Genomic DNA, 55,979 nt, shown 5'->3' with positions numbered 1-55,979 from the left:
CATCAACGCCATCTCCCAGCAGACCAACCTGCTGGCGCTCAATGCCGCCATTGAAGCGGCCCGCGCTGGCGAGCAAGGGCGCGGGTTTGCCGTGGTGGCAGATGAAGTGCGTACCCTGGCAGGCCGAACCCAGCAGGCCACGGTCGAGATCCAGCAGATGCTCGAGACGCTGCAGCAAGGCACCTCGACGCTCAATGACATCATGGAGCAGACCGTGGTACGCGCCGCCGAAAGCCGCGATCTCATCAGCCAGGTGGGTGACGATATCGACCGGATCAGCCAGCACAGCGCGGCGGTGTTTGCCATGAGCGAGCAGATTGCCACCTCAAGCGAAGAGCAAAGCAGCGTAGCGGCCGATGTTTCCCGTCAGCTCGATCAGGTGCGCCGCGAATCGGTGGAGGTCGAAGAGTCCGCCTCGGCCGCCGTGGCCGGCACCCAAGGGCTCAAGGCCACCGCCACCGAGTTGGCCCAGGCGCTGCAAGGTCTGCGGATCTGACCTGCGTTGTCTTTGCCTTTTCAGATGGGGCCACCTAAAATGTGGCCCCTTTTTTATGGTCATCACGAGTCATCATGAGCGCATCCATCACTCTCGCCAAAGGGCGGGAAAAATCCCTGCTTCGCCGTCACCCCTGGGTGTTCTCCAAGGCCATCGACAAGGTCAAGGGCAAGCCCGCCAATGGCGAGACGGTGGACGTGTTCTCCGAAGGCGGTCAGTGGCTCGGCCGTGGCGCCTGGTCGGGTAGCTCGCAGATCCGGGTGCGGATCTGGACCTTTGATCGCGATGAAGCGGTTGATCAGGCCTTTTTTCTGCGCCGTCTGACTGACGCTCAGGCAGCCCGCAGCGATCTGATCGCCCGCCAAGGGCTGACCGGATACCGCCTTTGCGCCGCCGAATCCGACGGTCTGCCCGGTGTGACCATCGACCGTTACGGCGATTACCTGGTCTGTCAGCTGCTGTCGGCGGGCGCGGATTATCAGCGCCCACTGATCGTCGAGGCGCTGCGCACCCTCTTCCCCACCAGCAACATCTTCGAGCGCTCCGACGTCGCGGTACGCAAAAAAGAGGGGCTGGAGCAATTTGTCGGCGTGTTGCATGGCGAAGCGCCCAGCGCACCGGTCGTGATTGAAGAAAACCAGGGGATCAAGATCCTGGTGGACATCCAGGGCGGTCACAAGACCGGCTTCTACCTCGACCAGCGCGACAACCGCCAGATTGCGGCCAAATACACCGCTGGCAAGCGGGTCCTCAACTGTTTCTGCTACACCGGCGGTTTTGGCGTCTATGCCCTCAAGGGGGGCGCCAGCGAAGTGGTTAACGTCGATGTGTCGCAGCCGGCGCTCGACACTGCCCGCCAGAATGCCGAGCTCAACGGACTGGATCTCTCCCGCGCCCATTTCTTGCGCCAGGATGTGTTCAAGCTGCTGCGTGAATACCGCGACAACGGTGAAAAGTTCGATGTCATCGTGCTCGACCCGCCCAAGTTTGCCGAAAGCAAGGCGCAACTTGATGGCGCCTGCCGTGGCTACAAGGATATCAACCTGCTGGCGTTCCAACTGCTGGCGCCGGGTGGCATCCTGCTCACCTACTCCTGCTCAGGCCTGATGCCGGCCGATCTGTTCCAGAAGATCGTGGCTGATGCGGCGCTCGATGCTGGCCGTGATGCCCAGATCCTCGAGCGTCTCTCCCAGGCGCCGGACCATCCGATTGGCACTGCCTATCCGGAAGGGTTCTACCTCAAGGGCTTGGTAGTTCGCGCCCGTTAAACGTGATGCCAAAGGCGCGGCGCCCTTTTTATACCAGAGCGCGCTGCTCCCCTTTTACCCAGAGGGCGATGCGCTATGCAGCGCCCTTTTTACCTCAGCGCATGGCGCACGCTCATCGGCCAGAAACCGACCCACTACACCGTTTCGGTGGCCTTCCCTCTCCCCACTTTGTGGCATAATACACCGTCCTGTTTTTCACTCTGCGACGATCCGTCGCCGCATCGATGCCAGAATCGGCGGCATTGCCGCCACACTGCGAGGTCAACATGTCTTCTGTTCGCCTGACCCAATACAGCCACGGTGCCGGCTGTGGCTGCAAAATCTCTCCCAAGGTGCTCGACACCATTCTCAAGAGCAACATTCCGGGCTTTAACGACCCGACCCTGATTGTTGGCAATAGCAGCAAGGACGATGCCGCCGTGGTCGATATCGGGAACGGCCAAGGCATTGTTTCGACCACCGATTTTTTCATGCCGATTGTCGATGATCCGTTCACCTTCGGCCGCATTGCCGCCACCAACGCCATCAGTGACATCTACGCCATGGGTGGCAAGCCGATTGTGGCCATTGCCATTCTCGGCTGGCCGGTCAATCTGCTGGCGCCCGAAATTGCCCAGCAGGTGGTCGATGGTGGCCGTCAGGCATGCCACGATGCCGGCATTTCCCTGGCTGGCGGTCACAGCATTGACGCCCCCGAGCCCATCTTCGGTCTGGCCGTGACCGGTATCGTGCCGCTTGATCGCATCAAGCAAAACGACACGGCCCGCGCCGGCGATATCCTCTATCTCACCAAGCCGCTCGGGATCGGGATCCTCTCGACCGCGCAGAAAAAAGGCAAACTCAAGCCCGAGCATGAACAGTTGGCGCCCGAGGCCATGTGTACGCTCAATACCTTGGGTGCCCGCTTTGCCGAGCTACCCGGGGTGCACGCCATGACCGACGTAACCGGTTTTGGCCTAGCAGGCCACCTGCTCGAGATGTGCGAAGGCTCCAACCTCACGGCCGAGCTCGATTTCACCGCCTTGCCGCTGCTGCCTGAGGTGGATTATTACCTGAGCGAAGGGTGCGTACCGGGGGGGACCCTGCGCAATCACGACTCTTACGGCCACAAGCTGCCCGCCATCGATGATCGCACCCGCAACATCCTGTGCGATCCACAAACCAGCGGCGGTCTGCTGGTGGCGGTGGGCAAAGAGAGTGAAGCCGAGCTGCTCGCAATCGCAGCGCAGGCCGGTCTTAGCCTCACGCCGGTTGGCGCCCTCAAAGAGCGACAGACCCACTTTATCGAGGTTTGTTATGGCTAACCCGGCGCTGGTGACCGACATCGCCGCTCTGTTTTTGGGCGATGTACCGCTGATGGATGTGCGAGCCCCCATCGAATTTGTTGATGGCGCCTTTCCCCATGCCATCAACCTGCCGCTGCTCACCGATGATGAGCGGGCGCAGGTCGGTACCTGCTACAAGCAGCACGGTCAGGCCGCTGCGATTGCACTGGGTCACCAGTTAGTCGGAGGCGCCACCAAAGAGGCGCGCCTTGAAGGGTGGCTTGGCCACCTCACTCGCCACCCGGATGCGGTGCTCTACTGTTTTCGCGGCGGTCTGCGCTCCCAGACGGTGCAAGCCTGGCTTAGCGAGGCCGGCGTAGAGCGGCCGCGAGTGGCTGGCGGCTATAAGGCGATGCGCCAGTTTCTGATCCAGTTGCAAGCGCGCAGTGCCCGGGAAGATAGCTGGACCGTGCTCACCGGCATGACCGGCTCGGGCAAGACACACCTGCTGCACAAGGTGTCCCGGGCCATCGATCTGGAAGGTCACGCTCACCACCGTGGCTCCTCCTTTGGTCGCTTGCCACAAGGCCAGCCGACCAGCATCAATTTTGAGAACGGCCTGGCTATCGAGATCCTCAAGCGCCAGCAGCAAGGCCAGCATCACTTTGTGGTCGAGGATGAAAGTCACTTAATTGGCCGCTGCGCCCTGCCCCTGCCCCTGTTTGATCGCATGGGCAGTGCACCTGTGGTGGTGCTGGAAGTCCCGCTTGCCGAGCGCGCCGAGCAGATCCGCCAGGATTATGTGGTGGATTTGGCTGCTCGCTACCGCGCGGTTTTTGGTGTGGAGGACGGCTGGCTGCAATTTTCAACCGCCCTGCTCGACAGCCTGGAGCGCCTCAAGCGCCGCTTGGGCGATCTCGGTTGGCGCGAGCTCGATAACCTGATGCGCCAAGCCCTGGCCGTGCAAGCACAGATGGGTGACTGTGAACGGCATCTGGCCTGGATCACCCTGCTGCTTGAGCGTTATTACGATCCCATGTATCTCTATCAGATCCAGCATAAGCAGACGCGCATCGTGTTTCGCGGTGATCGCGCAGCCTGTCTGGAATATCTCAATGCGTTGCCTGCCGGTCAGGCAGGCTCTATGGAGCGCGACTCATGCTGAAATTCGAGGTGATTCCGGTCACCCACTTTGCCCAGAATTGCTCCCTGATCTGGTGTGACGAGACCCAGCGCGCTGCGCTGGTTGATCCCGGTGGTGAGCCCGAGCGGCTGATGCGCCGGGTGGCAGAGTTGGGACTGACCCTGGACAAGGTTATTCTTACCCACGGCCATCTGGATCACGTTGGTGCGGCTGATACGCTGCGCCGGGAGCTCGGCGCCCAGATTGAAGGCCCTCATCTTGAAGACGCCTTTTGGCTCGAGATGTTAGCGCAGCAATCACAGATGTTTGGCTTTGAGCACACCGAGGCATTTACCCCTAATCGCTGGCTGGCACAAGGGGATCGCATTGAAGTAGGTAACCAATCGCTGGAGGTCTACTTCTGCCCCGGCCACACACCGGGCCATGTGGTGCTGCTGTCACGCTCGCTGCAGGTCGCCTGGGTCGGAGATGTGCTGTTTGCTGGCAGTATTGGCCGAACGGATTTCCCGCGCGGCGATCACGCCACGCTGATCCGCTCGATCACTGATACACTGCTGCCCCTTGGTGATGACATCGTCTTTATCCCCGGCCACGGCCCCAGCTCCACCTTTGGCCGCGAGCGAGTCAGCAACCCTTACCTGACCCAACCCATCTGGTAAACGCAAGGGGTGTCGCTATGCGCCGCCCCCTGTTCTTTGCCACACGCCCGATAAACAAAAAGCCACCCGAAGGTGGCTTTTTGCGAGGCTCGTCAGCGATTAAGCGCGAACGAAGTCCAGGTGAACCAGCTTGGCCTTAACCGGGTGACGCTGGATATCCTTGACCTTAACCTTAACTTCTTCGCCGTTGATAACCAGGGTCAGCAGTTCGGTGTAGAACTCCGGCTTGGCTTGGGCGATGATCAGCTTCTTGTGATCCAGAGTCACAGAAACAGCTTCCTTGGCAGCACCGTAAACGATGGCCGGAACTTGGTCAGCATGACGCAGGCGGCGGCTCGCACCTTTCCCCATGTCAGAACGGACTTCAGCTTGGAATACGAAAGACATAGCAATATCTCTTTTTAAGATGAGTAAATGATGTTGACTGCGACCGGCCAACACCTCGCAAAACGAGCGCGAATACTATCACGCGGCCCTTTCCTGTGCAAGGAAGACTAGCGAACCAGTGCCACAACCGCCGCCTGTCGCGCCGCAATGGTCATGGATTGATACCGTACCAGCTGCTTGGCAACCGGGCAGGTCAACCAGCTGCCAACGCGAGTCTGGGCGCGTGGCCCCAGCCGCTCGCGATTACTCTCATTAAACGCCAGCACCCAGGCGTAGGTATCGCCCCCTTGCGATCGCGCCAGCCGGTCAGCCACGCGCCACAGGGTTTCACCGGCGACAACCTGATGACAGGGCTTGCCGGCAACATAGGTTTCGTTGACCGGCGCTCCCGCCGTAGCGCTGCCAGAGACGGCGCTACCCGGCCAAGGCTCCTGCCAGCCTGCCAAGCCGGGCATAAAGGGAGCCTGACTGCGAGCTGGCGCCAAACCAGCAGTGACGCCAGATGCCGGGGGCGCCGCAGTGAGGTCAATCCCGTAAGCCATCTCATCAATGCGTTTAAGACGCTCAAGGTAACGGCGCGTTGGGCTCGCCTGCCCTTCAAACAGGGTAAAAGGCGGCGTCAGGCGCACCGGAAACAGCAACTGCCAGCGGCCGTTACGCTGCTCGGTGTCGAGCACCGGATACTGATTACCGTGCCAGGCCACAAATACCTGCGGCACCGGCTGACCCGGTGGGTACCAAGCCGGGTCGAGCGCGACCCAGGTTTGCTCGGCAAGCGGCAGATAACCACTGATCGTCACCGAGGTGAGCAATACCCATCCGGCCAGCATGCCGCCTCTCTCCTGTTATTCCTTCGCAATAACGCTGCCAACCTTAACACGCCTCAATGGCAGCCATCACCCGTTTGTCCGACACGGGATAGGGGGTGCCGATGGTCTGGGCAAAGAAGGAGACACGCAGCTCCTCAATCATCCAGCGGATCTCGGCCACCGCCGGCGCCACCGGCTGTCCTTTGGGTACCTTGGCCAGCAGCGCCTGATAGGCCTTCTCGACACTTTGTACCTTGAGCATGTAAACCCGATCCCGGTTGGGATCGACACTGACCTTCTCCAGACGGCGCTCAATGGCGCGCAGGTAACGCAGCAGATCAGGCAGCCGCTTCCAACCGCTCTGGCTGACAAACCCCTTGTGGATCATCCGCTCCAGCTGCACCTGAATATCGGACATGGCAAAGGCCGTATCGAGCTGCATCTTGCCCTTGAGGCATTTGCGGATCTCGTGAGAAAGCGTCAATACCGCTTCGACCTGGCTCGCTACCTCGACCACCACGTCGTTGAGCTCGGCCCGCACGAACTCCTTGAGGGTCTCAAAACGCTCTGCATCCCACGCCAGTCCGCCGTGCTGCTCGATCAACTTGTCACAGCCACAGGCAATGCAGTCATCAATGAGCTCACTCACCTTGCCAAACGGGTTGAAATAGAGCCCGAGCTTGGCCTTGTTGGGCAGCTTTTCCTGCAGATATTTAATAGGCGATGGCACGTTGAGTAAGATAAGGCGGCGTTGGCCGGCCCACATCAGCTGCTCCTGCACCACCGGGCTTTCGACCAGCGTGATGGCCACCGAGTCTTTTTCATCCACCAGCGCCGGATAGGCTTTGACTTCGAAGCCACTGCGCTTTTGGCTGTATTCGCGCGGCAACTCGCCAAAACTCCAGAGCGTCAACCCGGTTTGCTCGATATCGTCATCGGCCACCTTGGAGAGGGTCTGCTGCACCCGCTCGCGCAGCGACTCTTTCAATGCCAGCAGATCCTTGCTCTCGGCCACCTTGCGCTGGCGCTCATCGACCACCCGGAAGGTGAGTTTCAGGTGATCGGGCACCGCGGCCCAATCCCACGACTCGCGCGCCACACTGACGCCGGTCATGCGCTTAAGGTGACGCTCAATCTCATCGAGTAACGGCCCCTGCTCCGGTTTGAGCGCAGCCAGCAGAGCATCGGCGTAGTTAGGTGCCGGCACAAAGTTTTTGCGCACAGGTTTTGGCAGCGATTTAATCAGCGCCACCAACAGCTCATGACGCAGCCCCGGGATCAACCACTCAAAGCCCACCGGCTCAACCTGGTTAAGCAGCGGCAGCGGTATGTGCAGCGTGACGCCATCGGCCGCCTCACCCGGTTCAAACTGATAGCTGAGCTTGAGTTTGAGCCGTCCCTGATGCCACAGGTTGGGGTAATCGAGCTCGCTCACGTGCGCGGCATCGCCCTTCATTAGCATCTCGCGCTCAAAGTTGAGCAGCTCAGGATCGCGCTGCTGTGCCTCCTTCCACCAGGCATCGAAGTGGCGGGCAGAGACCACCTCTTCTGGAATTCGCGCCTCGTAGAAGCGAAACAAGTCTTCATCATCGACCAGAATGTCACGCCGGCGCGACTTGTGCTCGAGCGCCTCCACCTCGGCCAGAAGCTTGCGGTTATCGCTAAAGAAGCGGTGACGGGTTTCAAAATCCCCGTCGACCAGCGCATGGCGGATAAACAGCTCACGGCACAGGGCCGGATCAATTCGGCTGTAATTGACCGGACGCTCGGCCACCAGGGTGAGCCCAAACAGGGTCACCTTTTCGTTGGCCATCACCGCGCCCTGTTTTTTCGACCAGTGCGGCTCGCTGTGACTGAGCTTGATGAGGTGTCCTGCCAGCGGCTCGACCCACTGTGGCTCGATGCGGGCATTGATGCGGGCATAGAGGCGCGAGGTTTCAACCAGCTCGGCCGCCATCACCCACTTGGGCGGCTTTTTAAACAACCCTGACGCCGGAAACAGGTGGAACCGGGCATTGCGGGCACCGAGAAACTCAGGCTTTTCCAGATCCTTGTTACCGATGTGGCTAAGCAGCCCGGTGAGGATGGCGCAGTGCATGCTCTGGTAGTCTGCCGGCTCGTGGTTGCTCTTAAAGCCCAGCTCTTTGACGGTTTGGCGCAGCTGAAAGTGAATATCCTGCCACTCGCGCACGCGCAGGTAGGAGAGAAACTCTTTTTGGCACTGACGCCGGAAGGCATTGGCCGAGAGCGCGGCCTGCTGCTCTTCGAGATAGTTCCAGAGATTGAGGAAGGCGAGAAAATCAGAATCCTTGTCATCGAAACGGCGATGCTGCTCGTCGGCGGCCTGCTTTTTCTCCATCGGTCGCTCACGCGGATCCTGGATACTGAGCGCCGCCGTGATCACCATCATCTCCTTAAGACACCCGGTTGCCGCCCCGGTGATCACCATTTTTGCCAAGCGAGGATCGAGTGGAATGCGCGAGAGTTGGCGACCGGTTTCGGTGAGCTTGAGCTCTTCGCGCCCATCGCGGTGACGGCGCTCTTCCACGGCGCCCAGCTCTTTGAGCAGGCTCAAGCCATCTTTGATATGGCGCGATTCGGGCGGCTCGACAAACGGGAATGCCTCCATATTGCCAAGGCCGAGCGAGAGCATCTGCAGAATGACTGACGCCAGGTTGGTGCGCAGGATCTCGGGATCGGTAAACGCCGGCCGACCGTTAAAGTCTTGCTCGGAATAGAGGCGGATACAGATGCCGTCCGCCACCCGGCCACAGCGCCCTTTACGCTGATTGGCACTGGCCTGGGAGACCGGTTCAATCGGCAGGCGCTGCACCTTGGTGCGCCAGGAGTAGCGACTGATGCGGGCAGTACCGGGATCAATCACATAACGAATCCCGGGCACCGTCAGCGAGGTTTCCGCCACGTTGGTGGCCAGCACAATGCGCCGCCCGGCATGGGGCAAAAACACCTTGTTTTGCTCGGCGTTGGACAGACGCGCATAGAGTGGCAGCACCTCGGTGTCGCGCAAGTTGAGTTTGCGAAGACCATCCGCGGTATCGCGGATCTCCCGCTCGCCGTTCATGAAGATCAAAATATCGCCGAGCCCCTCATGACTGAGCTCGTCGACGGCATCAAAAATCCCCTGCAATTCGTCGCGATCATCGGCGCCATCGGTCAGCGGACGATAGCGAACCTCAACCGGATAGGTGCGACCTGACACCTCAATAATCGGCGCCTTGCCAAAATGGCGGGAGAAGCGCTCGGGATCGATGGTGGCCGAGGTGATGATGACCTTGAGATCCGGCCGACGCGGTAACAACTCTTTGAGATAGCCCAGAATAAAATCGATATTGAGACTACGCTCGTGGGCTTCGTCAATGATGATGGTGTCGTATTGGGTCAGCAGACGGTCATTTTGTATTTCGGCCAGCAAAATACCGTCGGTCATCAGCTTGATGTGGGTCTGCTCGCTCACCTGATCGGTAAAGCGCACCTTGTAACCTACGTATTGTCCAAGCTCGGATTTCATCTCTTCGGCAATGCGCGCCGCCACGGTGCGCGCCGCCAGACGGCGCGGCTGGGTGTGGCCAATCAGTCCCTTCACGCCTCGCCCTACTTCCAGGCAGATCTTGGGGATCTGGGTGGTCTTGCCCGAGCCGGTTTCGCCGGCAATGACCACCACCTGATGATCACGAATCGCAGCTGCAATTTCGGCCGCTTTCTGGCTAACCGGCAGATTCTCGGGATAGGTAATGGCGGGGACAGCCGCTTGACGTGCGGTAAAACGGGCTTCGGCAAGGCGCAGGTCACCTTCAATGGTCGCAAGCACCGCCTCTTGCTTGGGCGCGGCAACCTTGGCTGCGCCATGCAGGCGTTTACCCAGCTGGCGGGCATCGAGATTCATGCAATGGGCGAGGCGCGCTCGCAGTGCAGGAAGAGAGAGAGACAAGGGAGAGATTCCTGATAAAAAGCAATGGGGCGATCCTAAAGATCACCCACACATGGCGCAAGTCATAAGACTGGGATCACACACCCCGACCCGGCAAGGGTTGCCGGGCGCAGTATCAGGAGATGGATTGCAGCAGCAGCAGCAATTCGCTCTGGCTATGACAATCGGTCTTTTTGAACACACTCTTCAGGGTCGAACGCACCGTCTCCACCTTGACACCACGCATGTCGGCAATATCGCCACTGCTGTAACCTTTGCTGAGCAACAGCAGCAACTCCTTCTCTCCCGAGGTCAACGGATAGAGGTTTGCCAACGCATCAATGTCAGGGGTAAAGCTCTGCTCGGGATCGCGCAATTCCAGCTCGATGCAGTGGTCCATGTTGCGCAAACCGCTCATGACGCAAGCCTGCAGCAGCATGGGACGCAATCCACGGGTGCGAGGAATCGACAGATAGCTCGACGAGCCCGGCAGCAGATATGCAAATCCGGCCAGCATCTCTTTGAGTTGACGCTGTAATTCCTTGCTTTGCATGGTTAATTGACCCTGCAACATCTTGACCTCCGGGTTTTCATCGGCAAGGCGATTAAACGCGGAGTTGGAATAATGTATCGAACCTTTACTGTCTACTATCGCAATAGCCCGCCCTTGGTGTTTAACCAATTGCTGCAATTGATAGTTTTGTGATTCCAGGCCAACCATATTCCAATAATGGCGGCTCCAGGCTGCCAGTCCGAAATAGAGGCTCTCCCAAGGTAAAATATCGTTGTCAGTGAAATCGGATTGATGGGTCTCTCGATAACTGCTGACACTGCTGACCCCATAGCCATTGACGCGGCAAACCCCGCCAATTGCAAAACGGGCACCAAAGCCGGCCAGCAATCCCGCTTTGTTACTGAGGCTGTCTGCTTTTACCACCCCCTTGCAGCCTTTTTCCAGGTAGTGGTTGAACCAGATATCCTGTCGATGGTGTTGCAGGTAGTAATGCTGCTGCACCTCGGAAAGACCGCTTGAAAAAAGACGAACGCCAAAGTGCTTCTCCTCGTCCCGAAGCAGGATCAAGGAAAGTGCACTGCCGCTGTCACGGCGCATACCCTCGAGTACCAAATTGATATCCGAGTCATTTATGCCGCATTCATAGAGTTGGCCCAAATAAGGTGATGGGCGCAGTAGCGTTGCCTGTAACACTCCTGAACTCCTTCTCGTTTTTTATTATTGCCCGATTGATACTACCCGCTTGTGAATAGACAGAGAAGCATTCTTTAGGTCAAGATGCCGTAAATATTCACCACTCAATTAAATTAGCTATTTATCTATTTCGATTTTTACTAAAACCAACAAAAAGGCCCCCTTAGAGTCCATTCTTTCGTATTTCACAGGGTTCTTTATGGGGTCATTGTGGCCGCAGGCCTGGCATGAGGCCCCTTCACTCCTGTTGGTTGAGAGTGTTCATCGGCTCGATGACAAGATGATGAATTTGAAGAAATTTACTGATGTACACAAAACAAGGGAAAGTGGCTTTAGAATAACACTTCATATGGCCATTCTGCGTTTTTTAACTGATAAAAAATGATGTTTTACATTTTATTTTTTGTTTGATTCATTACATTTCAACTTCGCCAATGCGTTGCTATGACTGATGGCGTCGCCCAATATAAGATTGTTACAGCGTATGACCTTAGAGAAAGCTGTGACAATCAATGCTATTGGTTACAAATCGATAGCTGAGCCTTAAAAAAGACAAAAAGATTGCGGTTTACATCCACGAGCCGGTCATTTTCGATGAATTAATTTCATGAAGAGTCCAGCTAGCCTCACGAATTTTTGGCAAATAGCCACCTATACATCCAGATAGTCCATCAGATAATTCGCTCATCATACTCTCTCCTTATGGAGCATTTTTTGATCGATAATGCGCACAATCGATCTTCCACCTCGCCGCCATATCACCCCGCCCTGTTGCGTTATCCGCTGCACTAGATAGTGGCGAATAAGCAGTAACATTTTATGAATGAGCGGTCATAAGTGGTTTTTCTACTTGTGATAAGAGGACATCAGCGCACAATAACCCGCTCCACGACTGGAGGTTTTTCATGGATTCAGCACACCTTTCTCGCTGGCGCCGGGATCTGCATCAGGCTCCGGAAGCGGCCTGGTGCGAGTACCGCACCACCTCTCTGATTGCCCGCCATTTAAGCGACCTCGGTTTAACGATCACCTTGGGGGATGAGCTGCTCTCGGCGCCGCATGTGATGGGACGCGATATTGATGTGGCGCGCGAGAAAGCCAGGGCCTTGCATCAAGGGGCCGATCCGCACTGGTTGGATAGTATTGGCGAGCTGACCGGCGTGATGGGCGAGCTAAACACCGGCCGCCCCGGCCCGGTTCTGGCATTTCGCTTTGATATGGATGCTGTTGAGGTGGGCGAAAGCCCACAAGAGACTCACTTCCCGGTCAAAGAGGGGTTTGTGTCACGTAATCAGGGCTGGATGCACGCCTGCGGCCACGACGGTCACGTGGCAATGGGGTTGGCACTGGCCAGCCGCCTGGCCAGTAGGCGTGAACAGCTGTGCGGACGCATCAAGTTTTTGTTCCAGCCCGCCGAAGAGGGATGCCGCGGTGGCAAGGCACTTGCCGCAGGCGGCTCTCTTGATGATGTGGATGCCCTGCTGACCCTGCATCTGGGCATTCATGCTCAAAGTGGCGAGCTGGTGATCAACCCCACCGATTTTCTCTGCTCGACCAAGTTTGACCTGCACTTTTTAGGCACCGCCTCCCACGCCGGGCTCGAGCCCAATGCCGGAGCCAATGCGCTGGCGGCCGCCTGCATGGCCACCACCGCCCTGCTTGGGATCCCGCGCCACCGTGATGGCATGACCCGCATCAATATCGGCCAGCTCAATGCTGGCAGTGGACGCAACGTGATCCCGGATCTGGCCATTTTGCGCGGCGAAACCCGCGGCGCCAGCAGCGCCCTCAATGACTATATGTTTGCCCACGTGCAGCACATTGCCGAGGGATGCGCCCGCGCTCACGGGGTCGATTTTCATATTATCAAGCAAGGAGAAGCCATTGGGCTGACCAACTCCGCGACTCTACTGCCAGCGTTGACCCAGCTTGCGGCTGAGCTTGGCCTCACCGTCATCGGTGAGCGCCCCTTTGGCGCCAGTGAAGATGCCGGTTTTTTGCTAGAGCAGGTGCAATCTCACGGCGGTGAAGCGGCGTATCTGGTGCTGGGGGCTAATCTCACGGCGCCTCACCACCACGCCTGCTTTGATTTTGATGAAGCGGTGCTAGAGCGCGGTGTCACCTTGCTAGAGCGCTGGGCGCAGGCCAGACTGCGTTCATAAAAACGGCGCCCACTGCGGCGCCGCTCTTTTATATTGCGCAATGATCATCAGCCGCGCTCAAGTCATTTTCAGCCCAACACAATGTTCGCCAGCTCGGAGAAGTGATGAATACGGTGAGTCGGCTGGCAGAGCGCCTCGTTGAAATGAGGGTCATACCAACAGGTGGCAAGACCTGCAGCCACCGCACCGCCGATGTCAGTCTGGGGATTATCCCCCACCATCAATACCCGCTCGCGGCTGATATGAGGTAGTGCCGCGAGCGCATGCTGAAATATCTCGCCGCGCGGCTTGGAGACCCCGACTTCATCGGAGATCACCAGCGGTGAGAACCAGTGCTCCAGCTCATGGCGCTGCAAACGTCCGCGCTGGGGCGCGCTAAATCCGTTGGTGATGATCCCCATGCCCACCCCGGCTTGGCGCAGCTGCGCCAAGGTCTCAAGCACGCCGTCAAGGGGACGGCTTATTGCTACAATCTGCTCTAAAAACAGTCGATTAAGTTCAAGCGGGCAACGATCAGCCGCGGCACCAATGGTGCAAAACCGGCGGCTTTGCAGGCTGTGCGAATCAATGTCACCGGCGTTAAACTGCTCCCACAAGGCGTGATTGGTGCGCTTGTACTCACCTATTAAGCCTTCGTCAGGGGCAAGGCCGATCTGTTCAAGTAGCGCCAGCAGCGCCTCGTTGGCCGGAAAATCAAACAGGGTTTCATCAAGATCAAACAAAACCCAGTCATAACGACGTGCAGACATACAACTTGACTCCTGGTGCGACACGTTAAACGGCGCGGTTAGCAATAAAGCGGGATTGCGCCAGCAGCGCCAGCGTCAGGCGCACACCAAAACCGGTGATCTCGCTGCTCACCACCCCGTGACCCCCCTTGTGACGAAATCCGGAAAGATCGATATGCAGCCAGGGTAGCGTTGCCGGGACAAAGTGGCTTAAAAAGCGCGCCGCATCAATGTGATCGCACGAGGCACCCGGCGCGCACTGCAGCAGATCGGCCCAATCACTTTTGAGGGTGTCGTCGTAGTCCTCATCAAGGGGGAATGGCCAGACACGCTCTCCGCTGTGTTGGCCGATCTCGACCAGCTCAGCCAGCCACTCGGGGCGGTTACAAAATAGCCCGCTATAACGGCTACCCAGCGCCCGCTTGCACGCGCCGGTCAGGGTGGCGTAATCAATCAGCAGATCCGGCGCCTGCTCGGCAGCCAGCACCAGCGTATCGGCCAGCACCATCCGCCCTTCGGCATCGGTATCCACCACTTCGATGGTCTTGCCATTGGCCGCTGTCACCACTTCACTGGGGCGAAACGCGCGCGGACCGATGTGGTTTTCGGCAATCGCCAGCCAGCAATCCACTTCGATCGGCAAGCCGGCCCGGCTGATGGCGAGCAAGGTGCCAAGCGCTACCGCGCTGCCCCCCATGTCCAGGTGCATGCCATACATGCCGCCGTTGATTTTCAGGTTATAACCGCCCGAGTCATGACAGATCCCCTTGCCCACCAAGGCCACTTTACTGCCGGCGTTGGCCGGCGCGTAGCGAAGGTGGACGATCGCCGCGCCATCATCCTCGGCGCCACGGGCCACCGCGAGAAACGCGCCCGCGCCGCGCAGAGCCAGTTCACGCTGATCCCACTCATGGCAGTGCCAACCCTCTTTGGCTGCCAGCTCACGCACCCGCTGCCGGTATTGCGACGCCCCCAGCTCAGAAGCCGGCATCGCTGCCAGATGGCGCGCCAACCCGTTGCCTTCCACTTCGCCAAGCAGTGCCGGTAGCGACAAGGTCACAGCCGGAGAGCAGTGGATCGTCGTGAACACAGGACGGGGCTCTGATCCGTGCTTGCTACTGGGTAACGGGATGCGAGCCGAGAGCAGCGCTTGTAGCAGCAGTTCACTGAGTAAGGTGGCGGCGGCCGGCGTGAAGCCTTCCAGATGCAACGCCAGCTCGCTACAGGGCAAATTGGCCACCAGCGCGGCGGCATCACGGATCGATTGATAGAGCTTGGTGCCTTTGACTGGCTGCTCTGGCAAAAACACCAGTTGCTGCCACTGCGCCCCCACCTGACGCTCTAGCGGGCGCCCGAGGGAGTCGGCCAGCGCCAAGTCGTGCCCGGCGTCGCTTTGCAGCCACGCGGCTTTTTGTTCGCTCGGGATAACCACCAGCGCGACCGGAACAGTGAGTTGTGCCAGATCGCTTAAGGAAGTGTCATGAAAGGTAATGATGGGAGCGTGAAAGTGATACTGCATGAGAAAGCCCGAACGCAGAAAATGAGGGGCTAATGATAACGATGAGCCACGGCCGCTGTCACCATGAGATGCAACAGATGCGTTACACCTGCGGTGCAATGGCATAGATGGGAAAGAAGGATAAGAGAAGAGGTTGGTTGCGGGGGCCGGATTTGAACCGACGACCTTCGGGTTATGAGCCCGACGAGCTACCGAGCTGCTCCACCCCGCGTCCGAATTGTTTACCTGTTACCGAGCAGAAGTAACCGGCAGGTCTTGCGACCGAGTCGCATCATCAGTACAAGCGCACTGGGAATGCTGGGTTGGTTGCGGGGGCCGGATTTGAACCGACGACCTTCGGGTTATGAGCCCGACGAGCTACCGAGCTGCTCCACCCCGCGTCCGAATTGTTTGCCTGTTACCGAGCAGAAGTAACGGGCAGGTCTTGCGACCGATCTCGCATCATCAGTGCAAGTGCACTGGGAATGCTGAGTTGGTTGCGGGGGCCGGATTTGAACCGACGACCTTCGGGTTATGAGCCCGACGAGCTACCGAGCTGCTCCACCCCGCGTCCGAATTGTTTGCCTGTTACCGAGCAGAAGTAACGGGCACTCTGACAATCTAACTTCATTTCAAGCAGTTACATCAAGTAACACTGCAATCGGTAAGTTGGTTGCGGGAGCCGGATTTGAACCGACGACCTTCGGGTTATGAGCCCGACGAGCTACCGAGCTGCTCCATCCCGCGTCAGAGGTCGCCATAATAGGCGCATACCGTGACAATGCAAGCTGTTTTTAGAAAATTCTCGCTCTACCCCACTCGTTTGCTTTTTTGTTGCGCAATACGCGCAATTAACTAGCGAATTATGCCAACGAGCTGCATCAAGTGGCGCCATGCCCCCATGCCGGAGCTGCCGCGCCACCTTGAAAAAAGCCGTGCCGACTATATAAGCCCAAACAACCAGCTGGCCATGCATTGGGAGAGTAACAGCAGCACCATGCTCGACGAGGCGACCACCGGCGCACTGTCACGACGCAGCAGCAGCGGGGAGAACCAGGTCAAAAGCCCGACGAGCAGAACAAGGCAATAGCCGATCACCCAAGGCGCCAGGGTCGCAAGATGAGCCGTATCTGCCGCACGCAGTATTAGCACGGCCAGCCAGAGCAGTCCCAGCATGGCGCCCAGCAGCCCAAGCAGTGGCAACAACAGGTTAAACGCCTGCAGACGGTGACGAGCTCGCAGCAAGATAAGATGCGCCAGCACGGCGCCCAGCAAGAGGGCCTGCGACAGGGCCAAGCCCCAACCTTGTAGCGTCGCCAATTGCAGAGCAAAAACAGCCAGTGGCAGACCCGGCGCCCACCACCACAAAGACGGCAACGAACGTTTGCCTTCAAGACGCGATTGCATCACAGAAAGAGCGAGCCCACCGAACACCGCCAGTGCGCCGCTAACCAGCAGCCCGATAGCCGCATCGCGCGAGCCCGCCAGCAGCAGCGCCAACGCAGCAAAAATCCAGACCGACGCCAAATGCTGGCTAATACGCGAGTGCTGGCCGGCGCACAGCTCGCCGCGCCACAGCACAATACCGAGCAGCGCCAGTGCGCCCGATGACATCAAACCAAACAGGGGAGATAGCCAGAGAGTCAACTGGGAAAACATGCTCCGCTCCTTACATAAAAGGAGGCAGTATACCCAAAGCGGGCAGGACGCCCAATCGACTCATCCCTGACCGCGAGCAAAGGCCACAATCCGGGCAAACATGTGCCGCAGCAGCGCCGGGATCTGCTCTTCACCAAGGCGCTCGGCCTCTTCGACCACCGCCAGCGCCATGCCGGGCTTGCTTCTGTGATGAATCGCCTTATCAATGATGCGACTGGCACTTAACGGCGTGCGCTCTCCAACCCCGGCTTCACGCCGGTAGACCTGCTCAAAGCCATGCTGATAGAGAAAGTGTTCGATGTCGGCCGCCGGCAGCACGGTCAGCCGCTCCCTCTCCCGCTCGCCTTTAAGCTGACTGCGCACCGAATTGGCATACTTGACGCCCGCCTCGTCGCCATCAGCCAAGAGGTGCCACGCCAGCCCGAAGTCACGGGCAATCTTGATAAGGGGTGTCAGGCCGCACTGGGCAAACTCGATAATGCGCACCCCCTCGGCGCGCAGACTATAACCGCACAGCTGGGCTAACTCGGAAAGCAGCCAGATCTCGGTCTCCCCCTCCACCAGCAACCAGCAGCGGGCATAGAGCGACATGGGTCGGTTGATGCGCACATGAAAGGCGATTTTGCGCAGATCATCGCTGCTGTAGCGCTCACCGCCGAGCTGATGGCAAACAATCTCATGCTCACGGCGCACCAGACGGCGGATTTCCGACAGCGGCAAGGAGGAGAGCAGATCGCCCGAGTTGGTGGTCAGCAGTTTCTGGCCAGGCAGTTGCTCAAGTAATCCCCAGGCGAGCGCCAGCATGGTCGGATGCAGCCGGCTCTCCGGGTCTTCCACAATCAGGATCGGGCGCGCGCCCTCCTCGAGCTCACGATTACCCCGCGCTTGCAGCAAGGTGCCGGCCACCCCGGCCATCGCCAGTTGCAGGGCGCGGCTGTCAGAGCAGGTCAGCATCTCGTGCAAGTTGGCCGGATGGCGCAAGGTCATCGGCTTGTCGATAATGTCACGCTGGGTGCGCGGTTTGAGCTTAAGCGGCGTCAGGGCGCGAAAGTAGTGCTCCATCAACTGGCGCACTGCCAGCAGCGCCCCTTTAAGCTCACACTCGGTGATGCCTTGCGGATCATCGAGCAGGCGCTCGGAGAGATCACTGAGCGATTGCTCCCACTGACCATTTAGCGGTGGCTCGCTGGCACGGGCGGCGCGGGCATCGCGCAATCGAAACACAGGGTTCATGGTGATCAAGGCGCCGATCAGAGGCGCGATCTCTTCTGGCGCCAAGGTGATAATCCGTCCAGCGCCGTCGAGAAAATCGTGACCGCTGCTGACACGGCCATCGCCATGACTATCGGCAAAGGCGCGGTAATGAATGCGGCTGAACTTGTCTTTGTGCTTGACCCAGACCGGCGCTAAGCGGCGCAAGCGGGTCGAGTGAAGGCTGATATCGGGTCGAAACTCACAGAAGGTGAGCACAATCTGCAGGTGGGTCGCGGTCGGTAATTCAGGGTTTTCGGGGCGATGAAAATCATCGGCCACAAACTGATAGGGTTCGGCTTCTTGCCCAAGCAGGCACCAGAGTGCGCGCAGCAAACTGGTTTTGCCCCAGGCATTCTCACCAATCAGTACCGTGGTCTGATCCAGACCAATCGACACCCGGCTGATGCCGCGAAACCCCTTTATCTCGACACGCTCCAGATACATGTCACACCCTCATACCACCTTATTGATGGCATCAGTGTGACAAAGGCGCTGGCAAAAACCTACGGCTTGTTAGCAGCGCTCAACGGGAACTGTGAGACGGCTGACGGTTTTCCTCTTCCGGCGAGCCATTACGCCAGGCCGGCATGTTCCAGTGGCTAAACCAGAGTTGACGAAGACGAACTTGACGCTTGCGATGACGCATATGACCTCCATGGTCTTGAAATCTCCCTGTCATCATCCGGTTTTCAGATGACAACACGATGACAATTGCAACCATCCTTGCCGCTGTCAAGTCTCCAAAATGGGATCTGGTGGCCATGACGCTTGCCCTTTGCACAAACCGACCACTACAGTGGCGAGGTGCAATCAAGGAGTCATCATGCTGCTGGAAGGTTTGGAAACGCTCTATCTGTTGGCCCACGAAGGGACCATGGGCAAGGTGGGAAGCCGCCTGTTTATCAGTCAATCGGCGGTCAGCAAGCGGATAACCAATCTGGAAAACCGCCTTGGCAAGCGCCTGATAGAACCGCACGGCCGCCACATCCGTCTGACCGCCGAGGCGCTTGATCTGCTCGAGCGGGTCAGCCCGAGCCTCGATGAGCTCAAGGGGCAGATTTCCGACAGCCGTAGCCTAGAAGATCGCACCCCCATCAACATCGCCTGCTCGGAGACCCTGCTGGCCGGTTACCTGGCGCCGCTGCTGACGGACTATATGCAGCAGCACGATCCGTTTTTGCGCTTTTCCACTCACCACACACCGGTCATCGTCGAGCGAGTGCGCGCCGGCGATGCGCTGCTTGGCATCTGCGCTGGCAGGTTGCCTGCCGGACATGGCCTGCAGGGCACCACCCTGCTGGAAGAGCCGTTTTATCTGGTGGGCGATGAAGAGGATGCGCGCAAGAGCGGGATCCTGACCATGGAGTTAGATAACCCCTCTAACACCTATCTGGTGGCGCGCTTACAAGAGTGGGGGCTCAGTGCCCGCATGCAGATGGACTCTTATCTGGCGCTCTTGGAATTTGCCCGCGCCGGGATGGCGCCGGTGCTATTACCCGCCGGCCTGTTGCCAAAGCTCGGCAGCGCCGCCCTGCCCTGCAAACCACTGGGGCTCAGCCGACCACTGAGTCTTATCTATCGCCCCAGCGTGGCAAAGCGCCCGCGCCTACTCACGCTTATCGAGCGGCTCGAGCGCCATTTTCACTCAATGCAGCCAGGCCAGTAATTGCGGATATTGGCTCACCAGCAGTTTGACCGACATCACCAGCGACACGGTCACCAGCAGTGGGCGAATCAGCTTAACCCCCTTGGCCACCACCAGCCGGGAGCCAAGGCGCGCCCCGATAAACTGGCCCAGCGCCATGCAAAACCCCACGCTCCACACCACCTTGCCGCCCAGAATAAAAAACAGCAAAGAGGCAATGTTGGAGGTGAAGTTCAGTAACTTGGTGTGCGCCGTGGCCCGCGCCATGCCATAACCGGCCAGAGCTACAAAGGCGATGGCAAAAAACGAGCCGGTACCGGGGCCAAAAAATCCGTCGTAAAAACCCACCCCGCCACCGGCCAGCAAGGCAAATGGCCAGGGGGCCAGCCGCCGCTGGCTTTCGGCATCACTGACCCGTGGCGAAAACATGAAATAGAAGGCAAACACCACCAGCAAGAAAGGCAGGATCCGCTGCAGCACACTGGCATCAATGGTCTGCACCGCCAGCGCACCAAAGGCCGCGCCGATAAAGGTACAAAGCACGGCTGGCCAGATCCGCGGCCACTCAAGCATGCCACGACGGGCAAAATAGACAGTGGCAGAAAACGAGCCAAAGCTGCTCTGCAGCTTGTTAGTCCCCAGCACCAGTGCCGGCGGCATGCCGGTCGATAGTAGTGCCGGTACGGTTAGCAGCCCGCCGCCACCGGCGATTGAATCAATAAAACCGGCAATCAGTGCCACCCCGAACAGCATGATCAGGGTCATCCATTCCATTTCCATCCGTCACCTCTCTTTCAAGAATGACAGGATGTTATCTGCATCAGCGCGCCGCTCACAGCGAAACGATGGCAGCCAATCTATTCCTGACTCTCATAGGTAGCCGGTTGGCCATACGCAGCGAGTGCCTGGCACAGGGCTGCATCATCCGGCGCCCGATGCCATTTGCCGGCAAGATAGCGGCAGCTAAAGAGATTAAACCAGTGCTGCAGTGCCACGCCCTCGTCGGGATAACCGGCGCTTTCCAGCACGCAGGCGGCCACTTCAGCGGTGCACAGATGCTCATCGTGGGCAGCAACCCGCATGCCATAGGTCGAGAGCTGCTCGGGCTTGACCGCCAGCACCGGAAAACGGTCCAGATAGGGGCTCTTGTTGGCCATACGCCGCGCTTCGCGCCAGGTGCCATCGAGCAGAATAAACAAAGGCCGTTTACCCGTTGGCAGCGATACCTGATGCACCACCCGCTCTGGCGCCTTCTCGCAATCGGGAAACACCAGATAGGGCTGATAAGCCGGGTCATCAAGCAGGGCAAGCAGCGCGGGATCGGGCTCGGTGCGCGACCAGAGAAACGCATGGGTGGAATCGGGCAACACGTCGGCGATCAGGCGACCGGTATTGCTGGGTTTAAGCGGCTCGCTATCAAACATCACCAAACAAAAGGTTGCCGCTGAGCGAAGCTGCGGACGCAGGTCACAGGCACAGAGCTCTGGCACCAGCAGGCAGCCGGGGCAACGCTTGACGCTGCCGCCGCGCGCCAGAAACGGGCGGGTTGAGCGGGCAAGACGCATCCGGCGCAGACGGTTAACGGCGTGATCGGGTTCGTGAGACATAAAATGGGAGCTTAAGTGGAAGGCAGATAAACAAACGGGGCGCGCTGCGCCCCGTGCCACACTGGCGTGATCAGCGGCGGGCATCCGCCAGGATCATCTCCAGGAAACGACTGATGTCGTGACCGTTGTGCTCCATCAGTTTCGGGAACATGGAGATCGGCGTCATGCCCGGGAAGGTGTTGATCTCGTTAAGCAGGATCTCCCCTTCGTCGGTCAGGAAGAAGTCAACGCGGGAAAGATGGGTCAGCCCCATCTGACGGAACGCCTTGAGGGCATAACCGCGAATGGCATCGATCTGCTCCTGGCTCAGCCCCTCGGCGCGCAGGGAGGTCGAGGTATGACTGGCGGTGCTGTATTTCTCTTCATAGGTGTAGAAGTGATCGCTCGGGGTGCAGATTTCACCCGGCTCGGTGGCAACCAGCTCATCACCGTATTGATATACGGCCACTTCCAGCTCACGCGGCTTGACCGCTTTTTCTACCAGTACCTGCTCGGAGTAGCCGAAGGCCTTGTTGATGGCATCAGCCAGTCCGGCCTTGTCCGTCACCTTGTAGCAACCTACCGACGAGCCTTGAGAGGCGGCCTTGACGAACAGGGCGCCCCAATCCGCGAGAGCCGACTCAGCCTGCGCCAGACTGTCGGCGTTGTTCTCGGTCAAAAACAGATACGGCGTGTTGGGAATACCCAGCGCGGTCAGCCACAGCTTGGTGCTGATCTTGTTAAAGCACAGCTTGCTACCTTCGGAGCGGCAACCCAGATAAGGCAGGCCCGCCATTTCAAGGAAAGATTGCAGATCGCCGGTTTCACCCGGGTAGCCGTGAATACAGGGCACCACATAATCCACCGGGCGCGCCACGCTGGCAAAGGAGAGCAGGCGATCCAGCCCCAGCTTGCACTCACGACCGTCAGCCGAAATCCAGCGGTCCTTGAACATCTCTACGCGGGTAACCTCGACGCCGGGCAGCGCAGTGAGCTTGCTTTCGAGAAAATTGGCACTGACCAGGGAGACTTCGTGCTCGGCGCCACCGCCACCACACAACAGCAGGACATGAAGATTTTTCATTGTAAGGGATCCCTTTGGGAGAAGCGGCCGGCGAGTCGGCATGGCTCGTCGGCAAAGTGCGAGCAGTGTAGCAAGGACGATAAACCCTTGTCAGCCCAAAGCGCGGCCAATCAGGCCGCCCTTGGCATCAACGCGGCGGGTCGAGTCGTCCGCTCTGGTTGCCATTGACGCGAAACCAGCCCGCGATGCTAAAACGCTGCCGCTCTGCCGCTAACACCTCATGGGGAAATTGCTCGGAGAGAAACACCACCAGACGCCCACTTTTGGGCTCAATGTCAGCCAAAAACTGCTCATCATCGTCATAAAGGCGCAAAAGACCACCATCGCTGGGTTGCCACTGCTCATTGAGGTAGCAGACCGTGGTCAGACGGCGGTTGGAGCGACCGGCAAAGGCATCGCGATGGCAGCCGTAAAAATCGCCGGGCTGATAGCGGGCAAAGTGAGCTTCGTAATCAAACAGACCCAGCATCAACTCACGATTCGCGCATTGGCGCAGCTGCTCCATCATGGCCAGATACTCGGCCACCGCGCCGCCGGCTGACGCCTCCAGCCAATGGATCTGATCCCGGCGGATCTGCGCGTTGGTCTGATGCTGCTGCGCCCGCCCCACCCCGGCCGGTTGCCAGCGCGTGGGCAGCGCCTCGCAAAGCCCGGCAACCAGCATTGGTGATAAGGCGTTATCGACCACAATCCAGCCGCGCTCGGCCACAGCATCCACAATGGGTAAAAGATCCAAGATGATCATCCGGTTATAATGTCAGGCACGGGCATTTGAGCTTGTAGATTGCACGGCGACAAACCAATATTCTTATCTTGAGAAGGCCCAAACTCTATGACCAAACCACAAGCAGGAGGCGCTGTGACCCGTTTGACCGATTTTTCCCTGACCGCCCTTGATGGCAGCGATTTTGCGAGCGAACAACTGAGCGGCAAGGTCGTGCTGCTGGTCAACGTCGCCAGCCGCTGCGGCTTTACGCCGCAATACCGCGATCTAGAAGCACTCTATCAGCGCTACCGGGATCAAGGCCTGGAGATAGTGGGCTTTCCCTGCAACCAGTTTGGTAATCAGGAACCGGGCGATGCGCGTGAGATTGCCGAGTTCTGCTCCCTCACCTATCCGGTCAGCTTCCCGCTGTTGGCAAAAGGGGATGTGAACGGCGCCAATGCCCACCCGCTGTATGCCTGGCTCAAGCCCCTCTGCCCCGGACTGCTGGGGCTTGAATCCATCAAATGGAACTTCACCAAGTTCCTGTTTGACCGTAACGGCCAACCGGTTTCGCGCCACGCGCCGACCACCTCGCCCAGCGCCCTCGCCGGTGAGATTGAGGCGCTGCTCGCTGCCGGGCAAGTGGAGTGAGCCCATGGCATCTGCTATAGTGCGCGCCCTGATTGCCAGGTACCCCGCCCGGGACACAACTTTGGAGCTTGCATGACCTTTCACGATCTCGGTCTTTCCCCCCATCTGCTGCGCGCTATCGACGAGTTGGGTTACACCACGCCGACGCCGATCCAGCAGGCAGCAATTCCCGCCATTTTGGCCAAACGGGATGTGCTCGGGGGCGCTCAGACCGGGACGGGTAAAACCGCCGGCTTTGCCCTGCCCATGCTGCACAACCTGCTCACCAACCACGGCCGTGGCCAGCGTCAGGTGCGTGCCCTGATCCTGACCCCGACCCGTGAGCTGGCCGCTCAGGTGGGCGCACATGTGGACAGCTATGCCAAGCATCTGCCACTGCGGGTGCTCACCGTCTACGGCGGCGTGATCATCAAGCCCGATATCGAGGCTCTGAAAAAAGGCATTGATGTCCTGATTGCGACCCCGGGCCGTCTGCTCGATCTGCTGACCCAGCAAGCCTTGACCCTGCAAAAGCTTGAGGTGCTGGTGCTTGATGAAGCCGATCGCATGCTCGACATGGGCTTTATTCGCGATATTCGCCGCATTATGAATACCCTGCCGAGCGAGCGGCAAACCCTGCTCTTCTCGGCCACCTTCAACGACGAGATCAAAACGCTGGCCGGTGAGCTGCTGATTAACCCCGAGCTGATTGAAGTCGATCCGGCCAATACCACCGCAGAGAAGGTGCGCCAGCGCATCATCCAGGTTGACCGCGAGCGCAAGCGCGAGCTGCTCAGTGCCCTGATCCAGCGCGAGCAGTGGCAACAAGCACTGATTTTCGCCCGCACCCGTCATATTGCCGACCGGCTGGCACGCCAGCTGGCGCAAGATGGCCTCGATACCCAGGCGATCCACGGTGAAAAGAGCCAGGGCGTGCGCAACCAGGCACTCGAGCAGTTTCGTAAGGGCGAGCTGCGGGTGCTGGTCGCCACCGACGTGGCGGCCCGTGGCCTTGATATCGATCAACTCGAGCATGTGGTCAACTTCGAGCTGCCGCAATCGCCCGAAGATTACATCCACCGGGTAGGTCGTACCGGCCGCGCCGGTCGAGGTGGTCAGGCAGTGTCACTGGTCTGCCGTGAAGAGGCCGCGCAGCTCAAGGCACTCGAAACCTTTATCGGTGAATCGCTGCCAACCGAGGTGGTCGAAGGCTTTGCCCCGAGCGGCCGACCCACCCGCCAGACCCTGCCGGGCAGCAAGCCGGTACAAAACCCGCCGAAAAAGAAAAAGGCGGCGGCGCCTGCGGGCGGAAAACCGGCGCAAAACCCGCCAAAGAAGAAAAAAGCCGAAGGCCAGGAAGTCGGCATGCTGCCAGTGCGCCGCCAGCCACGAGCCCTGCTGCAAGATGACGACGATGAGTAATCGCGCCTGATTAAAAAAAACCGCCCGATTATAGAAGGGCGGTTTTTTACATCGACGGGTTACATCAGTGCAGTGCCCATTCAGGCTGGACGTACTTTCACCGACTGCACCAAGGCACACATGTCCGGAGCAAACTGACGGCGGGTAATGGCATCACGCACCGCCGCCTCGTCATAGCGAGCGGCCGGATAGAGCACCACGCAACTCACATCACCGGGCATCAGGAAATGCGTTTCACCAAACTCGGTGTAGCGGGTGGCGCCGATACTGACAATCAGCCGCGCCGGGTGGCCGGCCGCCTTGAGCAGACCATTGATGTGCTCGGCCGGACCTTCATCTTGCTGGTGATTGAGCTTGTCACGCACCCAGGTGAGCAAGGTGTCATGAAAATAGCTGTAATCGACCACGGCGCTGTCCACGCCGTAAGCCATCAGCGCCCCATCGCGCTCGAGGTAGCAGCAGATACGATAGCCATCGAGCGGGCCGCCGGGTTGCAATCCGTCGATGGGCAGCAGCGGTTCACTGAGCCCCTTGCTGCACTCACCCCAATTCTTTTTCTCGCTGATCTTGCGGGCATGCGGGCGACGAATCGAGCAATCGTTGTAAGCGCCAAAAGCCACCGGATGCACGGCCACGACCTCGTCACCAGCATAAGTCAGCTCGCACAATAGCGCCACTTCCGGCTCGATTTGCACCTTTTCATCGCCGCTCACCGCCGCTTCAGGCAACCAGAGTGTATCGCTGCTGACCGGGTATTCCCCGAGCTGCCCGCTGTGGCCCGGAACGTAGAAAGGAAACAGCGCCTTGGGGGCGTGCGCCTCCCGAACCTTGACTGCAACAAAATCGGAGGCTTCCCCTGCCTGCTCAAGGTGACCGGCAAAGTTGCCCGCCACGCCCAATCCCATCACATCCTGCCACTTGCTTGCTTGCATCTTTAACTCCCGTGCCATCCCCGGCCCACACCGGGTGAAGGTGCCGATTAAATCACACCGCACCAACGCCGCCCAGATAGCAGCAAGCAAACTGTGCTCCGCCGCATACTCCTGTCATCAGCCTGTCATGGCCATGCACGATGCTGGGTGTTGCCCCCACCCACGTTACAGGGAGTGATGACCATGACCCGCTACCAATTTTTTGTTCAAGGCAACAGCGTGACGTTCCTCGATACCGGCTGCGCCGATTATGCCCATGCCGGACGGCAACTGCTTGCAGCCGGTTTTGTGGCGCTGGGCTCGCCCCTTGAGGCCACCGATCCGACGGCTGCGCTGCAGGCGTTCTATCGTCTGCCGCTAGCTGCCCCCAGCCAGCCGCTGATCCGCAGCCCCTATGCCCTGTTGATGGCCGCCTGATGCCTTGTCACCGGCCGCAGTAAAGGCCGGTCTTCTCTTTATCACGGCACTGTGTTTGTCATCAGTGCGCCGTCTCCTGCCTCTCGCCAAGCTCGTCCACTGCCGCTAGAATGCAGGCCATTCTCTGCGGTTCGCCCGCCTTGGGCCCGCCTGTGACTTTTTTAGCGAGACACTGTTTGCCATGACCGACACCACTGACGATATCTCCCTGCTGGGTACTGCCATTGAACTCTTTATGGAGCTGGCCTCCGACAACCTGCCGGAGCAGGAGATCACCCGCTTTAACAACGAATACAACCAACATGGTCTGATGGCCGAGGTGGAGCTGGGCGACGATTGGGACGCCGATGTGGGCTTTACCGTCACCGACGAGGAGTATGGTGAGGTCTGGATTGGCCTTATCAATGACGAGCAGGAATTTACCCACCTGTTTGCCCGCCTGCTGGTCTCGCGCTCGGCAGAGGAGAAGTTCTGCCACATTGAATGGCTGCCGTGAACGACATCGTTCCCCTGACGCTGCCTCGTCGCCAGTTCAACTGGCAGCAGTGGCCACGCTACCTTGCCACCGGCCTGCTTTGGGCTGTGTTGGTATCATTGGTATCAGTGGCCTTGCTACGTTTTATCGACCCGCCCATGTGGAGCTGGCGCATCCAGCGCGCCCTGTTTCCACCGGCCCCCATCGCGCAGGTTGAGCACCAGTGGGTCTCTCTTGAGGAGATCTCCCCTCACCTGCAACTGGCGGTGATTGCCGCCGAAGATCAGCACTTTGCCGAGCATAACGGCTTTGATATGAAAGCCATTGAAGCGGCCCTCAAGCACAACGAGAAAGGACGCACGGTGCGCGGTGGCAGTACCTTAAGCCAGCAGGCGGCCAAGAACCTGTTCATGTGGAGCGAGCGCAGCTTTCTGCGTAAAGGGCTGGAAGCCTGGTTTACCCTGCTGATGGAGCTGGGTTGGGACAAATCGCGCATCCTCGAGGTGTACCTCAACATTGTCGAGTTCGGCCCCGGTATCTATGGCGCCGAAGCCGCCGCTCAGCACTACTTTCACAAGCCAGCGGCCAAGCTTGGCAGTTATGAAGCCTCGCTGCTGGCGGCAGCCCTGCCCAATCCCTGGCGCTATAAGGTCAATCCACCCTCGCCTTACGTGGCCAAGCGTTCGGCCTGGATCCGCCGCCAGATGAACCAGCTAGGGCAGATCACGCTGGATCGGGTGCACGCCGCCCCCTAATGCCAGGCGAAGTAGAAAGTGATCCAGCCGGAGCTTTCCCGGTTGCGGGGTGGTCGATGGTTGCCTTTGTTGCTAGAGTGTGGCCACTTGCAGTGGAGTAGCATTATGAAACAAAGAACGCCGGATGATGTGATCGAGTGGGCCTACGAACTTTTTTTGGAAGAGGCCGCCGATCATCTGGCCCCCGAGCAGGTGGTGGACATTACCCTGGAGTTTGAGCTGCGCGGCGCGGTCGAATCGACCATTCCTTCTGCCGACTGGGGTCAAGAGCTCGGTGAACCGGTGGATCTCACCGCTTGGGCTGAAGTGTGGATTGGTCTGCTCGATCATCAGGAAGAGTTCGAGACCATCTATGCCAAATACCTCGTTCCGCTCGCCAGCGATCAACATACCGCCCATGTGCGCTGGTATCGTGCCGAGAGCCAGTAACCATTCTGCACATAGACCAAGGCCCGCTGCTGCGGGCCTTGTCGTTTCTGCTATCAACCGGTCAAGCGCTTGCCACCTGATCGTCGCCGTGACAGCGGCGGCACAGGCAACCGCTAGCGGCGGGATCAAACGGCAGTGGCCTGGTCTGGCTACACCAGCACTGCTCAATGGTGCCGCCAGCACTGACGGTGCAGGTCAAGGGCGCGCCACAACGTGCGCAATGGCCATTGCTGCTGGCGCCACTTATTTCATCCATAATGACCTGCTGGCGCACGGGATCTCGGCTGCCCCAGTTGGCAATCTCGGTCAGGGTACGCCCACAGCCAAGGCAGATCCCGCCCACTGCGCGGCAGGCGCCGATGCAAGGAGATGGCATCAGCCCTCCTGCTCCTCACTGTTGCCTGACTCGTCGGCCACTGGCGCAGCAACCAGACGAATACCGGCATCCTCGATGGCGATACGCCCCTGTTTATAGAGCCCACCGATCGCCTTTTTGAAGGTGCCTTTGCTGATGCCAAACAGTTGATAAATAAGCTCAGGATCGCTCTTGTCACCCACCGCTAACCAGCCATCCTGACGGGCGAGGCGAGCCAGGATCTTGCTGCTGGCATCATCTGCCTTGCCCATGCCCGGCTGGTGCAGGGTCACGTCAATCTTGCCATCCTCACGCACCTGCTTGACCCAGGCACGCAGCGCTTTGCCGGTCTGCAGACGGCCAAAGATCTCGTTTTTGAACAGCATGCCGCCAAAGCGGCCGTTGACCACCACCTTGACGCCGAGCGGCGTGTGATCACCCGGTTGCACCGTGACTTCGTCACCGGCGTTGAACGGGGGGCGGCCACCATCTAAATAACGGTCAATCTTGCTGGTGCCAACCATGCGCCCTTCGTGATCCAGACCGAGGCGAACCAGATAGGTACGCCCGACCTGCATCGGCTTGGCCTGCTCGCGCTCGGGCACAAACAGATCTTTTTTCATGCCCCAATCGAGAAACGCACCGATCTTGTTGGCAGTGACCACTTTAAGGCCGGCAAACTCACCGACCATGGCACGCGGTGTATCGGTAGTGATAAACGGCTCGCAGTCGGCATCCAGATAGAGAAAGACCGATACCTGACTGCCGACAGCGACATCGGCAGGCAGCTGACGACGCGGCAACAGCAGCTCGCCATACTCCTCTCCGGCCGCCAGCCAGGCACCCCGTGGCTCCAGCTCGACCACGGTCAATAGGTTCATTTTGCCAATCTCAATCATCTGTCTCGTTCCGACCACACAAATAGGCGCGCATCATAGCGCAAACGCGGCGTGGCGGCATCGGTCTCGTGCACAGATTTCGTGCACTTGGATGGCGCTGCTCTGGTAATACACCTACTTTTGAGTAGACTTCGCGCCAGTTTGCCTTCCAAGAGGATCTGTCTATGACACCATCCGTTCGCACCCGCCAGCTCAATAGCTGGCTGGCCGTGCACCTGCCCACACTGGGCTACCCTGCCCTGCATGGTTTCCTGTGCGCCCGTTTAACCAGCCCCGAGGCGCCCAACTGGCACCTGCCCCTGGCCGGCCTCTGGCAAGGGGAGTTAGACGAGCGCACCGATGCTGCGCTGCAAAGCCTGATTGCAGAGCTTACCGAGCAGGCTGACACCGGCACGCTTAGCTTGCCCAGCCAGTGCCGTCTGCCGGCCGAAACGCCTGAGTTGGCGTTTGCCGCTGATCAGCCCCTCAGTCAATGGAGTCAGGGATTTGCTTGCGGATTTGCCAACTGGCCGCCGGCGCGCAATCTCAACGACCCGCTCACCATGCAGCGCTTTAGCTTGGCCGCCGAGCTCTGTCTGTTTCGTGACAGCGAGATGGCTCGCATGCTGCATCAGGCGTTGCCCGAGCCGCAGCCATTCGCTGAATTTTTGCGGCGCAGTCGCCATGGCATGAAAAGCGCGCTCAACACCTTGCTGGTGCTTGAGGAGGTGATGGACAGTGCGGACATGCAAAGCGCGTCTGATGAGCCTGCATCCATACAGATTGATGAGGCGCACCTCACGCTCTGGCAGCAGTGGTTTGAAAAAGCCCGTCTGAGCCGACAACCCGCCGCGCAACTGCCCTGGTTTGAGCGCATTATCGCCGACGCCGAGCCCCTGTTTGATGAGCCGCTTTGGCAGCAGCATCAAGGGTATGCCTGGGGTGAGCCAGCCCTGCGCCCACTGCTGGCGGCCCGTGCGGCGCGCGCCGATTGCCTGCGCCAACTCGGGCAATATGCAGCGGCAAGATGTGAATACGAGGCACTGTTAAGCCTGTGTCTGGACGACCCCATGGGTTGCCGCTATCCGCTCTCAAGTCTCTATGCGCTGACTGCGGCATGGGATGATCTCGCTGCGCTGCTTACGCGCTTTGCCGAAGCTTCTAGCTGGCTTTTGTTTAACCGGGTACTGCTGGCCTTTGTGCGTGACGGTGAGCAGGCGGCATCAGCGCTGCTGCCAGCAGCATTAGCGGCCAATCCCCATGTGCGCAGCGCCCTGCTTGGTCAGCGCAAGCTACCCAAACAGGAGCCGGAAGGGTATCTGCCGGCCAGCCGCCAGGAGGCCGACAGTTATGCACTGGCCACCCGTCAGGCCTGGTTGCAGCAATCGGCCCTGATGTGGCTACGCAGCAACGAACACTCTCGCTGATAAAATCGCTAATAGCCTGAGTTAACGACAATATTCGTGATAAGGAACATGGAGCCGCCGGATCAATTGGCGTATTATGCCCCCCGTATCATGAGAAACCGCCCTGCGGGGCGGTTTGCCTGCAGGAGACGTTATGCATAAACCCATCGGCCTGCTCCAGTACTATCCCCCCTACCAGCTGGTTCACGCCGCTGAAATGGTGCGGGAAACGTTCGAGCAGTTTTATCAGCAGCGCTATCAGCTGACGGTTCCCCAGTGGCGCCTCATGATGGTGTTGGGCCCCCACTATCCCATCAGCCAGAAAGATCTGGTCGAAGCCAGCGGCATGGACAAGGTTCGCATTTCGCGCGAAATCCATCGTCTCGGTGAAAAGGGCATGGTCACCACGCAAAGCCACGCGCAGGACAAGCGTATCAATCTGGTTTCTCTTTCCGAAGTGGGCCAAGCCCTGTTTGAAAAGCTCAAGGTCGATATCGCCAGCTGGGAAACCACCCTGAGCCAACACCTGCCCAACGATTCCCGCATCCAGATCAATGAGCAGCTCAAGAGCCTCGACGAGGCGATCGGCAAGCTGCACATTCTGGACAAGGATTAACCAATGGGACTCGAGCGTTTTGCCACCATGGATGTCAACATGCTGCTGAGCATGGTCAACATGCAACTGCGTGACAACTATGACGATCTCGACGATCTGGTCCGTGCCTACGACATCGACCGGGCCGCCCTCGAAGCGCGTCTGGCCGAGGGCGGCTTTCACTACCACAGTGAGCAGCGCCAGTTTCGTTAACTGATTCGATAAAAAGCAAAGAGCCGGCAATCTGCCGGCTCTTTCATGTAAGCATGACGCTGCGACGTTAAGCGCTGGCGCTTAGGCCTGCAGGGCATCAAGTTGGCTGCGTGCTTCTGCCAGACCCTTGGCTTGTGCATCCGGGCCCATGCCCATGCCTTCGGCATAAACGAAGTCAACGGCAGTGATACCGATAAAGCCGAGGAACAGCTTCATGTACGGGGTCACCAGATCGCTGGCTTGGCCGACATGCAGACCACCGCGCGGAGTGATCACGACGGCACGCACGCCTTCAATCAGGCCAACCGGGCCAGTTTCGGTGTACTTGAAGGTCACGCCGGCACGGGCAACCAGGTCAATCCAGTTTTTCAGCTGGGTCGGGATATTGAAGTTGTACATAGGCGCGGCAATCACCACCAGATCGGCGGCCTTGAGCTCGGCAACCAGCTCGTCAGAGAGGGCCACCACTTGCTTGGCGCGATCGCTCAGATTGTCACCGCCACGCAGGGCGCCAGCCAGTTCACCATCCAGCACCGGCAGATTGAGGGTAGCCAGATCACGCACGGTGACGCTGTCCTCTGCGCCTTTGCTCTGGCGGCCGGCCAGGAACACGTCGATCAGGGCGTTAGACTGAGAGTAGCTGCCCAGAATGCTGGACTTGAGAACGAGTACCTTGCTCATGCTGTTTTCCTTTGTCAGCGGTCGGTAAGAACTTGATGAAGCTCACTTTACCCATTGACTCTAGTCCATCACAGCGAAAAAGTTGGCTTAATTCATTCAATAAATTTGAACAAAAAGCACCTTGGAAACCACCAGAACATCAGGTTTTTCCTGGGTGGGGCTTGGAATAGAAAACGATTGCGGCTATTATTCGCCGCACTTTTTTGACCGCCCCGTCGGGGCAAGAGCCATCACGAAACCATGCACAGGCACGCTCCCCTGGCTGGTGCAGTCTGGATGGTGGTGGCCGGCCTCTGTTTTGCCGCCGTCAACAGTCTGAGCCAATACGCCAGCGCCGCTCTGGGATTGCCTTCTACCCAGGTGGCCTTTCACCAATACCTGATTGCCCTGCTCTGCCTGCTGCCCTGGCTGCTGCGCCATGGAATGGCCCGCTCCTTGCGCACCCGCCACCCTTTCCAGCACCTGTTCCGGGTGGCGCTGGCGGTGATCGGTATTCAATTCTGGCTCTGGGCACTGGCCGTGCCCGTCCCGATCTGGCTCGGCATCGCGCTGCTGATGACCTCACCCCTGTTTGCCACTCTGGGCTCGGCGCTGCTGCTCAAAGAGCAGGTCAGTCGCGCCCGCCTGCTGGCAACCCTCGCCGGTTTTGCCGGGGCCATGATCATCCTGGCGCCCTGGAATGATGATTTTACCCTGGCGGCGCTGCTTCCCATCGTGGCCGCGCTGTTTTGGGCTGGGTATTCCTTGATGGTGCGCTATCAGTCGGCCAGCGAATCACCGCACACCATCGTGGTGTATCTGCTGCTGCTCTCGACCCCGTTTAACGCCATGCTGGCCCTGCCCGACTGGCAGTGGCCCACCTTGCCGCAGTGGTGGATGGTGGCGCTGGCCGGGGCACTTGGCGCCGCCGCGCAGATGGCGATTGCCCGAGCCTACAGCGTGGCTGAGGCGTCATTTGTGCAACCTTTTGATTTTGCCAAGCTGCCGCTCAATGTCGCGGCCGGCTGGCTGGTATTTGGCTGGGCGCCGCCCGGTCGCCTGTGGCTGGGTGCCGCCATCATCATGCTGGCGGTCACGCTGCTCACGCGTCTGGAGCAGCGCCGGCCCCGATCACCGTCCTGAGGCACGCTAGCGCGTGCCTTCTTTTTTGTCATGACCGCGTAAAAAGGAGTATGACCATGCTGGGAACTGCAACCCGCCCCTCTGCCACTCGCGCCCTGCTGCTGGGTTCGGGCGAACTGGGCAAAGAGGTCGCTATCGAACTGCAACGCCTCGGCGTTGAAGTGATGGCAGCCGATCGCTACGCCGCCGCACCGGCCATGCAGGTGGCCCACCACAGCACAGTGCTGGATATGCTCGATGGCGCCGCCTTGCGCTCACTGGTCGAGTCATACCGCCCCCACCTGATCATTCCCGAAATTGAAGCGATCGCCACCGACATGCTGCGCGAGCTCGAGCAAGAGGGTCATCGCGTGGTGCCGACCGCCCGTGCTACCCAGCTCACCATGAACCGGGAAGGGATCCGTCGTCTGGCTGCCGAAGATCTGGCGCTGCCCACCTCCCCGTATCGTTTTGCCGCCAGCGAAGCGGAGTTTCAGGAGGCGGTGCATGCGGTCGGTATGCCCTGCGTGGTCAAGCCGGTGATGAGCTCCTCAGGCAAGGGGCAGAGCGTGGTTCGCAGCAGCGCCGATCTGGCCCACGCCTGGCAATATGCCCAAGAGGGCGGCCGCGCCGGTCGCGGCAAGGTGATCGTCGAGGGGTTTATCGATTTTGAGTACGAGATCACCTTGCTGACCGTCAGCGCCGTGGATGGCATCCATTTTTGCGCCCCCATCGGCCATCGCCAAGAAGAGGGTGATTATCGCGAATCCTGGCAACCACAGGTGATGAGTGAACTGGCGCTGGCCCGCTCACGGGATGTAGCCGGCAAGGTGGTGGCAGCCCTCGGCGGTCACGGTCTGTTTGGCGTCGAGCTGTTTGTCAAAGGCGACGAGGTGTGGTTTAGCGAAGTCTCCCCGCGTCCGCACGACACCGGCATGGTCACGCTTATTTCGCAGGACTTGTCGGAATTTGCCCTGCACGTACGCGCCATTCTGGGTCTGCCGGTCGGCCAGATCACCCAATATGGCCCGAGCGCCTCAGCAGTTGTGCTGCGCGATGGCGACAGCAACGATATCGGCTTTGCCGGTGTTGCCGAAGCGCTCTCTTTGGTGCCGGGCGCGCAGCTGCGCCTGTTTGGTAAACCGGAGATCCACGGCCGCCGCCGTCTGGGCGTGGCGCTGGCACGTGGCACTGACACCCGCGAGGCGGTGGACCTGGCCAAGCAGGTGGCCGACCGGGTCGAGGTGAAGGCCTGATTGGGTTTTCACCACAAAGGGCGCTATGATGCGCCCTTCTTTTTTGGCGAACCCCTTCATTTTTGGCAAACGATGGTGCGTTCTTCCTCCGACTTTCCGTTCCTGCGCCCACACGGCGCCGCATTAGGAGACACTATGCTCAAGGCTGTCATTTTCGACATGGATGGCGTGTTACTTGATTCCGAACCGTTCTGGGCACGCGCTCAGATGGCCGTGTTTGGCTCGTTTGGCCGGCCGATGAGCCAGGCCGATTGCGACGAGACCATGGGGCTTCGTATCGATCAGCTGGTGGCGCAGCGCTATCCGGGCCTGATCAATGCACCGGCGCCGGAACAGGTGGTGAATCTGATTGTCGAAGAGGTCAATGCACTGATCCGCGCCGAAGGGGTTGCTAAAGAGGGGCTGGATCACGCGCTGTCACTGATCCGTGATCAGGGCCTGCGCATCGGCCTTGCAACCAGCTCCCCCATGGCCATGGTACACAACGTGCTGGCGACCTTGGGCATTCGCCACCACTTCGAAGCACTGCACTCGGCAGAGGTTGAGCGTTACGGCAAGCCGCACCCGGATGTCTACATCCACGCCGCCCAGAAGATGGGGCTTGAGCCCGATGAGTGTCTGGCCATTGAAGACAGCTTTAACGGCCTGCTGGCAGCCAAGGCGGCGCGCATGAAGGCGCTGATTGTGCCCGATCCGATCCTGCACGGTGATCCGCGACTGGCGATTGCCGACCTGGAGCTGCGCTCACTCGCTGAGCTCACGGCAGATCATCTGCGCTAAACGTGCACCCTCTCCGGTTTTCTCCCGCTATGTGCAGCTAGACTCAATTCAGGGTATGCCACAACCAGTGCCCTGACGGGCGGGAGGAGACCATGATCACCTACACCAGCAAGCGTATCGTCTGCCCCCACTGCGGCCACCACACCATGGTGGAGCTTGATGCCAGCCAGGGGGATCAGGACTTTTACGAAGATTGCATGGCCTGCTGTAACCCCATCCACTTAAGACTGCATCGGGATGAGGAGCGCGACCGGTTGCAACTCTATGTGGATTCTGACGACGAGCAGATCTTCTAACTACGACGGGGCCTGATGGTCCCGTTCTCATTGCGGCATTTAGGCAGGTAATCTTGCCGCCAGCACCCGCTCGACCGTGTCGACTATCGCTTGGGTTTGCGGATCAATCTCAATGTTGGCGCGCCAGCCCGGTTGCACCCAGCCGAGGTTGGTGCGCGCCAGCGTTTCAGGAATAAGGTTGACGCAAAACCGCGTGCCCGCCACGGCGCCGATGGTCAGGCTGATCCCGTCAATCCCGATATAGCCCTTGGTCAGCACGTAGCGCATCAGATCATCACCTAGCTCAAACCAGACCTGGCGGTTGTTGGCGCTATCAATCACCTCGGTGACCTGCGCGGTCGCCATGATATGACCCGACATCTGATGGCCGCCAATCTCGTCACCAATGCGGGCGGCCCGCTCCACGTTGACCTTATCGCCCACATTAAGTACGCCTAAGTTAGTCAGGCGCAAGGTCTCCTGCATCAGATCAAAACTGACCCGCTCGCCACTTATCTCGGTGACCGTCAGGCAGCAGCCGTTATGAGCCACCGACGCCCCCAGGGTCAGTCCCTCACCCCACTCGGGCGACGGCATACGAATCACATGGGTGTGCAGACCCGCTTTGCGCTCGATGGCCACGATCTCGGCCAACCCTTGAACAATACCGGTAAACATTGGTCTCTTTTCTCCACTGGGGGCGCCGCCGGCGCCCGACATGCTGTCCACTCTAAGTCGTTGCAGGCAAAACACAAGTCACGCTGACAAAGCCATGTCGAACCCGTTATAGTGCCTGCCGGTTAAATTGACAGGAGCAGTGCGATGACAGTGTATGAATGTTGCGAAGCGGTCCGCGCCGCTTACAGCCAGATCGGTTCAGGCGATCTTGGCTATATCCCAAACTCTATCGCGGCGTCTGTGCGCGCACTGAATGCCGTGGCAGCCGATGATCGCGTACCGGATGAGCTGCGCCAGCAAGCCGCTTACGCGGCAGCCAACCTGCTGATGAGCGATCATCGTGATGACTAAGCACGGCAACTGAGTTTGCTTTCGGGTCCCAGCCAGCTACACTGGGACCCTCATCTGCCATTCCGGCACCGCTTAACCCCACCTGCTCTTTTCCTGTTATCCATACCATGGAGGTATTCGTGCAACCCTATTGGAGCGAAGCTCGTCATCTTATCCGTCTGGCCGGCCCGATTTTAGTGGCCCAGGTTGCCCAGGTGGCCATGAGCTTCGTCGATACCGTGATGGCCGGTCAGGTCAGTGCACTGGATCTCGCGGCCGTCTCGGTAGCCACCAGCTTTTGGCTGCCCGTGATTTTGCTGGTGCAGGGGCTCATCATGGCGCTGACCCCCATCATCTCCCAGCTCAATGGCGCCCAAAAACGCGGTGACATTCGCCCGGCCGTGCATCAGGGCTTGTGGCTGGCGCTGATGATTATTCCGCTGGGTATGCTGGCGCTCTATGTGAGCCCCCATGCGCTCGCCCTGATGGATGTCGCGCCCGAGCTGGCCGCCAAGACCGCCGGTTTCCTGCATGCGATCATGTGGGGGCTGCCCGCCTTTGCTCTGTTTCAGGTGCTGCGCAACTTCACCGAGGGGCTCTCTTTTACCATTCCAACCATGGTGATCGGCTTTGTCGGCCTGGCGGTGAATGTGCCGGCGAACACCATCTTTATTCACGGTCTATTTGGCATGCCCAAACTCGGCGGTGTGGGCTGCGGCGTGGCCTCTGCCATCGTGCTATGGGCCGAGCTGGTGGTGATGGTCTTGTACCTTCGCCGCTCGCGCCGCTTTGCGCCGTTTGCGCTCTTCTCGCAGCTGGCCCTGCCCAATGGCAGCCGGATCTGGCGGATCTTCCGCCTCGGCTTTCCCATTGCCATGGCCATCTTCTGCGAAGTGACCCTCTTTACCGTGGTGGCGATTTTGTTGGCACCATTTGGTGCCGAAATTGTCGCCAGCCATCAAGTGGCGCTCAATTTCTCCAGTCTGGTGTTTATGCTGCCCCTCTCCATTGGCGTGGCGGTGACCATCCGGGTTGGCCATAACCTGGGTGAAGGAGCGCCGCAGCATGCGCGACTGTCGGCCAAAACCGGTCTGGCGCTGGGCATGAGCGCTGCGGCCATGACGGCGATATTCACTGTGCTGCTGCGCTCGCACATCGCCGATATCTACACTGACGACCCCACCGTATTGAGGCTGGCGGCCGCCTTGCTACTGCTCGCGGCGATCTACCAGATCTCCGATTCGGTGCAGGTGGTCGCTGCCGCAGCGCTGCGCGGTTACAAAGACACCAAAGCCATCTTCTATATCACGCTGGTGGCCTACTGGGGTCTCGGGTTACCGACCGGTGTCACGCTGGGGATGACCGATCTTATCGTGCCGCACATGGGGCCACAGGGATTCTGGACCGGGTTTATCGTCGGATTGACCTCGGCGGCCCTGATGCTGGGTCTGCGCCTGACTCGCGTTTCACGCCAACACCTGCTCCCTGACGGGTATACCGAGGCGGTGCGCCCGTAAAATCAACAGGCTGCGCAATAACTCGGCAAACGATCAAGGAACTGGGCAGTGCCGGTTGACAGGGTTGGGGGGCATGGGTAGTATGCCGCCTCGTCGGTGACGACAGATGGGTTTATAGCTCAGTTGGTTAGAGCACTACCTTGACATGGTAGGGGTCGTTGGTTCGAGTCCAATTAAACCCACCATCACTGCCAAACAATCGGAAATGCGTCCTTAGCTCAGTTGGTTAGAGCACCACCTTGACATGGTGGGGGTCGGTGGTTCGAGTCCACTAGGACGCACCATCCGGTTGGCAAAACAAGAATGCGCCCTTAGCTCAGTTGGTTAGAGCATCACCTTGACATGGTGGGGGTCGGTGGTTCGAGTCCACTAGGGCGCACCATTTTTGCGTTGCACATGATGTCGGTTATGCGTCCTTAGCTCAGTTGGTTAGAGCACCACCTTGACATGGTGGGGGTCGGTGGTTCGAGTCCACTAGGACGCACCATGACAGCACGCGGTGATGAGCCAGGTAATACCGAATACCAAACAGATCTTGCGCCCTTAGCTCAGTTGGTTAGAGCATCACCTTGACATGGTGGGGGTCGGTGGTTCGAGTCCACTAGGGCGCACCAAATTCTGAGAATCCCGCTCACCGAGCGGGATTTTTGTTTTTACGCTGTTATCGACTGCCCTGTCTTTATCTACCCTACCCTCGCTCAATACACCCCGACCGGCGCAGGTAGCGCTAGCGTAGAGAGGCAATGAGCCTGCCCATCACCCACCTGCCACAGTTGCAGGGCATGTTCCCCTTGCGCCGCCACCAGCACTCGGCTCCCGACAAAGCGGGCATCACGCGGAGTTCGGCCGCAGGAAAAATCAAAGGCATGTTGCAGCAAGCCACTTGGGGCATCGCGCGCCAGCATCACGCAGCGATCCTCACCGCGCAGGGTAATGAGCAAGGTGCGCTCATCAGAGCTTAACCGGCACGCCGCCGCGCTACATTCACCATCCTCACCAGCGCCTCGTAGCGGCAGGGTTTGCAGCAAGCTAAGCGAGGCGTCCTGCCGGCGATAGACCTGCACGGCATTGCTTATCTCACAGAGCAGATACACAAAGCGCCCGTCGCCGCTTTGTGCAAACAGGCGTGGGCCGCAGACGTCAGGCAGCGACAACATTGCGAGAGGCTCAAGTCTCTTGGCGCCGAGACGGTAGATCACTATCTCATCAGTCCCCAGATCGGCTGACAGTGCATGGCGACCATCCGTGGTCGCCACCAGATGGTGTGAATGGGGCGATTGCTGGCGTGGATCGCGGCTTCTGGCCCGATAAGCATGTTGGTGCAGGTCGCGGATAGTGATCATCCCACCACTATCAACTGTGATCAACGCATCCACGCCATCGCGAAACGAGCTGGCCAGCACCGCTTCCCCGGCGGGCTCAAAACCAGAGAAAAAGGCCGGCACCGGGTGTCGCTCCACGGACTGCCACTGTCCATGTCGCTGCGTGTACACCTCGATCAGCGCTTGCCCGCTCACCTCATCCAGCAGCGCCAACCAACGCACATCCTCGATCGCCAGCATGGCACCCGGCTTGGCCTGCAAAGGCAACCACTGGAGCAAAGTCAGGCTCTCTGGCCCCACCTGCACACGGGCCACTCCCCGCCCCTGACCCTGCCCATCGCCGTAGCAGGTCACCCACACCTCATCGGTTATCGCCATCATGGGTGCGTGTTGTTATCTGCAGGAAAGACAATCCCGGCGACGCGGCGCCCTTGCTCAAGCACCTCTGCCACCAGCAGTGCGAGATCCAGCCAGGCATCAGCCTGTGACCAGTTTTGCTCGGCCAGACAGTCTCGAAACGCGGCGAACTCATACACCATGTGGTTGGTCTCTGGCGGCACATCGCACTGCACTGACTGTCCGGCCAGCACGCCGTGCGCTTTACCACACACATTGGGCGTGTCGTCGATGCAAAGCCACCCCTTGGTGCCTTGCAGCGTGGTCTTGCCGGGACTCGCGGAATCCTTGGCGCCTGAACACACCGCCACCTGCCCGGGATAACCCAGAGTCAGCACACCCGAGGTATCGATGCCGTTAAACCCCTTGTTGCACTGGTAGCTGACGCTATCGGGTCGGCCAAGCAATGCACAGGTCAGATAGACGTTATAGAGATTGATGTCATAAAGCGCGCCGCCAGAGCTGGCCGGATCAAACGCCGCATGCACCTTGCCAGCCTGATAATCATCAAAACGGCTTGAATATTGGGAGTAGTTACTAAGCATCAGTGTCTGCTGGCCCAACTTGGGCTGATGCGCCTTCAACCAGGCAAACACCGGGGTGTGGATAGAGGTGATCGCCTCAAACAGCATGCAGCGCTGCTGGCGTGCCAGCGCGGCCAACGCCCGTGCCTCGGTCAGGTTGGAAGTAAGCGGTTTTTCGCAAATCACGTGCTTGCCAGCACGCAGCGCCGCCTTGGCATAGTCAAAATGCAGGTGATTGGGCACCCCCAGATAGACCACCTCTACCTCACTGTCAGCCAGCAAGGCGGCATAGTCGGTATACACCCGCTCGATGCCATATTGCGTGGCCAACTGCTCGCCCTTGGCGCGGCTGGGTTCACGTACGCAAAGTGCAGCCAAATCTATTCCATCAAGACGGCGCAGGGCATCGAGTGCCGACAGCACAATCTTGCCTGCACCCACCAGTGCCATTTTCATCTTGTACTCCTTCATGTTCATACGGTTAGGCAACCACCTGTAAATCAATGTCATGCTGCTCTAACAGCGCCAGAATATTGGCCGGCGGCGCGGCGTCGGTGATCAGGCAGTCGATATCCTGCCAACCACAGCTCTGATAGACAAAACGCTGATTAAACTTGCTCCGCTCACAAACACAGATGCGATAGGCCGCTTGTCGCGCCATCGCCAGTTTGACGCCCGCTTCGAGCTCTTTTTCGCACGAGAGCCCCTGCGCACTTAAACCCGGCACCCCGATAAAGGCCTTGTCGGCCTGATAGCCTGCCAGCTGCTGCAATGCCTCACGGCTGTAGATAGCACGATTGAAGGGATCAAACTCGCCACCGAGCATGATGCGGCGAAGATCGCTGTGGCCACTTAAGGCATAGAGAATATCGACGGAGTTGGTCACCACCGTGGCCGGAACTATCAGGGCCTTGGCCAGAGCCTCCAGGGTCGTACCGGTATCGAGCAGCACCACATCGGAAGGCTGAATCATGGACGCAGCCCGCTTAGCCAAGCGGGCCTTGACGGCGTCCACGCTGCGCTCGCGGTAGGGAATGCCCGGTTGATGCTCGCGCTGGCGCATGGCCCCACCGCGAATGCGCGTGATGCCGGGCAGCTGGGCCAGCTTGACCAGATCGCGGCGCGCCGAATCATAAGAGATGCCATAACGCTGGCAGATCAGCTCCTGAGTGACCTTGCCCTCTTTGGCAATCCACTCGGAAAGCTCTACAAGTCGCTCTTCCTGGGTCATTATTTACCTCACAATCACTTACGTGTTTATAAGTGATCATGTTTTTTAATGCAACCAAGATGCGAAAACCTGTTTATTGGCGAAGATGACCGCTGTTGACCATCTGCCCTTCAACCCGCTGCTGTGCAAGCTCAAGCGCTTGATCCACCGTCAACCGTCCCATCAGCACGTCGGCGACCAGATAGCCAACCCCGTTGCCGAAAGCGGCATATTCGGGGATCCCGACAAACTGAACACCGGAATAGGGCAATCCAACGGGCCGCCCAACGTTAGCCTGCTCCAGCGCATCTTCAACCACCTCGGCAAAGGGCGCTTGGGCGTGATAGGCAGGATCGGCATAGACTGAGCGGCGAATACCCGGCGGCACGGCTGCCCAACCTTGCTGCTTAACCACTTCACGTACGTAAGCACGGGATGTCGCCCAGCGGATAAAGCGTTGCGCCGCCTCGCCGTGCCGCGTATAAGCGGGCACGGCCATGGCCCATGACCAGTTCCAGCTGGAGGGAAGCGTGGCTCGCGGGGCGGCAACCATGCCGGTACGGCTGCTCACCTGCGAGACACTCTTGTCATACAGGGTGCCAGCGGCCACCGTGGCATCCACCCAGATGGCGCAGTGGCCGTCGGCAAACAGCTTGAGATTTTCCACATAGCCCAGCGTCTGCGGCTCGGGCGGACCAAACTGCCCCAACAGCTCGATATAAGTACGCAGCACCGTGCGCCAGGGGGCCGTTTTAAGGGTGGGATGCCACTTGTCATCAAACCAGCGACCACCGTGGGCATGCACCCAGGAGGTGATCAGCGCCATGTTGATGCCCCACCCCGGCTGGCCACGCAGGCAGATGCCATATTGCTGCTGCTCGGGATGGTGCAACTACTCGGCCAGGCGGCGCAGATCGGCAAAATCCGGTTTAGGTGGCATCACCAGCCCGGCGTTGGTGAAGAGATCACGCCGGTAGTAAGTCGCAATGCCTTCGGAATAAAACGGCAGTGCATAGAGGTGTTTTTCCAGCGACAAGCTTTGCACAATCGCGGGGAAGAGATCGCCCGGCTCATAGTCGGCCGGCAGGCTATCAAAGGGGAGCAACCAGCCGCGTGAGGCCCAGATCGGCGTTTCGTAGTTACCAATGGTCACCACATCGAAGCGCCCTTCGCCGAGTGCCAGTTCAGCCAGCACGCGCCGGCGCAACGTGCTTTCATCAAACACCCGCCACTCCAGCTCGATATCCGGATGCTGGCGTTCAAACTCCGCCGAGAGGCTTCTGAGCATCAGCATCTCGGGATTATTCACGCTGGCGATAACCAGATGGTGCTTGCTGCCCTGCTCGGTGTGGCGCGGTAACAGACCAAAACGGGCACGGATCTCGGTCAGAGTGCCATCGGCCTGTAGCATCGCCAGCCCCTTGTTAAACGCCCGTAGCAGGGTGGCCGTGCGCTCCCCTTGCAGTGAAAACGCCAGATGAAACGAATGCCGCGCCAACAAGGGATGGCGAAACACCAGCTTGCCAATGTATTCGGGACGTTGCTCGGCCATCAAATCGGCTGCGGTGTATTGATCAATCTGCACATACTCAAGGCGTTGATAGTAGAGCTTGTCGAGATTTTGCAGATCGTGATTTGCCGGGCTGACCACAATATCTCCGCTCTCCGCCATCCCCGGCAACACGTAACCACCACGCACCACCCCAATCCGGCTGCCGGATAGCTCGCGCCACAATCGGGCCCACTCCGGCATGGCACCACTGGCATCGCCAGCGTGCTCGTCGGCCAGAGCCAGCAAGCCAATCACATCACCCGGAAAGGGATCTGAGTAAACCACCCCTTCCGCCTCGTTAAGATAAACCGGCGCGATGGCATCAACCCGGCTGTTTTGCACCAGAAGGCGGGCCCGGGCCAGCGGATAGAACTGCAAGTCCACGTCATACCCCACCCGGGCAAAGGCTGATTTTGCGACCTCAAATACATAGCCCTGATCGGGTAAATGAGGGCCAATATAGGGCTCGCGCGAACTGCTAACCAGGCGCGCAACGTCAGCTGCACCGGCTATCCCACAGCCGAGCAACCCTCCAAGCAGTAGTACGCCCCAGACTCGTCTCATCGCACTCTCCTCCATCCTTGGAGGAGTATAGCCAGCGCCGAAAGACACCATGCTAGACCGACAACGCCGGGTGACAGCACACGGCAGACTTGATGAATTTTTTCTGATTATTCAGTCAGTGCCTTCACCATATGGGGGATTGGTCAGAGCGTGATCCAGGTCGCATTATCAAAACGGTCAGGGTCATCCCGTTCGCGCCATGACCCGCTTTTCGTCGTCTCCCTGCATCGCTCGCCGCGCCTCTCTGGTCTTTCCTCCCACGCGACGAGTCGAGGGTAACAACGCATCAGGAGGATGAGTGTGACTGCTGAAAATTACCTCGAAATGCATCGTGACCGCTGGTTCCAGTTGGTCGATAACTTGCTGGAGCCCGCGGGTATTCGCCTTAATGGCGCCCATTGCATGGATATCCAGGTGAGAAACCCGCTGTTTTGCAAACGTGTGTTGCAGCAAGGGTCGCTTGGCTTGGGGGAAAGTTATATGGAGGGTTGGTGGGACTGTGCACGCCTCGACCAACTCTTTGAGCGAGTGTTACGTGCCGGACTCGATCGCCAGTTGCCAGCTCGCGTCGGCGATCTGCTCTCTGTGCTGGCCGTGCGCCTCTTCAATCCCCAGAGCCGACGCCGCGCCTGGCAAGTGGGTGAAGTTCACTACGATCTTGGCAATGATCTCTTCAGCCTGATGCTCGATAGCCACATGCAATACTCCTGCGGCTATTGGGCCAAGGCCACCACGCTTGAGCAAGCGCAGCAGGACAAGCTGCGACTGATCTGTGAAAAGCTACAACTGCGATCAGGTCAGCGTTTGCTCGATATCGGCTGCGGCTGGGGCGGCCTTGCCGAATATGCCGCCCGCCACTACGGCGTTTCGGTGGTCGGTATAACCATCTCACGCGAACAGCAGCAGATGGCCCAAGCACGCTGTCGCGATCTGCCAGTGGAGATCCGGCTACAAGATTACCGCGACCTTAATGAGCCCTTTGATGCCATTGTCTCGGTCGGCATGTTTGAGCACGTGGGGCCAAAGAACTATCCGCACTATTTTGCGATGGTTGCACGCTGCTTGCGCGGTGATGGCTTGTTCCTGCTGCACTCCATCGGCTCAAACCGCTCCGATCTCAAGGTCGATCCCTGGATCAACCGCTATATATTTCCCAATGGTTGCCTCCCCTCGGCAGCCCAAATCACTCGCGCTATCGAAGGCGAGTTTGTGCTGGAAGACTGGCACAACTTCGGCGCCGATTACGACCGCACCCTGATGGCTTGGCTGGCGCGCTTCCAACAGAGCTGGCCACGACTTAACGATCACTACCCGCCTCGTTTCTATCGGATGTTCAGCTACTACCTTGCCTGCTGCGCTGGCGCATTTCGCGCCCGCGACATCCAGTTATGGCAGCTGTTGCTCAGCCCGCGTGGTGTGGCGGGTGGCATCCGGGTTCCCCGTTGATCGTGGATGGGAGAAAAACGATGAATCAAACCGCACTGATTGTGGAGGGAGGCGCCATGCGCGGCATCTTTGCCTCCGGTGTGCTCGATGCCTTTCTTGAGAGCCGCCATAACCCGTTTGATCTGGTTATCGGCGTCTCGGCGGGCGCCGCCAACCTGCTCGGTTACCTTAGCCAGCAGCGCCGGCGCAGTTATCACATCATTACTGAGCTTGCGAGCAGCGGCCGCTTCTTTGATCCACTGCGCTTTGTACGTGGTGGCGATCTGGTGGACGTAGGCTGGCTGTGGCAGGCGAGCTTCGAGCGCTATCCGCTCGATTGGGACGTGTTTGATCGCTTCTCGGGCGAGTTTTGCGTCGTCGCCACCGAGGTGGCCAGCGGCGAGCCACGCTATATCACTGTCACGCCCGACAACCTGTTACTGGCCATGCAGGCCACCAGCGCCATGCCACTGGTCCAGCACACCACGCCGGTCATTAATGACGAGATCCTGGCCGATGGAGGGATCAGCGACTCGATTCCAGTGATAGAAGCCTACCGCCGTGGTGCGCGCCATCTGACGGTGATCCTCTCCGAGCCGTGGGGATATCGCCTCAAGGCGCCGCGCTTTTCCTGGTTGCTCAAACAGATGCTCACCACCGAGCCCGCGCTCGCTTGCGCCCTGCTGCGCCGCGAGCAGTGCTATAACCAGGCACTCGATTTTATTGCCCACCCGCCAGCGGATTGCCACATCGAGCTGATTGCACCGCCGGCTGACTTTGCCGTCGCGCGCTTTACCCGGGACCGCCATCGGCTCGAGACCGGCTATCTGCAAGGCTACTGGCGTGGGCGGCAGGCGCTGCTGGGCGACACGCCGTTATACAGCGCCCATCCCGTCCACTTGGCACCAGCCTGATCAGGGTAAAACGGGCCAGGAGCACAAGGCCGGTAACTCGGCCGCCAGCAGATCGACGCAGGCTCGCAGCCGCGCCGAGGTATCCAGCCGGCGGGTATAGACCGCATAGATATCCGCCGGTTGGCTAAATTCAGGTAACACCTGGCGCAGTGCGCCGCTGGCCAGCTCGCGCTGCACATTCCAAAGGGATCGCAGCATGATGCCGTGCCCATCCAGACACCATTGGCGGGCGACGTCGCCGTTATTGGTACTCATCCATGCCCTTGGTTGCAGGCGATAGACCTCACGACCACTGGCCAGATGCCAATGCCCGTCACTCTGATCCCGCTCGCGAATACCGATGCAGCGATGCTGGCGCAGCTCATCGAGCCGGGTCGGCGTTCCCGCACGGGCCAGATAGGAGGGCGCGGCGCACAAGATGCGTCGATTGCTGGCCAGGCGGCGGGCGATCAGATCCGGCGCCGGCTCACCGCCGACCAGTAATTCCAGATCGAATCCTTCCGACACCAGATCCACCGGTCGATCCAGCAGCTCAAGTTCAATGTCGAGCAAGGGATAGCGGCTGACCAAATGTGACAGCACCGGCGCCACGCAGCGCGTGCCAAATCCGGTGCTGGTGGTGATGCGCAGCCGTCCGGCCGGCACCTGCTGCTCACGGTTAAGTTCCCCTTGCAGCTGCGCCATGTCCGATAACAGCGACTGCGCCCAGCGCAAGGTGATCTCCCCTTCTCGGGTCAGGCTGACTTGTCGGGCCGAGCGCAGCAACAGCCGGGTGCCGAGCGTCTCTTCGAGCAGGGCAATGCGCTTGCTGACATAGGCCGGCGAGACCGCCAGCTGCTGGGCAGCCAATTTGAATCCCCCGCAGTGGGCAACACAGGTGAAGACGCGCAGATCCTTAAAGGGAGGCAGATGATTCACAATACGTGTTCCTTATATCCACAAATCAGGCATTTATACACGAATAGTAAATCATCTAGGCTGCAGGGACTACACACGTTCACAAGGAGCGAGCACAATGAAAACCCTGCGCATTGCAGTGATCCCGGGCGATGGTATCGGTAAAGAGGTGATCCCGGCCGGGATTGTGGTGCTCGAGGCGGCGGGGCGCCGTCACGGCGTACAGTTTGAGTGGCACTGGTTTGACTGGTCGTGCGAAACCTACCACAAGACCGGGCGGATGATGCCGGAAGATGGTCTGGAGCAACTGCGCGGCTTTGATGCCATTTATCTGGGCGCCGTTGGCTATCCCGGCGTGCCCGATCATATTTCCCTGTGGGGCTTGCTGCTGCCGATCCGCCGCCAGTTCGAGCAGTATGTCAACTTGCGTCCGGTGCGCCTGTTTGCCGGTGTGCCCTGCCCGCTGGCCGGCAAACGGCCGGGAGATATCGATTTTTACGTGGTCCGTGAAAATGTCGAAGGGGAGTACTCCACCATTGGCGGCATGCTCTATGAAGGCACTGATAATGAGCTGGTGATGCAGCAGAGCGTCTTTACCCGCCGCGGCACCGACCGAATTTTGCGTTACGCCTTCGAGCTAGCCCAGCGCCGTCCCAAGCGCCATCTGACCTCGGCCACCAAATCCAACGGCATCTACCACTCCATGCCCTACTGGGACAAGCGGGTTGCAGCAATGGCCAGCCACTATCCCGACGTCGCCGTGGATCAGTTCCACATCGACATTCTGACCGCCCACTTTGTGCGTAAACCCGAGCACTTCGACGTGGTGGTTGGCTCCAACCTGTTTGGCGACATTCTCTCGGACTTGGGGCCAGCCTGCACCGGCACCATAGCCATTGCCCCGTCGGCCAACATCAATCCCGAGCGCACCTTCCCTTCCATGTTTGAGCCGGTGCATGGCTCGGCACCCGACATTGCCGGTAAGGGGATCGCCAATCCGCTCGGAACCATCTGGGCTGGCGCGATGATGGTGCAGCACTTAGGCGAGCCGGCGATGCACGACACCATCCTCGCCGCCATGGAGCAAGTGTTAGCGCACGGTGAGGTGCTGACCCCGGACATGGGAGGAAAGGCGTCAACCCAGACGCTTGCCGACGCGGTGGCGGCCTTGGTCGCGCTCTAATTTTCCCAGACACACGGGCAAGGCAGGGAACATCGCGCCCTGCTTTGCTCAGGCTGACAGTGACGGAAAATGCTGCTGGCAGTAACGAGTGATGAAATCGACGCAGACCCGCAGCTTGACCGAGCTATAGAGCGGCACCTGATAAACCGCCCAGACATTGGCACTTTGCGCATAATCGGGCAGCACCCGGCATAGCCGGCCCGATTCGAGCAGCGGTGCGACGTCCCACTCCGAGCGCAGCAAAATGCCCTTCTCTTCCAGTGCCCAGCGCAGCAGCAACTCACCGCTGTTCGAAGAGAGATGGCCAGCCACCTTGACCGTGCGCTTTCCCTGTGGCCCCTCTAGCGTCCAGACTCCGAGGGTCTGATCCCGCTCCCGGCTGACCAGACACTCGTGCTCGGCCAAGGCTTGTAGCGTCTGCGGCATACCACGCTGCGCCAGATAGGCGGGCGCTGCGCAAAGGATGCGATGGTTCTGCATCACCCGCCTGGCAATATAGTGATCGGGAATATCATCGTTAATCCGGATATCCAGATCGATATTATCTCGCACCAAATCAATCTGCCGATCAAATAATTCGAAGTGAATTTTAAGATCCGGATAGATATTCATCAACTCGGTAATCGCCGGAGCAATACAGTGACGAGCAAAACCAAAACTGCAACCAATTCTTATTTGGCCTGCAGGGCTTTCATGTAATTGGTGCAAATCATCAAGCAGTGACTGACAAGCGCCAAGAATATCCTGTGAACGCTCGTAACAGAGCTGCCCATTCTCGGTGAGCACCACCCCACGCGGCGAACGGTGCAGCAATTTTGTCCCGAGTGACTGCTCAAGTTGCTGGATTCGTTTGGTCACAAACGCCGGCGTCTGCCCGAGCTGCTCGGCAGCGGCGCACAGGCTGCCACACTTAACAACGGCTTGAAATACCAAAAGATCTTTTGGCAATGGGTACTGCGTGAGCGTCATCCTGGACCACCATATCCATCACAAAGCAGGCCTGCTTTTAGCCCGCACACCCCGAGCATGATAACGAATTGCTTCTGCGCAAACTGTGGATTGGCGCAATAAACCAAGAGGTAATAACACATCGAGATGTCAACTCACGCTATCTATGCAACATTTTAATTATCGTAAAGATGGCAAACAAGAACAGCTATCAAATACACAGTTTGTTAAGTCCCACTTAACGCATACCCCTTAGGGGTAGTTAAAATAAACGTGATAGGTTTCTGTTCGAATATTTCATGACTCTTCTGCTGGCAATAATCGCAGAGAGCATATTACAAACGGAGCCTGTTCCATGAAGCCAGATCACCCGAGCGATGCCGAAATACGGCTTACCCAGATTGTTGCCAACTTTACCGACATGATCGCCAAACGCCTGCCAGATGACGTGGTCGACAAGCTAGCCGCCCTGCGCGATGCCGAAACCAGCAAGATGGGCAACATCATCTATCACACCATGTTTGATAACCTGGCCAAGGCCATTGAACTCGACCGGCCAGCTTGTCAGGACACCGGCGAGATCATGTTTTTCGTCAAGGTGGGCGCCTGTTTTCCCTATCTGGGAGAGCTTCGCTCTATCCTGACTGCCGCCGTGCAGCAAGCCACCCGGCAGGCGCCCCTGCGCCACAATGCGGTTGAGATTTTCGATGAGATCAATACCGGCACCAACACCGGCAGCGGTGTGCCTTGGATCACCTGGGACATCATACCCGATGACGACAGCGCCGAGATTGAGGTCTACATGGCCGGTGGTGGCTGCACCCTGCCCGGCCGCGCCAAGGTGCTGATGCCCTCGGAAGGCTACGAAGAGGTGGTGCGCTTCGTGTTTGAAAACATCTCCACCCTCGGGGTCAATGCCTGCCCGCCGGTACTGGTTGGGGTGGGGATCGCCACCTCGGTCGAAACGGCTGCCGTCCTGTCACGCAAGGCCATCCTGCGCCCCATCGGCTCTCGTCACCCCAATCCGAAAGCGGCCGAATTGGAGCTACGCCTCGAAGAGGGGCTCAACCGACTGGGGATCGGCCCGCAGGGGCTGACCGGTAACAGCTCGGTGATGGGCGTTCACATCGAATCGGCAGCCCGTCACCCCTCCACCATTGGCGTGGCCGTCTCGACCGGCTGCTGGGCCCACCGTCGTGGCACCTTGCGGGTAAACGCCGATCTGACTTTCGACTCTCTTTCCCATACCCGGAGCTGATTATGAAACGCGTACTAACCACCCCCATCCAGCCTGAAGAGATCACCGATCTGCGGGTAGGCGATGTGATCTATCTAAGCGGAACCTTAGTAACCTGCCGGGATGTCTGCCACCGCCGTGCCATTGAGCTAAAGCGCGAGCTGCCGGTAGACCTGCGCGGCAAGGCAATTTTTCACGCCGGCCCCATCGTGCGCAAAGTCGGCGAGCAGTGGGAAATGGTCTCCATCGGCCCGACCACCAGCATGCGAATGGAGTCGTTTGAGAAAGAATTTATCGCCCAAACCGGTGTGCGCATCATCGTCGGCAAAGGTGGCATGGGCCCCAATACCGAGGCCGGTTGCCGCGAACACAAGGCACTGCACGTCATCTTTCCGGCCGGCTGCGCCGTGGTGGCGGCCACTCAGGTCGAAGAGATTGAAGAGGTGCACTGGACCGAGCTTGGGATGCCCGAATCTTTGTGGGTCTGCCGGGTCAAGGAGTTCGGCCCGCTGATCGTCTCTATCGACACGGAGGGCAATAACCTGATCGCCCACAACAAGGCCCTGTTTGCCGAGCGCCGCGATGCCATTGTCGCCGAGATCTGCGAACACGTGCACTACATCAAATAACCGTTCGGGGAGCTGGTCTCCCCGCTCTTTTTTGCAAGGACGTTCATCATGACAGAGAGTATTGCTCTGCGATGGCGGCTGCTAGCTCCACTAGCCGTTGCCCTGTTCATCCTGCTGTTACCCACACCGCAAGGACTGGAGCCCCATGCCTGGCACTATGTGGCGGTGTTTATCGGCGTAATGGTCGGCTTGGTACTCGAGCCGCTACCCGGCGCCGTGGTCGCCATGGTGGGCATTGCGATCATTACAGTGCTGGCCCCCTGGCTGCTCTTCTCTCCCGAGCAGTTGGCAGCCCCCGGCTTTAAATCCACCTCGGCAGCACTCACCTGGGCTGTGTCCGGTTTTTCCAACTCGGTGATTTGGCTCATTTTTGCCGCCTTTATGTTTGGTACCGGTTATGAGAAAAGCGGGCTTGGTAAGCGCATCGCCCTGCTGCTGGTGCGCAAGATGGGCCACCGCACGCTGTTTCTTGGCTACGCCATCATGCTCTCCGAGCTTTGTCTGGCACCGGTCACTCCGTCCAACTCGGCGCGTGGAGCCGGGATTATCTACCCGATCATCCGTAACCTGCCGCCGCTTTACGACTCCCATCCCAACAGCCCGAGCGCCCGCCATATCGGCTCTTACATCATGTGGATGGGGATCACCGCCGACTGCGTGACCAGCGCCATCTTCTTAACCGCCATGGCGCCGAACCTGCTGCTGATTGGCCTGATGAAAAGTGCAGCGCACACCACGCTCAGCTGGGGTGATTGGTTCCTGGGCATGTTGCCGTTGAGCCTGCTGCTGATATTGCTGGTGCCCTATCTGACCTACCTCTTCTATCCGCCGACCATCCGGCAGGGTAATCAGGTGTGTGTCTGGGCAAGCGAGCAGCTGAAGGCTATGGGCCCGTTGAGCGGGCGCGAGATCAAGATGATTGTCCTGATGATCCTGGCGCTGCTGCTTTGGATCTTCGGTGGCAAGCTCATCGATGCCGCCACCGTGGGCTATGCCGTGGTGGCCCTGATGCTGCTTGGCAAGGTGATCTGCTGGGACGACATCATCAGCAACAAGAGCGCCTGGAATGTCTTTTTCTGGCTCGCGTCGCTGATTGCATTGGCCACAGGCCTTAACCAAAACGGCTTTATCCAATGGTTTGGCACCGGATTGGCTGGTCATCTGGCCGGATTGTCCCCCACCTGGGTCATGGTGGCGCTCATCACTACCTTCTATTTGCTGCGTTATTTCTTTGCCAGTGCCACCGCCTATACCTCGGCGCTAGCGCCCATGATGATCGCAACCGCGCTGGTGATCCCGGGCCTGCCGCTGCCGGCATTTTGTCTGATGCTAGGCGCCGCCATTGGTCTGGGCAGTATCGTGACGCCCTACGCCACCGGTCCAAGCCCCATCTACTACGGCAGTGGTTATCTGCCGACCGCCGATTACTGGCGACTCGGCGCCCTGTTTGGCGCGCTGTTTCTGGTGCTACTGCTGGCCACCGGCCTGCTTTGGATGCCGCTGGTGCTTGGCTGATCCTGCCGTGTTTCCCGCAGGGTGACATGTCCATGATGGCGCCCTGCACACGAGGATATGACAGCTTGCACTCTCCTTTTCGCCCACGGATGTGGGCGTTTTTTTTGATCGAGCGATCGGTTTTATTCTGATCTCCCGTCATGTGCTGCGTGCCTGTGACTAGGCAACTCATTGCCCTTTGCCATATACTGTATTTATATACAGTTACCGGTAAATGCTAACCCATGACCACCGCCGCCTCCTTATTCGCTCCGTTGTTTGAGTCACGTATTCCCTGCGGCTTTCCTTCGCCAGCGCAGGATCACCTGGTCAAGCCGCTCGATCTTAACAACCTGTGCGTGCGCCATCCCGCGGCCACTTATTTTGTGCGGGTACAAGGAGACAGCATGGTGGGCGCCGGTATCCATGATGGCGATCTGCTGGTCGTCGATCGTTCCCTGACGGCCCGCCACGGCGACGTGGTGATCGCCTGCCTGCAGGGGGAATTTACCGTCAAACGCCTGCAGCTCTCTCCTGCGCCTGCGCTGCTGCCAGACAACCCGGCCTATCCGGCGCTGCCGCTTGATGAAGGGAGCGAGCTCGATCTGCAAGGAGTGGTGACCTTTGTCGTGCATGCCGTTCGCTAACACTCGTCAAGGATCTGCCATCGCGCTGGTGGACGTGAATAACTTCTATGCCAGCTGCGAGCGGCTGTTTCGCCCAGACCTTACTGGGCGCCCGTTGGTGGTGCTCTCCAACAATGATGGCTGCGTGGTATCACGTAGCCCCGAGGCCAAAGCGCTCGGCATCAAGATGGCGGTGCCGTTTTATCAGATAAAAGAAGAATTTGAAGCCTGTGGCGGGGTCTGGTTCAGCTCCAATTACACCCTCTACGGCGATATGTCACGCCGAGTCATGACACTCCTTGAGCAGAGCGCACCGGAGGTGGAGATCTACTCCATCGATGAGGCCTTTATTCATCTCGAAGAGCGCTGGGCCGGCAATCTGCTCAGCTATGGCCAGCAACTTCGCGCCCGTATCAAGCAGTGGACTGGTCTGAGCGTCGGCATTGGCATTGCCCCGACCAAGACCTTGGCCAAACTGGCCAATCACGCGGCCAAACGCTGGCCGGCGACTGGCGGCGTGGTGGATTTAACGGCGCAGGAGCGATGTCAGCGGCTGATGAGTATCACGCCGGTAGAGGAGATTTGGGGCATTGGCCGGCGCTTGTCACGCAAGCTACACGATGAGGGCATCACCCTGGCATCGGATCTGCTCACCCGCGCCCCCTCGTATTGGCGCAGCCGTTATGGCGTCACCTTGGAGCGGATTGTACGCGAGCTCTCGGGTCTGCCCTGCCTGCAACTTGAGATGCCCGCTGCGCGCCAGCAAGTGTTGTGCAGCCGCTCGTTTGGTCAGCCCGTTACCTCGCCCGAGCTGCTTAATCAGGCGATGGCGACCTTTATCGAGCGGGCGGCCGAAAAACTGCGCGAGCAGCAGCTTTGTGCCCGTCATCTGACCCTGTTTGTGCGCGGTAATCCGTTTCGGGAGCCCGATGCGCCCGCCGCACAGATTGCCCTGAACCTGCCCACGCCAACTGATGATACGGCCGCGCTACTTGCCGCTGCACGCCCCTTACTGACTCATTTATGGCATGCCGATGTTCGCTATCAGAAAGGGGGCGTCATGCTCACCGATCTGGTGGCGCGTAACCAGTGCCAGCCCGATCTGTTTACAGCCCCAGTTTCAGCTAGGCGCCACGCGCTGATGGATACCCTTGATGCTATCCGCCAACAAGGCATGGGAGAGATCCATTTTGCCGCGCAAGGGCTCAAACCCCAGGAGTGGATGATGCGCCAGGAGCAGCGCAGTCCCTGCTACACCACCTCGTTTGCCGATCTGCCGGTGGTCAACGCGAAGTAAGTTCGCAAGAATAATGGCTGCACATCACTAGTGAGATGGCATAGAAGAGCAAAAAAGAGACAAAAAAACACGCCCTCCGAAGAGGGCGCGTGACCTAGCCTAATCCGTTTAAAGCATTACGCTTCGCTGGCAGCGTTTGGTGCCACGTCGAGCAGGCTCTTGTCTTCGGCCATGCAGGCAGACGCCGTAAAGAGCACGTCAGTAGAGCTGTTCAGGGCAGTTTCGGCAGAGTCTTGCAACACGCCGATGATAAAGCCCACCGCCACCACTTGCATGGCAATGTCGTTGCTAATACCAAACAGGCTGCACGCCAGCGGGATCAGCAGCAGAGAGCCGCCAGCCACACCGGATGCCCCACAGGCACTGATGGTCGCCACCACGGAGAGCAGCACCGCCGTTGCCAGATCCACCTCAATGCCCAGTGTATGGACTGCCGCCATACTCAGCACGGTGATGGTGATAGCCGCACCGGCCATATTGATGGTGGCGCCGAGCGGAATGGAAACCGCATAGGTGTCTTCCGGCAGACGCAGCTTTTCGCACAGCGCCATGTTGACCGGAATGTTAGCCGCCGAGCTACGGGTAAAGAAGGCGGTGATACCGCTCTCTTTAAGGCAGGTCAGCACCAGCGGATAGGGGTTGCGCTTGATTTTGACAAAGACGATCAGCGGGTTAACCACAAAGGCAATAAACAGCATGCAGCCAAGCAGCACGGCCAACAGGTGGGCGTAACCAAACAGAGCATCAAAACCGCTGGTGGCCAACGTGGAGGAGACCAGACCCAAGATACCGATCGGGGCGCAGCGAATCACTGCCTTCACAATCAGGGTCGTGCCATGGGAGATGTCATTGATGATCGCCTTGGTGCTGTCACTGGCGTGACGCAGGGCAATACCCAGCGCAATAGCCCAAGCCAGGATGCCGATATAGTTGGCCTCGATCAGTGCTTTGACCGGGTTGGTGACCACGTTAAACAGCAGGGTCTGCAAAACTTCGGTAATGCCCCCCGGAGGCGCCAGCTGTTCGCTATTGGCCACCAGATGCAGTTCGGAGGGGAACATGAAGCTCGCGACCACGGCCACCACCGCAGCGCTGAAGGTACCGAGCAGATAGAGCACCAGTATGGGTTTCATGCTGGTTTTCTGGCCCTG

54 protein-coding genes, 9 tRNA genes and 1 pseudogene (2 of these 64 cut by a window edge) are annotated in these 55,979 nt (G+C 59.1%); 35 read left to right on the top strand and 29 right to left on the bottom strand.

All coding sequences use genetic code 11. The features are described 5' to 3' along the window. The 5 genes from BW958_RS09650 to BW958_RS09630 all read left to right on the top strand — a co-directional run. Positions 1 to 496: the end of a methyl-accepting chemotaxis protein gene (locus BW958_RS09650; RefSeq protein WP_076575519.1), read on the top strand. It extends 932 nt beyond the left edge of the window; only the last 496 of its 1,428 coding nucleotides appear in the window; its start codon lies off the left edge, out of view; it ends in the stop codon at positions 494 to 496. A 74-nt stretch (positions 497 to 570) separates the two neighbouring features. After that, positions 571 to 1,764 carry a class I SAM-dependent methyltransferase gene (locus BW958_RS09645; RefSeq protein WP_076575518.1) on the top strand — a complete coding sequence of 398 codons (1,194 nt, stop codon included), beginning with the start codon at positions 571 to 573 and terminating at the stop codon, positions 1,762 to 1,764. A 266-nt stretch (positions 1,765 to 2,030) separates the two neighbouring features. Then, complete coding sequence (gene selD / locus BW958_RS09640) at positions 2,031 to 3,068, top strand: selenide, water dikinase SelD (RefSeq protein ID WP_076575517.1); 1,038 nt, start codon at positions 2,031 to 2,033, stop codon at positions 3,066 to 3,068. Next, positions 3,061 to 4,194 carry a tRNA 2-selenouridine(34) synthase MnmH gene (gene mnmH / locus BW958_RS09635; protein ID WP_076575516.1) on the top strand — a complete coding sequence of 378 codons (1,134 nt, stop codon included), beginning with the start codon at positions 3,061 to 3,063 and terminating at the stop codon, positions 4,192 to 4,194. The genes selD and mnmH overlap by 8 nt, the downstream gene beginning before the upstream one ends. After that, the gene (locus tag BW958_RS09630; RefSeq protein WP_076575515.1) at positions 4,188 to 4,832 is read left to right on the top strand and encodes an MBL fold metallo-hydrolase; all 645 of its coding nucleotides are present in this window, start codon (positions 4,188 to 4,190) and stop codon (positions 4,830 to 4,832) included. The genes mnmH and BW958_RS09630 overlap by 7 nt, the downstream gene beginning before the upstream one ends. A 99-nt stretch (positions 4,833 to 4,931) precedes the next feature. Here BW958_RS09630 and rplY read toward each other — a convergent pair whose 3' ends face one another. The 4 genes from rplY to BW958_RS09610 all read right to left on the bottom strand — a co-directional run bounded on the left by rplY (position 4,932) and on the right by BW958_RS09610 (position 11,082). Beyond that, positions 4,932 to 5,219, bottom strand: a complete 288-nt coding sequence (gene rplY / locus BW958_RS09625; protein WP_076575514.1) for a 50S ribosomal protein L25 — start codon at positions 5,217 to 5,219, stop codon at positions 4,932 to 4,934. 107 nt (positions 5,220 to 5,326) lie between these two features. After that, positions 5,327 to 6,049 (bottom strand): dihydrolipoyllysine-residue succinyltransferase component of 2-oxoglutarate dehydrogenase complex, encoded by a 723-nt coding sequence (locus tag BW958_RS09620; RefSeq protein WP_076575513.1) that lies wholly within the window; start codon positions 6,047 to 6,049, stop codon positions 5,327 to 5,329. 43 nt (positions 6,050 to 6,092) lie between these two features. After that, entirely contained in the window at positions 6,093 to 9,977 is a 3,885-nt protein-coding gene (gene hrpA / locus BW958_RS09615; RefSeq protein ID WP_076575512.1) for an ATP-dependent RNA helicase HrpA, read from the bottom strand. Positions 9,978 to 10,092: 115 nt separating this feature from the next. Next, positions 10,093 to 11,082 carry a helix-turn-helix transcriptional regulator gene (locus BW958_RS09610; RefSeq protein WP_076575572.1) on the bottom strand — a complete coding sequence of 330 codons (990 nt, stop codon included), beginning with the start codon at positions 11,080 to 11,082 and terminating at the stop codon, positions 10,093 to 10,095. A 986-nt stretch (positions 11,083 to 12,068) separates the two neighbouring features. Between BW958_RS09610 and BW958_RS09605 the strand changes: the two genes are divergently transcribed. After that, positions 12,069 to 13,325, top strand: coding sequence for an amidohydrolase (locus BW958_RS09605; protein ID WP_076575511.1), 1,257 nt, complete (start codon positions 12,069 to 12,071; stop codon positions 13,323 to 13,325). A gap of 68 nt (positions 13,326 to 13,393) precedes the next feature. On the opposite strand, the gene yjjG is transcribed toward BW958_RS09605, so the two are convergent. The 9 genes from yjjG to BW958_RS20655 all read right to left on the bottom strand — a co-directional run bounded on the left by yjjG (position 13,394) and on the right by BW958_RS20655 (position 19,110). Further along, positions 13,394 to 14,074: a pyrimidine 5'-nucleotidase gene (gene yjjG, locus BW958_RS09600; protein WP_076575510.1), complete on the bottom strand. Its 681-nt coding sequence runs from the start codon at positions 14,072 to 14,074 to the stop codon at positions 13,394 to 13,396. A 25-nt stretch (positions 14,075 to 14,099) separates the two neighbouring features. Further along, entirely contained in the window at positions 14,100 to 15,572 is a 1,473-nt protein-coding gene (locus BW958_RS09595) for a M17 family metallopeptidase (RefSeq protein ID WP_076575509.1), read from the bottom strand. A 134-nt stretch (positions 15,573 to 15,706) separates the two neighbouring features. Then, positions 15,707 to 15,783: transfer RNA gene (locus BW958_RS09590), tRNA-Met, on the bottom strand. Between the two features lie 92 nt (positions 15,784 to 15,875). Continuing rightward, positions 15,876 to 15,952: transfer RNA gene (locus BW958_RS09585), tRNA-Met, on the bottom strand. A 93-nt stretch (positions 15,953 to 16,045) separates the two neighbouring features. Beyond that, positions 16,046 to 16,122 (bottom strand) — tRNA-Met (locus tag BW958_RS09580). Between the two features lie 99 nt (positions 16,123 to 16,221). Beyond that, a tRNA-Met gene (locus tag BW958_RS09575) sits at positions 16,222 to 16,298 on the bottom strand. 195 nt (positions 16,299 to 16,493) lie between these two features. Further along, complete coding sequence (locus BW958_RS09570) at positions 16,494 to 17,210, bottom strand: hypothetical protein (RefSeq protein ID WP_076575508.1); 717 nt, start codon at positions 17,208 to 17,210, stop codon at positions 16,494 to 16,496. Between the two features lie 60 nt (positions 17,211 to 17,270). Beyond that, the gene (locus BW958_RS09565) at positions 17,271 to 18,908 is read right to left on the bottom strand and encodes a DUF2813 domain-containing protein (protein ID WP_076575507.1); all 1,638 of its coding nucleotides are present in this window, start codon (positions 18,906 to 18,908) and stop codon (positions 17,271 to 17,273) included. A gap of 79 nt (positions 18,909 to 18,987) precedes the next feature. After that, positions 18,988 to 19,110: a hypothetical protein gene (locus BW958_RS20655; protein WP_256701957.1), complete on the bottom strand. Its 123-nt coding sequence runs from the start codon at positions 19,108 to 19,110 to the stop codon at positions 18,988 to 18,990. Between the two features lie 177 nt (positions 19,111 to 19,287). On the opposite strand from BW958_RS20655, the gene BW958_RS09560 reads away from it, so the two are divergent. Further along, entirely contained in the window at positions 19,288 to 20,130 is an 843-nt protein-coding gene (locus BW958_RS09560) for a LysR family transcriptional regulator (protein ID WP_076575506.1), read from the top strand. On the opposite strand, the gene BW958_RS09555 is transcribed toward BW958_RS09560, so the two are convergent. The 4 genes from BW958_RS09555 to BW958_RS09540 form a co-directional block, all read right to left on the bottom strand. Then, positions 20,110 to 20,889: a TSUP family transporter gene (locus BW958_RS09555; protein WP_076575505.1), complete on the bottom strand. Its 780-nt coding sequence runs from the start codon at positions 20,887 to 20,889 to the stop codon at positions 20,110 to 20,112. The genes BW958_RS09560 and BW958_RS09555 overlap by 21 nt on opposite strands. Before the next feature lie 77 nt (positions 20,890 to 20,966). Continuing rightward, positions 20,967 to 21,716 (bottom strand): tRNA-uridine aminocarboxypropyltransferase, encoded by a 750-nt coding sequence (locus BW958_RS09550; protein ID WP_076575571.1) that lies wholly within the window; start codon positions 21,714 to 21,716, stop codon positions 20,967 to 20,969. Between the two features lie 70 nt (positions 21,717 to 21,786). Further along, the gene (locus tag BW958_RS09545) at positions 21,787 to 22,779 is read right to left on the bottom strand and encodes a D-alanine--D-alanine ligase (RefSeq protein ID WP_076575504.1); all 993 of its coding nucleotides are present in this window, start codon (positions 22,777 to 22,779) and stop codon (positions 21,787 to 21,789) included. Positions 22,780 to 22,906: 127 nt separating this feature from the next. After that, positions 22,907 to 23,515 (bottom strand): 2OG-Fe(II) oxygenase, encoded by a 609-nt coding sequence (locus tag BW958_RS09540; protein WP_372629437.1) that lies wholly within the window; start codon positions 23,513 to 23,515, stop codon positions 22,907 to 22,909. A 123-nt stretch (positions 23,516 to 23,638) separates the two neighbouring features. On the opposite strand from BW958_RS09540, the gene BW958_RS09535 reads away from it, so the two are divergent. Both BW958_RS09535 and BW958_RS09530 read left to right on the top strand, forming a co-directional pair. Beyond that, positions 23,639 to 24,136, top strand: a complete 498-nt coding sequence (locus BW958_RS09535) for a glutathione peroxidase (protein ID WP_256701956.1) — start codon at positions 23,639 to 23,641, stop codon at positions 24,134 to 24,136. Positions 24,137 to 24,208: 72 nt separating this feature from the next. Then, entirely contained in the window at positions 24,209 to 25,537 is a 1,329-nt protein-coding gene (locus BW958_RS09530) for a DEAD/DEAH box helicase (RefSeq protein ID WP_076575501.1), read from the top strand. 80 nt (positions 25,538 to 25,617) lie between these two features. Here BW958_RS09530 and BW958_RS09525 read toward each other — a convergent pair whose 3' ends face one another. Next, positions 25,618 to 26,469: a DUF5718 family protein gene (locus BW958_RS09525; RefSeq protein WP_076575500.1), complete on the bottom strand. Its 852-nt coding sequence runs from the start codon at positions 26,467 to 26,469 to the stop codon at positions 25,618 to 25,620. A 183-nt stretch (positions 26,470 to 26,652) separates the two neighbouring features. Here BW958_RS09525 and BW958_RS09520 point away from each other — a divergent pair, with 183 nt between their 5' ends. The 4 genes from BW958_RS09520 to BW958_RS09505 all read left to right on the top strand — a co-directional run bounded on the left by BW958_RS09520 (position 26,653) and on the right by BW958_RS09505 (position 28,545). Further along, positions 26,653 to 26,886, top strand: a complete 234-nt coding sequence (locus BW958_RS09520) for a hypothetical protein (protein ID WP_076575499.1) — start codon at positions 26,653 to 26,655, stop codon at positions 26,884 to 26,886. A 181-nt stretch (positions 26,887 to 27,067) separates the two neighbouring features. Beyond that, the gene (locus tag BW958_RS09515) at positions 27,068 to 27,382 is read left to right on the top strand and encodes an HI1450 family dsDNA-mimic protein (protein WP_076575498.1); all 315 of its coding nucleotides are present in this window, start codon (positions 27,068 to 27,070) and stop codon (positions 27,380 to 27,382) included. Next, positions 27,370 to 28,116 (top strand): monofunctional biosynthetic peptidoglycan transglycosylase, encoded by a 747-nt coding sequence (mtgA, locus tag BW958_RS09510; protein WP_076575497.1) that lies wholly within the window; start codon positions 27,370 to 27,372, stop codon positions 28,114 to 28,116. The genes BW958_RS09515 and mtgA overlap by 13 nt, the downstream gene beginning before the upstream one ends. A 105-nt stretch (positions 28,117 to 28,221) precedes the next feature. After that, positions 28,222 to 28,545, top strand: a complete 324-nt coding sequence (locus tag BW958_RS09505; RefSeq protein WP_076575496.1) for an HI1450 family dsDNA-mimic protein — start codon at positions 28,222 to 28,224, stop codon at positions 28,543 to 28,545. Between the two features lie 61 nt (positions 28,546 to 28,606). On the opposite strand, the gene BW958_RS09500 is transcribed toward BW958_RS09505, so the two are convergent. Both BW958_RS09500 and BW958_RS09495 read right to left on the bottom strand, forming a co-directional pair. Beyond that, positions 28,607 to 28,921 (bottom strand): DUF1289 domain-containing protein, encoded by a 315-nt coding sequence (locus BW958_RS09500; protein WP_076575495.1) that lies wholly within the window; start codon positions 28,919 to 28,921, stop codon positions 28,607 to 28,609. Then, positions 28,921 to 29,799, bottom strand: coding sequence for a CvfB family protein (locus tag BW958_RS09495; RefSeq protein WP_076575494.1), 879 nt, complete (start codon positions 29,797 to 29,799; stop codon positions 28,921 to 28,923). The genes BW958_RS09500 and BW958_RS09495 overlap by 1 nt, the downstream gene beginning before the upstream one ends. A gap of 164 nt (positions 29,800 to 29,963) precedes the next feature. Between BW958_RS09495 and BW958_RS09490 the strand changes: the two genes are divergently transcribed. The 3 genes from BW958_RS09490 to BW958_RS09480 all read left to right on the top strand — a co-directional run bounded on the left by BW958_RS09490 (position 29,964) and on the right by BW958_RS09480 (position 31,992). Then, positions 29,964 to 31,205, top strand: coding sequence for a UPF0149 family protein (locus tag BW958_RS09490; protein ID WP_076575493.1), 1,242 nt, complete (start codon positions 29,964 to 29,966; stop codon positions 31,203 to 31,205). Between the two features lie 133 nt (positions 31,206 to 31,338). Next, positions 31,339 to 31,800 carry a MarR family winged helix-turn-helix transcriptional regulator gene (locus BW958_RS09485; protein WP_076575492.1) on the top strand — a complete coding sequence of 154 codons (462 nt, stop codon included), beginning with the start codon at positions 31,339 to 31,341 and terminating at the stop codon, positions 31,798 to 31,800. A 3-nt stretch (positions 31,801 to 31,803) separates the two neighbouring features. Next, positions 31,804 to 31,992 carry a DUF4250 domain-containing protein gene (locus BW958_RS09480; protein ID WP_076575491.1) on the top strand — a complete coding sequence of 63 codons (189 nt, stop codon included), beginning with the start codon at positions 31,804 to 31,806 and terminating at the stop codon, positions 31,990 to 31,992. Positions 31,993 to 32,073: 81 nt separating this feature from the next. Here BW958_RS09480 and BW958_RS09475 read toward each other — a convergent pair whose 3' ends face one another. Next, a complete protein-coding gene (locus BW958_RS09475; RefSeq protein WP_076575490.1) occupies positions 32,074 to 32,673 on the bottom strand; it encodes an FMN-dependent NADH-azoreductase in 600 nt (199 codons plus the stop codon). Between the two features lie 240 nt (positions 32,674 to 32,913). Here BW958_RS09475 and BW958_RS09470 point away from each other — a divergent pair, with 240 nt between their 5' ends. The 4 genes from BW958_RS09470 (at position 32,914) to BW958_RS09455 (ending at position 36,106) form a co-directional block, all read left to right on the top strand. Continuing rightward, positions 32,914 to 33,795, top strand: a complete 882-nt coding sequence (locus BW958_RS09470; RefSeq protein WP_076575489.1) for a DMT family transporter — start codon at positions 32,914 to 32,916, stop codon at positions 33,793 to 33,795. Positions 33,796 to 33,851: 56 nt separating this feature from the next. After that, complete coding sequence (gene purT, locus BW958_RS09465) at positions 33,852 to 35,030, top strand: formate-dependent phosphoribosylglycinamide formyltransferase (protein WP_076575488.1); 1,179 nt, start codon at positions 33,852 to 33,854, stop codon at positions 35,028 to 35,030. 135 nt (positions 35,031 to 35,165) lie between these two features. Next, complete coding sequence (gene hxpB / locus BW958_RS09460; protein WP_076575487.1) at positions 35,166 to 35,810, top strand: hexitol phosphatase HxpB; 645 nt, start codon at positions 35,166 to 35,168, stop codon at positions 35,808 to 35,810. A 92-nt stretch (positions 35,811 to 35,902) separates the two neighbouring features. Further along, entirely contained in the window at positions 35,903 to 36,106 is a 204-nt protein-coding gene (locus tag BW958_RS09455) for a CPXCG motif-containing cysteine-rich protein (RefSeq protein WP_076575486.1), read from the top strand. 39 nt (positions 36,107 to 36,145) lie between these two features. Here the strand turns inward: BW958_RS09455 and BW958_RS09450 are convergent, their stop codons facing one another. Then, complete coding sequence (locus BW958_RS09450; protein ID WP_076575485.1) at positions 36,146 to 36,763, bottom strand: riboflavin synthase subunit alpha; 618 nt, start codon at positions 36,761 to 36,763, stop codon at positions 36,146 to 36,148. A 144-nt stretch (positions 36,764 to 36,907) separates the two neighbouring features. Between BW958_RS09450 and BW958_RS09445 the strand changes: the two genes are divergently transcribed. The 7 genes from BW958_RS09445 to BW958_RS09415 all read left to right on the top strand — a co-directional run bounded on the left by BW958_RS09445 (position 36,908) and on the right by BW958_RS09415 (position 39,224). Further along, positions 36,908 to 37,114: a YaeP family protein gene (locus BW958_RS09445; RefSeq protein ID WP_076575484.1), complete on the top strand. Its 207-nt coding sequence runs from the start codon at positions 36,908 to 36,910 to the stop codon at positions 37,112 to 37,114. 119 nt (positions 37,115 to 37,233) lie between these two features. Continuing rightward, entirely contained in the window at positions 37,234 to 38,610 is a 1,377-nt protein-coding gene (locus tag BW958_RS09440; RefSeq protein ID WP_076575483.1) for an MATE family efflux transporter, read from the top strand. Between the two features lie 108 nt (positions 38,611 to 38,718). Further along, positions 38,719 to 38,795 (top strand) — tRNA-Val (locus BW958_RS09435). Positions 38,796 to 38,817: 22 nt separating this feature from the next. Then, positions 38,818 to 38,894 (top strand) — tRNA-Val (locus tag BW958_RS09430). Between the two features lie 21 nt (positions 38,895 to 38,915). Beyond that, a tRNA-Val gene (locus BW958_RS09425) sits at positions 38,916 to 38,992 on the top strand. A gap of 28 nt (positions 38,993 to 39,020) precedes the next feature. Next, positions 39,021 to 39,097, top strand: a tRNA-Val gene (locus BW958_RS09420). A gap of 50 nt (positions 39,098 to 39,147) precedes the next feature. Then, positions 39,148 to 39,224 (top strand) — tRNA-Val (locus BW958_RS09415). Positions 39,225 to 39,308: 84 nt separating this feature from the next. Here the strand turns inward: BW958_RS09415 and BW958_RS09410 are convergent. The 4 genes and pseudogenes from BW958_RS09410 to BW958_RS20650 form a co-directional block, all read right to left on the bottom strand. Further along, positions 39,309 to 40,313, bottom strand: coding sequence for a lactonase family protein (locus BW958_RS09410; RefSeq protein WP_076575482.1), 1,005 nt, complete (start codon positions 40,311 to 40,313; stop codon positions 39,309 to 39,311). Further along, complete coding sequence (locus BW958_RS09405) at positions 40,310 to 41,308, bottom strand: Gfo/Idh/MocA family protein (RefSeq protein WP_076575481.1); 999 nt, start codon at positions 41,306 to 41,308, stop codon at positions 40,310 to 40,312. Before BW958_RS09405 ends, BW958_RS09410 begins: the two co-directional genes overlap by 4 nt. Positions 41,309 to 41,333: 25 nt before the next feature. Then, complete coding sequence (locus BW958_RS09400) at positions 41,334 to 42,083, bottom strand: DeoR/GlpR family DNA-binding transcription regulator (protein WP_076575480.1); 750 nt, start codon at positions 42,081 to 42,083, stop codon at positions 41,334 to 41,336. 73 nt (positions 42,084 to 42,156) lie between these two features. Further along, a pseudogene (locus BW958_RS20650) lies at positions 42,157 to 43,734 on the bottom strand (extracellular solute-binding protein). A 744-nt stretch (positions 43,735 to 44,478) separates the two neighbouring features. On the opposite strand from BW958_RS20650, the gene cfa reads away from it, so the two are divergent. Together cfa and BW958_RS09385 are read left to right on the top strand one after the other, a co-directional pair. Next, on the top strand, positions 44,479 to 45,624 hold the full coding sequence (cfa, locus tag BW958_RS09390) for a cyclopropane fatty acyl phospholipid synthase (protein ID WP_218641754.1): 1,146 nt from the start codon (positions 44,479 to 44,481) through the stop codon (positions 45,622 to 45,624). A gap of 20 nt (positions 45,625 to 45,644) precedes the next feature. After that, a complete protein-coding gene (locus BW958_RS09385) occupies positions 45,645 to 46,517 on the top strand; it encodes a patatin-like phospholipase family protein (protein WP_076575478.1) in 873 nt (290 codons plus the stop codon). Here BW958_RS09385 and BW958_RS09380 read toward each other — a convergent pair whose 3' ends face one another. Then, entirely contained in the window at positions 46,518 to 47,435 is a 918-nt protein-coding gene (locus BW958_RS09380; RefSeq protein ID WP_076575477.1) for a LysR family transcriptional regulator, read from the bottom strand. It abuts the gene before it with no gap. Positions 47,436 to 47,532: 97 nt separating this feature from the next. On the opposite strand from BW958_RS09380, the gene BW958_RS09375 reads away from it, so the two are divergent. Then, a complete protein-coding gene (locus BW958_RS09375) occupies positions 47,533 to 48,597 on the top strand; it encodes a tartrate dehydrogenase (protein ID WP_076575476.1) in 1,065 nt (354 codons plus the stop codon). Positions 48,598 to 48,645: 48 nt separating this feature from the next. Here the strand turns inward: BW958_RS09375 and BW958_RS09370 are convergent, their stop codons facing one another. Further along, complete coding sequence (locus BW958_RS09370) at positions 48,646 to 49,566, bottom strand: L-tartrate utilization transcriptional activator TtdR (RefSeq protein ID WP_076575475.1); 921 nt, start codon at positions 49,564 to 49,566, stop codon at positions 48,646 to 48,648. 334 nt (positions 49,567 to 49,900) lie between these two features. Here BW958_RS09370 and ttdA point away from each other — a divergent pair, with 334 nt between their 5' ends. The 5 genes from ttdA to umuC all read left to right on the top strand — a co-directional run bounded on the left by ttdA (position 49,901) and on the right by umuC (position 54,828). Beyond that, entirely contained in the window at positions 49,901 to 50,803 is a 903-nt protein-coding gene (gene ttdA, locus BW958_RS09365; protein WP_076575474.1) for a L(+)-tartrate dehydratase subunit alpha, read from the top strand. Positions 50,804 to 50,805: 2 nt separating this feature from the next. Then, the gene (gene ttdB, locus BW958_RS09360; protein ID WP_076575473.1) at positions 50,806 to 51,411 is read left to right on the top strand and encodes a L(+)-tartrate dehydratase subunit beta; all 606 of its coding nucleotides are present in this window, start codon (positions 50,806 to 50,808) and stop codon (positions 51,409 to 51,411) included. Positions 51,412 to 51,459: 48 nt separating this feature from the next. Further along, a complete protein-coding gene (locus BW958_RS09355; protein WP_076575472.1) occupies positions 51,460 to 52,926 on the top strand; it encodes an anion permease in 1,467 nt (488 codons plus the stop codon). 224 nt (positions 52,927 to 53,150) lie between these two features. Further along, a complete protein-coding gene (umuD, locus tag BW958_RS09350) occupies positions 53,151 to 53,552 on the top strand; it encodes a translesion error-prone DNA polymerase V autoproteolytic subunit (RefSeq protein ID WP_076575471.1) in 402 nt (133 codons plus the stop codon). Beyond that, the gene (gene umuC, locus BW958_RS09345) at positions 53,539 to 54,828 is read left to right on the top strand and encodes a translesion error-prone DNA polymerase V subunit UmuC (protein ID WP_076575470.1); all 1,290 of its coding nucleotides are present in this window, start codon (positions 53,539 to 53,541) and stop codon (positions 54,826 to 54,828) included. The genes umuD and umuC overlap by 14 nt, the downstream gene beginning before the upstream one ends. 116 nt (positions 54,829 to 54,944) lie before the next feature. Here the strand turns inward: umuC and sstT are convergent, their stop codons facing one another. Further along, positions 54,945 to 55,979, bottom strand: the 3' portion of a protein-coding gene (gene sstT, locus BW958_RS09340) for a serine/threonine transporter SstT (protein ID WP_076575469.1). The gene runs 219 nt beyond the window's last position; 1,035 of the gene's 1,254 nt are visible here — the last part of the coding sequence; its start codon lies beyond the right edge, outside the window; its stop codon occupies positions 54,945 to 54,947.

The organism is Aeromonas sp. RU39B (assembly GCF_900156095.1).
In the GTDB taxonomy this organism is placed as follows: domain Bacteria; phylum Pseudomonadota; class Gammaproteobacteria; order Enterobacterales; family Aeromonadaceae; genus Aeromonas.
This window is presented reverse-complemented; position numbering and strand designations above follow the sequence as displayed.

Bases quoted from the DNA above. Each gene is read 5' to 3' on its own strand.
- BW958_RS09645 (WP_076575518.1), top strand. From the start codon at position 571: ATGAGCGCATCCATCACTCTCGCCAAAGGGCGGGAAAAATCCCTGCTT.
- selD (WP_076575517.1), top strand. From the start codon at position 2,031: ATGTCTTCTGTTCGCCTGACCCAATACAGCCACGGTGCCGGCTGTGGC.
- mnmH (WP_076575516.1), top strand. From the start codon at position 3,061: ATGGCTAACCCGGCGCTGGTGACCGACATCGCCGCTCTGTTTTTGGGC.
- BW958_RS09630 (WP_076575515.1), top strand. From the start codon at position 4,188: ATGCTGAAATTCGAGGTGATTCCGGTCACCCACTTTGCCCAGAATTGC.
- rplY (WP_076575514.1), bottom strand. From the start codon at position 5,219: ATGTCTTTCGTATTCCAAGCTGAAGTCCGTTCTGACATGGGGAAAGGT.
- BW958_RS09620 (WP_076575513.1), bottom strand. From the start codon at position 6,049: ATGCTGGCCGGATGGGTATTGCTCACCTCGGTGACGATCAGTGGTTAT.
- BW958_RS09605 (WP_076575511.1), top strand. From the start codon at position 12,069: ATGGATTCAGCACACCTTTCTCGCTGGCGCCGGGATCTGCATCAGGCT.
- yjjG (WP_076575510.1), bottom strand. From the start codon at position 14,074: ATGTCTGCACGTCGTTATGACTGGGTTTTGTTTGATCTTGATGAAACC.
- BW958_RS09595 (WP_076575509.1), bottom strand. From the start codon at position 15,572: ATGCAGTATCACTTTCACGCTCCCATCATTACCTTTCATGACACTTCC.
- BW958_RS09570 (WP_076575508.1), bottom strand. From the start codon at position 17,210: ATGTTTTCCCAGTTGACTCTCTGGCTATCTCCCCTGTTTGGTTTGATG.
- BW958_RS09565 (WP_076575507.1), bottom strand. From the start codon at position 18,908: ATGTATCTGGAGCGTGTCGAGATAAAGGGGTTTCGCGGCATCAGCCGG.
- BW958_RS20655 (WP_256701957.1), bottom strand. From the start codon at position 19,110: ATGCGTCATCGCAAGCGTCAAGTTCGTCTTCGTCAACTCTGGTTTAGC.
- BW958_RS09560 (WP_076575506.1), top strand. From the start codon at position 19,288: ATGCTGCTGGAAGGTTTGGAAACGCTCTATCTGTTGGCCCACGAAGGG.
- BW958_RS09555 (WP_076575505.1), bottom strand. From the start codon at position 20,889: ATGGAAATGGAATGGATGACCCTGATCATGCTGTTCGGGGTGGCACTG.
- BW958_RS09550 (WP_076575571.1), bottom strand. From the start codon at position 21,716: ATGTCTCACGAACCCGATCACGCCGTTAACCGTCTGCGCCGGATGCGT.
- BW958_RS09545 (WP_076575504.1), bottom strand. From the start codon at position 22,779: ATGAAAAATCTTCATGTCCTGCTGTTGTGTGGTGGCGGTGGCGCCGAG.
- BW958_RS09530 (WP_076575501.1), top strand. From the start codon at position 24,209: ATGACCTTTCACGATCTCGGTCTTTCCCCCCATCTGCTGCGCGCTATC.
- BW958_RS09525 (WP_076575500.1), bottom strand. From the start codon at position 26,469: ATGCAAGCAAGCAAGTGGCAGGATGTGATGGGATTGGGCGTGGCGGGC.
- BW958_RS09520 (WP_076575499.1), top strand. From the start codon at position 26,653: ATGACCCGCTACCAATTTTTTGTTCAAGGCAACAGCGTGACGTTCCTC.
- BW958_RS09515 (WP_076575498.1), top strand. From the start codon at position 27,068: ATGACCGACACCACTGACGATATCTCCCTGCTGGGTACTGCCATTGAA.
- mtgA (WP_076575497.1), top strand. From the start codon at position 27,370: ATGGCTGCCGTGAACGACATCGTTCCCCTGACGCTGCCTCGTCGCCAG.
- BW958_RS09505 (WP_076575496.1), top strand. From the start codon at position 28,222: ATGAAACAAAGAACGCCGGATGATGTGATCGAGTGGGCCTACGAACTT.
- BW958_RS09500 (WP_076575495.1), bottom strand. From the start codon at position 28,921: ATGCCATCTCCTTGCATCGGCGCCTGCCGCGCAGTGGGCGGGATCTGC.
- BW958_RS09495 (WP_076575494.1), bottom strand. From the start codon at position 29,799: ATGATTGAGATTGGCAAAATGAACCTATTGACCGTGGTCGAGCTGGAG.
- BW958_RS09490 (WP_076575493.1), top strand. From the start codon at position 29,964: ATGACACCATCCGTTCGCACCCGCCAGCTCAATAGCTGGCTGGCCGTG.
- BW958_RS09485 (WP_076575492.1), top strand. From the start codon at position 31,339: ATGCATAAACCCATCGGCCTGCTCCAGTACTATCCCCCCTACCAGCTG.
- BW958_RS09480 (WP_076575491.1), top strand. From the start codon at position 31,804: ATGGGACTCGAGCGTTTTGCCACCATGGATGTCAACATGCTGCTGAGC.
- BW958_RS09475 (WP_076575490.1), bottom strand. From the start codon at position 32,673: ATGAGCAAGGTACTCGTTCTCAAGTCCAGCATTCTGGGCAGCTACTCT.
- BW958_RS09470 (WP_076575489.1), top strand. From the start codon at position 32,914: ATGCACAGGCACGCTCCCCTGGCTGGTGCAGTCTGGATGGTGGTGGCC.
- purT (WP_076575488.1), top strand. From the start codon at position 33,852: ATGCTGGGAACTGCAACCCGCCCCTCTGCCACTCGCGCCCTGCTGCTG.
- hxpB (WP_076575487.1), top strand. From the start codon at position 35,166: ATGCTCAAGGCTGTCATTTTCGACATGGATGGCGTGTTACTTGATTCC.
- BW958_RS09455 (WP_076575486.1), top strand. From the start codon at position 35,903: ATGATCACCTACACCAGCAAGCGTATCGTCTGCCCCCACTGCGGCCAC.
- BW958_RS09450 (WP_076575485.1), bottom strand. From the start codon at position 36,763: ATGTTTACCGGTATTGTTCAAGGGTTGGCCGAGATCGTGGCCATCGAG.
- BW958_RS09445 (WP_076575484.1), top strand. From the start codon at position 36,908: ATGACAGTGTATGAATGTTGCGAAGCGGTCCGCGCCGCTTACAGCCAG.
- BW958_RS09410 (WP_076575482.1), bottom strand. From the start codon at position 40,313: ATGATGGCGATAACCGATGAGGTGTGGGTGACCTGCTACGGCGATGGG.
- BW958_RS09405 (WP_076575481.1), bottom strand. From the start codon at position 41,308: ATGAAAATGGCACTGGTGGGTGCAGGCAAGATTGTGCTGTCGGCACTC.
- BW958_RS09400 (WP_076575480.1), bottom strand. From the start codon at position 42,083: ATGACCCAGGAAGAGCGACTTGTAGAGCTTTCCGAGTGGATTGCCAAA.
- BW958_RS09385 (WP_076575478.1), top strand. From the start codon at position 45,645: ATGAATCAAACCGCACTGATTGTGGAGGGAGGCGCCATGCGCGGCATC.
- BW958_RS09375 (WP_076575476.1), top strand. From the start codon at position 47,533: ATGAAAACCCTGCGCATTGCAGTGATCCCGGGCGATGGTATCGGTAAA.
- BW958_RS09370 (WP_076575475.1), bottom strand. From the start codon at position 49,566: ATGACGCTCACGCAGTACCCATTGCCAAAAGATCTTTTGGTATTTCAA.
- ttdA (WP_076575474.1), top strand. From the start codon at position 49,901: ATGAAGCCAGATCACCCGAGCGATGCCGAAATACGGCTTACCCAGATT.
- ttdB (WP_076575473.1), top strand. From the start codon at position 50,806: ATGAAACGCGTACTAACCACCCCCATCCAGCCTGAAGAGATCACCGAT.
- BW958_RS09355 (WP_076575472.1), top strand. From the start codon at position 51,460: ATGACAGAGAGTATTGCTCTGCGATGGCGGCTGCTAGCTCCACTAGCC.
- umuD (WP_076575471.1), top strand. From the start codon at position 53,151: ATGACCACCGCCGCCTCCTTATTCGCTCCGTTGTTTGAGTCACGTATT.
- umuC (WP_076575470.1), top strand. From the start codon at position 53,539: ATGCCGTTCGCTAACACTCGTCAAGGATCTGCCATCGCGCTGGTGGAC.